The organism is Bordetella genomosp. 4, from assembly GCF_002261185.1.
In the GTDB taxonomy this organism is placed as follows: Bacteria; Pseudomonadota; Gammaproteobacteria; order Burkholderiales; family Burkholderiaceae_B; genus Bordetella_A.
Map to the genome: position 1 here is coordinate 57,672 of NZ_NEVQ01000009.1, position 57,152 is coordinate 114,823.

At 60.4% G+C, this 57,152-nt stretch carries 50 protein-coding genes and 1 tRNA gene (2 of these 51 cut by a window edge); 33 read left to right on the top strand and 18 right to left on the bottom strand.

Annotation, left to right across the window (positions count from 1 at the left end; translation table 11 throughout):
• From CAL20_RS06995 to CAL20_RS07005, 3 genes are all read right to left on the bottom strand, one after another.
• Positions 1-73 carry the 5' end (the start) of a hypothetical protein gene (locus CAL20_RS06995; RefSeq protein WP_094821490.1) on the bottom strand. The gene continues 266 nt to the left of window position 1, outside the view, so only the first 73 of its 339 coding nucleotides appear in the window; the start codon lies at positions 71-73; its stop codon lies off the left edge, out of view.
• Between the two features lie 271 nt (positions 74-344).
• Entirely contained in the window at positions 345-1,538 is a 1,194-nt protein-coding gene (locus CAL20_RS07000) for an acyl-CoA dehydrogenase (RefSeq protein WP_094821489.1), read from the bottom strand.
• 172 nt (positions 1,539-1,710) lie between these two features.
• The gene (locus tag CAL20_RS07005; RefSeq protein ID WP_094821488.1) at positions 1,711-3,405 is read right to left on the bottom strand and encodes a thiamine pyrophosphate-binding protein; all 1,695 of its coding nucleotides are present in this window, start codon (positions 3,403-3,405) and stop codon (positions 1,711-1,713) included.
• Between the two features lie 213 nt (positions 3,406-3,618).
• Between CAL20_RS07005 and CAL20_RS07010 the strand changes: the two genes are divergently transcribed.
• From CAL20_RS07010 to CAL20_RS07030, 5 genes are all read left to right on the top strand, one after another.
• Positions 3,619-4,494, top strand: a complete 876-nt coding sequence (locus CAL20_RS07010; protein ID WP_094821487.1) for a LysR substrate-binding domain-containing protein — start codon at positions 3,619-3,621, stop codon at positions 4,492-4,494.
• A 495-nt stretch (positions 4,495-4,989) separates the two neighbouring features.
• Positions 4,990-5,922 carry a site-specific tyrosine recombinase XerD gene (gene xerD, locus CAL20_RS07015; protein ID WP_094821486.1) on the top strand — a complete coding sequence of 311 codons (933 nt, stop codon included), beginning with the start codon at positions 4,990-4,992 and terminating at the stop codon, positions 5,920-5,922.
• Positions 5,923-6,087: 165 nt separating this feature from the next.
• Entirely contained in the window at positions 6,088-6,576 is a 489-nt protein-coding gene (gene ybaK, locus CAL20_RS07020; RefSeq protein WP_094821485.1) for a Cys-tRNA(Pro) deacylase, read from the top strand.
• A 210-nt stretch (positions 6,577-6,786) separates the two neighbouring features.
• Positions 6,787-7,365 carry a DJ-1/PfpI family protein gene (locus tag CAL20_RS07025; RefSeq protein ID WP_094821484.1) on the top strand — a complete coding sequence of 193 codons (579 nt, stop codon included), beginning with the start codon at positions 6,787-6,789 and terminating at the stop codon, positions 7,363-7,365.
• Between the two features lie 216 nt (positions 7,366-7,581).
• On the top strand, positions 7,582-7,962 hold the full coding sequence (locus CAL20_RS07030; protein WP_094821483.1) for a ribbon-helix-helix domain-containing protein: 381 nt from the start codon (positions 7,582-7,584) through the stop codon (positions 7,960-7,962).
• Positions 7,963-8,086: 124 nt separating this feature from the next.
• Here the strand turns inward: CAL20_RS07030 and pbpG are convergent, their stop codons facing one another.
• Together pbpG and CAL20_RS07045 are read right to left on the bottom strand one after the other, a co-directional pair.
• Positions 8,087-9,259: a D-alanyl-D-alanine endopeptidase gene (gene pbpG / locus CAL20_RS07035; RefSeq protein ID WP_254924060.1), complete on the bottom strand. Its 1,173-nt coding sequence runs from the start codon at positions 9,257-9,259 to the stop codon at positions 8,087-8,089.
• A gap of 192 nt (positions 9,260-9,451) precedes the next feature.
• A tRNA-Arg gene (locus tag CAL20_RS07045) sits at positions 9,452-9,526 on the bottom strand.
• Positions 9,527-9,845: 319 nt separating this feature from the next.
• Here CAL20_RS07045 and CAL20_RS07050 point away from each other — a divergent pair.
• A complete protein-coding gene (locus CAL20_RS07050; protein ID WP_094821482.1) occupies positions 9,846-11,051 on the top strand; it encodes an MFS transporter in 1,206 nt (401 codons plus the stop codon).
• A gap of 272 nt (positions 11,052-11,323) precedes the next feature.
• Entirely contained in the window at positions 11,324-13,462 is a 2,139-nt protein-coding gene (gene katG, locus CAL20_RS07055) for a catalase/peroxidase HPI (RefSeq protein WP_217903925.1), read from the top strand.
• Positions 13,463-13,534: 72 nt separating this feature from the next.
• On the opposite strand, the gene CAL20_RS07060 is transcribed toward katG, so the two are convergent.
• Both CAL20_RS07060 and CAL20_RS07065 read right to left on the bottom strand, forming a co-directional pair.
• Positions 13,535-14,512: a Bug family tripartite tricarboxylate transporter substrate binding protein gene (locus tag CAL20_RS07060; protein ID WP_094821480.1), complete on the bottom strand. Its 978-nt coding sequence runs from the start codon at positions 14,510-14,512 to the stop codon at positions 13,535-13,537.
• Positions 14,509-15,360: an amidohydrolase family protein gene (locus CAL20_RS07065; RefSeq protein WP_256981367.1), complete on the bottom strand. Its 852-nt coding sequence runs from the start codon at positions 15,358-15,360 to the stop codon at positions 14,509-14,511. Before CAL20_RS07065 ends, CAL20_RS07060 begins: the two co-directional genes overlap by 4 nt.
• 139 nt (positions 15,361-15,499) lie before the next feature.
• Between CAL20_RS07065 and CAL20_RS07070 the strand changes: the two genes are divergently transcribed.
• Positions 15,500-16,384: a LysR family transcriptional regulator gene (locus tag CAL20_RS07070; RefSeq protein ID WP_094821478.1), complete on the top strand. Its 885-nt coding sequence runs from the start codon at positions 15,500-15,502 to the stop codon at positions 16,382-16,384.
• Between the two features lie 13 nt (positions 16,385-16,397).
• Here the strand turns inward: CAL20_RS07070 and CAL20_RS07075 are convergent, their stop codons facing one another.
• Positions 16,398-16,949 (bottom strand): anti-virulence regulator CigR family protein, encoded by a 552-nt coding sequence (locus CAL20_RS07075; protein WP_094821477.1) that lies wholly within the window; start codon positions 16,947-16,949, stop codon positions 16,398-16,400.
• Between the two features lie 175 nt (positions 16,950-17,124).
• Positions 17,125-18,519 carry an APC family permease gene (locus tag CAL20_RS07080; protein WP_094821476.1) on the bottom strand — a complete coding sequence of 465 codons (1,395 nt, stop codon included), beginning with the start codon at positions 18,517-18,519 and terminating at the stop codon, positions 17,125-17,127.
• A gap of 354 nt (positions 18,520-18,873) precedes the next feature.
• Here CAL20_RS07080 and CAL20_RS07085 point away from each other — a divergent pair, with 354 nt between their 5' ends.
• The gene (locus tag CAL20_RS07085; protein ID WP_094821475.1) at positions 18,874-19,215 is read left to right on the top strand and encodes a hypothetical protein; all 342 of its coding nucleotides are present in this window, start codon (positions 18,874-18,876) and stop codon (positions 19,213-19,215) included.
• An 82-nt stretch (positions 19,216-19,297) separates the two neighbouring features.
• Here the strand turns inward: CAL20_RS07085 and CAL20_RS07090 are convergent, their stop codons facing one another.
• A complete protein-coding gene (locus CAL20_RS07090; RefSeq protein ID WP_094821474.1) occupies positions 19,298-20,500 on the bottom strand; it encodes an MFS transporter in 1,203 nt (400 codons plus the stop codon).
• A gap of 83 nt (positions 20,501-20,583) precedes the next feature.
• On the opposite strand from CAL20_RS07090, the gene CAL20_RS07095 reads away from it, so the two are divergent.
• The 3 genes from CAL20_RS07095 to CAL20_RS07105 all read left to right on the top strand — a co-directional run bounded on the left by CAL20_RS07095 (position 20,584) and on the right by CAL20_RS07105 (position 23,388).
• On the top strand, positions 20,584-21,537 hold the full coding sequence (locus CAL20_RS07095) for a diacylglycerol/lipid kinase family protein (protein ID WP_094821473.1): 954 nt from the start codon (positions 20,584-20,586) through the stop codon (positions 21,535-21,537).
• Positions 21,538-21,554: 17 nt separating this feature from the next.
• On the top strand, positions 21,555-22,547 hold the full coding sequence (locus CAL20_RS25760) for a metallophosphoesterase family protein (protein ID WP_254924057.1): 993 nt from the start codon (positions 21,555-21,557) through the stop codon (positions 22,545-22,547).
• Between the two features lie 70 nt (positions 22,548-22,617).
• The gene (locus tag CAL20_RS07105; protein ID WP_094837499.1) at positions 22,618-23,388 is read left to right on the top strand and encodes a phosphatase PAP2 family protein; all 771 of its coding nucleotides are present in this window, start codon (positions 22,618-22,620) and stop codon (positions 23,386-23,388) included.
• Here CAL20_RS07105 and CAL20_RS07110 read toward each other — a convergent pair.
• Entirely contained in the window at positions 23,320-23,781 is a 462-nt protein-coding gene (locus CAL20_RS07110; RefSeq protein WP_094837500.1) for a PaaI family thioesterase, read from the bottom strand. The genes CAL20_RS07105 and CAL20_RS07110 overlap by 69 nt on opposite strands.
• A gap of 357 nt (positions 23,782-24,138) precedes the next feature.
• Here CAL20_RS07110 and CAL20_RS07115 point away from each other — a divergent pair, with 357 nt between their 5' ends.
• The 16 genes from CAL20_RS07115 to CAL20_RS07190 all read left to right on the top strand — a co-directional run bounded on the left by CAL20_RS07115 (position 24,139) and on the right by CAL20_RS07190 (position 40,588).
• On the top strand, positions 24,139-25,242 hold the full coding sequence (locus CAL20_RS07115; RefSeq protein WP_094821470.1) for a porin: 1,104 nt from the start codon (positions 24,139-24,141) through the stop codon (positions 25,240-25,242).
• Positions 25,243-25,524: 282 nt separating this feature from the next.
• Positions 25,525-25,884 (top strand): NADH-quinone oxidoreductase subunit A, encoded by a 360-nt coding sequence (locus CAL20_RS07120; protein ID WP_094821469.1) that lies wholly within the window; start codon positions 25,525-25,527, stop codon positions 25,882-25,884.
• 34 nt (positions 25,885-25,918) lie between these two features.
• Complete coding sequence (locus CAL20_RS07125) at positions 25,919-26,395, top strand: NuoB/complex I 20 kDa subunit family protein (protein ID WP_006217960.1); 477 nt, start codon at positions 25,919-25,921, stop codon at positions 26,393-26,395.
• A gap of 65 nt (positions 26,396-26,460) precedes the next feature.
• Positions 26,461-27,093 carry an NADH-quinone oxidoreductase subunit C gene (locus CAL20_RS07130; RefSeq protein WP_094821468.1) on the top strand — a complete coding sequence of 211 codons (633 nt, stop codon included), beginning with the start codon at positions 26,461-26,463 and terminating at the stop codon, positions 27,091-27,093.
• 3 nt (positions 27,094-27,096) lie between these two features.
• Positions 27,097-28,353, top strand: coding sequence for an NADH-quinone oxidoreductase subunit D (locus tag CAL20_RS07135; RefSeq protein WP_094821467.1), 1,257 nt, complete (start codon positions 27,097-27,099; stop codon positions 28,351-28,353).
• Between the two features lie 40 nt (positions 28,354-28,393).
• Entirely contained in the window at positions 28,394-28,888 is a 495-nt protein-coding gene (nuoE, locus tag CAL20_RS07140) for an NADH-quinone oxidoreductase subunit NuoE (RefSeq protein ID WP_094821466.1), read from the top strand.
• A complete protein-coding gene (nuoF, locus tag CAL20_RS07145; RefSeq protein ID WP_094821465.1) occupies positions 28,885-30,252 on the top strand; it encodes an NADH-quinone oxidoreductase subunit NuoF in 1,368 nt (455 codons plus the stop codon). Before nuoE ends, nuoF begins: the two co-directional genes overlap by 4 nt.
• A 15-nt stretch (positions 30,253-30,267) precedes the next feature.
• Entirely contained in the window at positions 30,268-32,595 is a 2,328-nt protein-coding gene (gene nuoG / locus CAL20_RS07150) for an NADH-quinone oxidoreductase subunit NuoG (protein ID WP_094837501.1), read from the top strand.
• 1 nt (position 32,596) lies between these two features.
• A complete protein-coding gene (gene nuoH, locus CAL20_RS07155) occupies positions 32,597-33,670 on the top strand; it encodes an NADH-quinone oxidoreductase subunit NuoH (protein ID WP_094837502.1) in 1,074 nt (357 codons plus the stop codon).
• Between the two features lie 21 nt (positions 33,671-33,691).
• Entirely contained in the window at positions 33,692-34,180 is a 489-nt protein-coding gene (gene nuoI, locus CAL20_RS07160; RefSeq protein WP_094821462.1) for an NADH-quinone oxidoreductase subunit NuoI, read from the top strand.
• Positions 34,181-34,197: 17 nt separating this feature from the next.
• The gene (locus CAL20_RS07165; RefSeq protein ID WP_094837503.1) at positions 34,198-34,845 is read left to right on the top strand and encodes an NADH-quinone oxidoreductase subunit J; all 648 of its coding nucleotides are present in this window, start codon (positions 34,198-34,200) and stop codon (positions 34,843-34,845) included.
• Positions 34,842-35,150: an NADH-quinone oxidoreductase subunit NuoK gene (gene nuoK / locus CAL20_RS07170; protein ID WP_094821460.1), complete on the top strand. Its 309-nt coding sequence runs from the start codon at positions 34,842-34,844 to the stop codon at positions 35,148-35,150. Before CAL20_RS07165 ends, nuoK begins: the two co-directional genes overlap by 4 nt.
• 17 nt (positions 35,151-35,167) lie before the next feature.
• Positions 35,168-37,210: an NADH-quinone oxidoreductase subunit L gene (gene nuoL / locus CAL20_RS07175; RefSeq protein WP_094837504.1), complete on the top strand. Its 2,043-nt coding sequence runs from the start codon at positions 35,168-35,170 to the stop codon at positions 37,208-37,210.
• The gene (locus CAL20_RS07180) at positions 37,207-38,709 is read left to right on the top strand and encodes an NADH-quinone oxidoreductase subunit M (protein WP_094837505.1); all 1,503 of its coding nucleotides are present in this window, start codon (positions 37,207-37,209) and stop codon (positions 38,707-38,709) included. The genes nuoL and CAL20_RS07180 overlap by 4 nt, the downstream gene beginning before the upstream one ends.
• A 9-nt stretch (positions 38,710-38,718) precedes the next feature.
• A complete protein-coding gene (gene nuoN / locus CAL20_RS07185; protein ID WP_094821457.1) occupies positions 38,719-40,203 on the top strand; it encodes an NADH-quinone oxidoreductase subunit NuoN in 1,485 nt (494 codons plus the stop codon).
• A gap of 61 nt (positions 40,204-40,264) precedes the next feature.
• Complete coding sequence (locus tag CAL20_RS07190; RefSeq protein ID WP_094821456.1) at positions 40,265-40,588, top strand: DUF2818 family protein; 324 nt, start codon at positions 40,265-40,267, stop codon at positions 40,586-40,588.
• 937 nt (positions 40,589-41,525) lie between these two features.
• On the opposite strand, the gene serB is transcribed toward CAL20_RS07190, so the two are convergent.
• Together serB and mfd are read right to left on the bottom strand one after the other, a co-directional pair.
• Positions 41,526-42,383, bottom strand: a complete 858-nt coding sequence (serB, locus tag CAL20_RS07195) for a phosphoserine phosphatase SerB (RefSeq protein WP_094821455.1) — start codon at positions 42,381-42,383, stop codon at positions 41,526-41,528.
• Between the two features lie 139 nt (positions 42,384-42,522).
• Positions 42,523-45,984 (bottom strand): transcription-repair coupling factor, encoded by a 3,462-nt coding sequence (mfd, locus tag CAL20_RS07200; RefSeq protein ID WP_094837506.1) that lies wholly within the window; start codon positions 45,982-45,984, stop codon positions 42,523-42,525.
• Between the two features lie 29 nt (positions 45,985-46,013).
• Between mfd and CAL20_RS07205 the strand changes: the two genes are divergently transcribed.
• Both CAL20_RS07205 and ispF read left to right on the top strand, forming a co-directional pair.
• Entirely contained in the window at positions 46,014-46,799 is a 786-nt protein-coding gene (locus CAL20_RS07205) for an IspD/TarI family cytidylyltransferase (protein WP_094837507.1), read from the top strand.
• Between the two features lie 38 nt (positions 46,800-46,837).
• A complete protein-coding gene (gene ispF / locus CAL20_RS07210) occupies positions 46,838-47,326 on the top strand; it encodes a 2-C-methyl-D-erythritol 2,4-cyclodiphosphate synthase (protein ID WP_094821452.1) in 489 nt (162 codons plus the stop codon).
• A 961-nt stretch (positions 47,327-48,287) separates the two neighbouring features.
• Here ispF and CAL20_RS07215 read toward each other — a convergent pair.
• The 4 genes from CAL20_RS07215 to risA form a co-directional block, all read right to left on the bottom strand.
• Entirely contained in the window at positions 48,288-48,806 is a 519-nt protein-coding gene (locus tag CAL20_RS07215) for a carboxymuconolactone decarboxylase family protein (RefSeq protein ID WP_094821451.1), read from the bottom strand.
• Positions 48,807-48,860: 54 nt separating this feature from the next.
• Positions 48,861-49,409 (bottom strand): peroxiredoxin, encoded by a 549-nt coding sequence (locus CAL20_RS07220; protein ID WP_094821450.1) that lies wholly within the window; start codon positions 49,407-49,409, stop codon positions 48,861-48,863.
• 68 nt (positions 49,410-49,477) lie between these two features.
• Positions 49,478-50,872 (bottom strand): sensor histidine kinase RisS, encoded by a 1,395-nt coding sequence (gene risS / locus CAL20_RS07225; protein WP_440898650.1) that lies wholly within the window; start codon positions 50,870-50,872, stop codon positions 49,478-49,480.
• 34 nt (positions 50,873-50,906) lie between these two features.
• Positions 50,907-51,641: a response regulator transcription factor RisA gene (gene risA / locus CAL20_RS07230; RefSeq protein WP_094821448.1), complete on the bottom strand. Its 735-nt coding sequence runs from the start codon at positions 51,639-51,641 to the stop codon at positions 50,907-50,909.
• A gap of 133 nt (positions 51,642-51,774) precedes the next feature.
• Between risA and tsaB the strand changes: the two genes are divergently transcribed.
• Positions 51,775-53,103, top strand: a complete 1,329-nt coding sequence (gene tsaB / locus CAL20_RS07235) for a tRNA (adenosine(37)-N6)-threonylcarbamoyltransferase complex dimerization subunit type 1 TsaB (RefSeq protein WP_094837508.1) — start codon at positions 51,775-51,777, stop codon at positions 53,101-53,103.
• Between the two features lie 284 nt (positions 53,104-53,387).
• Positions 53,388-54,227: a uracil-DNA glycosylase gene (locus CAL20_RS07240; RefSeq protein WP_441299866.1), complete on the top strand. Its 840-nt coding sequence runs from the start codon at positions 53,388-53,390 to the stop codon at positions 54,225-54,227.
• 150 nt (positions 54,228-54,377) lie between these two features.
• On the opposite strand, the gene lplT is transcribed toward CAL20_RS07240, so the two are convergent.
• Positions 54,378-55,688, bottom strand: coding sequence for a lysophospholipid transporter LplT (gene lplT, locus CAL20_RS07245; protein ID WP_094821445.1), 1,311 nt, complete (start codon positions 55,686-55,688; stop codon positions 54,378-54,380).
• A 262-nt stretch (positions 55,689-55,950) separates the two neighbouring features.
• Between lplT and smc the strand changes: the two genes are divergently transcribed.
• Positions 55,951-57,152 carry the beginning of a chromosome segregation protein SMC gene (smc, locus tag CAL20_RS07250; protein ID WP_094821444.1) on the top strand. 2,329 nt of this gene lie beyond the right edge of the window, so only the first 1,202 of its 3,531 coding nucleotides appear in the window; its start codon is at positions 55,951-55,953; the stop codon falls past the right edge of the window.

Consider the following 57,152-nt stretch of genomic DNA (forward strand, 5'->3'; position numbering starts at 1 on the left):
CAGCGATGGCTGCCAGATGGACACCGGAGGCGCCGCTGACACTCGAGATCTCATGAAAACAGAGTTCACGCATTATTTCTCCAAACCTTGATATGAGAAAAATCGAATCTCAAAGCATCTGCAGATGCTATGACGCCGCACCGCTTAAACAATGTGCAGCGAATTCGGAGCCAGGAGCGTAGCGGCAATAACCTTTCGAATATAGGTTGCCGAAAAAAATAAGACGTTGTTCCGTAATCGTGCCTGCGCCAAAGGAACCAACGATGTCGGCCCAAAGAAAACGCCTCAATATCCAAAGATACTGAGGCGAAATCTAAAGAGAACGACAGGGCGAAAAGAACAGATCAGCTGAACGCCTGGATCCCCGTCTGGGCGCGGCCCAGAATCAAAGCGTGCACGTCGTGCGTACCTTCGTAGGTGTTAACCACCTCGAGGTTGACCAAATGACGCGCCACGCCGAACTCGTCAGAGATCCCGTTGCCGCCCAACATATCGCGAGCCAGGCGCGCGATATCCAGCGCCTTGCCGCACGAGTTGCGCTTCATGATCGAGGTGATTTCGACAGCAGCAGTGCCCTCGTCTTTCATGCGGCCCAAACGCAGGCAGCCTTGCAGGCCCAGGGTGATCTCGGTTTGCATGTCGGCCAGTTTTTTCTGGATCAACTGGTTGGCAGCCAAGGGGCGGCCAAACTGTTTGCGGTCCAGCGTGTATTGGCGAGCGGTGTGCCAGCAGGCCTCGGCTGCACCCAGCGCACCCCAGGCAATGCCAAAGCGAGCCGAGTTCAGGCAGGTGAAGGGGCCGCGCAGGCCAGACACGCCAGGCATCATCTGGTCGGCCGGAACATCGACCTCGTCCATCACGATTTCACCGGTGATCGAGGCACGCAGGCCGACCTTGCCGTGAATGGCCGGAGCGGACAGGCCTTTCATGCCTTTTTCCAGGATGAAACCGCGGATCTTGCCGTCGAATTCACCGCCCACGCATTTGGCCCACACCACGAACACATCAGCGATAGGCGAGTTGGTGATCCACATCTTGCCGCCGGTCAGTTTGTAGCGGTCGCCGGTCAGCACGGCGCGGGTTTCCATGCCGTTGGGGTCGGAACCGTGGTTGGGTTCCGTCAGGCCAAAGCAGCCGATCCATTCGCCGCTGGCGAGTTTGGGCAAGTATTTTTTCTTTTGCGCTTCGCTGCCGAACTCGTTGATCGGCACCATCACCAGCGACGATTGCACGCTCATCATCGAACGATAGCCCGAGTCGACGCGCTCGACTTCGCGAGCGATCAGGCCATAGCTGACGTAGTTCAGGCCGGCGCCACCGTATTCAACGGGGATCGTCGCGCCCAGCAGGCCCAGCTCGCCCATCTCGGAAAAGATCTTCGGATCAGTCTGTTCGTTGCGGAATGCGTTGAGCACGCGCGGGGCCAGCTTGTCTTGCGCATAAGCCGCAGCAGCATCGCGCACCATGCGCTCTTCGTCAGTCAGTTGCTGGTCGAGCAACAGCGGGTCTTGCCAGTGAAAAGAAGGATTCGAGGACATGCGGGTCTCCGGTATAGAGCGAAATACGGGGAATGCGTATATCGGGTTAATACGTTGATTCGGTTTGCGCAGCGATAGGTCGCTGCGAGAGTCCGGATCGATATTAATACTTTAAGTCTAAATGATCTTGGGGTGCCGGCGTGTCAACCCGGTTGACGGGTTGACACATGGTTTATCGCTGCGCCTTCAGCGCGGCGTCGCGGATCTTGTCCAGCGTGGTCGACGGGGTGATGGTCTGTGGGTCGATCAGGCAGTGCAGGATGGCGGGTTTGCCGCTGGCCAGGGCGCGTTCAAATGCTGGCGCAAACTGTTCTGTCGTTTCGACACGCTCGCCATAGCCGCCAAAGGCTTGCGCGTATGCGGCGAAGTCGGGGTTTTGCAATTGGGTGGCGGAAATGCGGCCAGGATAGTGTTTCTCCTGGTGCATGCGGATCGTGCCGTACATGCCGTTATCGATCAGCAAGACGAGGATGGGCAGGTTGTATTGCACGGCGGTCGCGAATTCCTGGCCATGCATCATGAAGCACCCATCCCCCGCAAAACACACGACGGTCTTTTCGGGTTGGACGCGTTTGGCGCCGACGGCCGCCGGCAGGCCGTAGCCCATGGATCCGGACGTCGGAGCCAGCTGCGTACCGTAGCGGGTAAAGCGGTGGAAACGATGCAGCCAGGTGGCGTAGTTGCCGGCGCCGTTGGTCATGATGGCATCGGCAGGCAGCGTTTTTTCCAGATAGGCCATGACTTCGCCCAACTGCAGCTGACCTGGCGTGTGCACTGTGGTGGGATCGCTCCAGGCCAGGTAAGACTGGCGTGCAGTCGCCGTATCGGCAGCCCAGGCGGGTTGCGCAGGGCCTTTGACGCCAGCCAGTGCCTGGGCAAAGGCGGCGGGCGAGGTATTGATGGACAGGGTGGGGCGGTACACGCGGCCCAGTTCGGCGCTGTCAGGATGCACATGCACCAGTTTCTGGGCCGGCACCGGGATGTTGAGCAGGGTATAGGCCTGACTGGGGTTTTCGGACATCCGGCCGCCGACCAGCAAAATCAGGTCCGCGTCGGCCACGCGTTTGAGCAGCGCCGGGTTGATGCCCAACCCCACGTCACCGATAAAGCAGGGGTGATCTGCGGGGAACAGCATCTGGCGGCGGAACGACACCGCGGTGGGCAGCGACAGGCGTTCGGCAAAGGCGGTGAACTGCTCGACAGCGTCCGCGCTCCAGCGGGTGCCTCCCAGGATGGCAACGGGGGACCGCGCCTGAGACAGCAGTTGTTCCAGATCGCTCAGCTGACCGGCGGTCGGAGCGCTTTCGATGACCTCGTAATGCGGCGCGTCGTCCACCGTGGCGGTTTCTGTCAGCATGTCCTCGGGCAGCGCGATCACGACCGGACCCGGACGACCCGAGGTGGCGATATGAAATGCGCGTGAGATCAGTTCAGGAATGCGTTCGACCTGATCGATTTCGGTGACCCATTTGGCTTGCGTGCCGAACACGGCACGATAGTCCATTTCCTGAAAGGCTTCGCGCTCGCGCATGCCACGCTCGATCTGGCCGACAAACAAGATCATCGGCGTGGAATCTTGTTTGGCAATGTGCACGCCGGCCATGGCGTTGGTGGCGCCGGGGCCGCGGGTGACCATGCAGATGCCGGGCTCGCCGGTGAGCTTGCCGTGCGCGTCGGCCATCATGGCTGCGCCGCCCTCTTGGCGGCATACCGTGACGTCGATCTGGGCATCATGCAAGCCGTCCAGCACGGCCAGGTAGCTTTCCCCGGGAACACAGAAAACGTGTTTGACGCCGTGGGCGGCCAATTGATCGACCAGGATATGTCCGCCCAGGCGGGCACGGGAGGGAGTCGTCGCGATAGTCATAGGTAAGCCGGTAATTAAATAAGCGGGCAGGCAAAATCAGCCGGATAGCAAGCTATTGAGCATAATGTTCCTCGCTTGCACAGTGCAATTGATAAAATTGCACAATATAGTGACTTGTCAGCACGTAGTGTTCAACCTTGCGATGCAGCAGCACGCGATGCCGCCCGCGAGATGGCAGTGCCCCACAGGGTGGCGTTGGAGATTTTTTCTTTTATGCGTAATGGCATTCCGAACCTGAGCGCCTTGCAGGCTTTCGAGGCATCGGCCCGGCTGGGGAGCTTTTCCCGAGCGGCGGAGGAGCTCGCGCTGACGCATAGCGCGGTCTATCGTCAGGTGGCCAGCCTGGAGGCTCGCCTGGGTGTGCAGCTATTTACGCGCGTGCGCCGGCGTATTGTGCTGACAGAGCATGGCGCTGAATATGCCGGCCGCATTCGCCATCATCTGGATCAGATCGAAAAGGACACGTTCGGCCTGGTCAGCCGCACCGGCATGGGGCGCAGCATTCACATTGCGGTGGTGCCGACGTTGGCCACGACATGGCTGATTCCGCGTTTGCCTGGCTTTCAACAGCAGTATCCCGACATTAGCGTGAGCTTGTCGGTGCGCACGCTACCATTTCAGTTCAAGGACCAGCCGTTCGATGGGGCGCTGTATCACGCCAGCAGTCTCTGGCCAGGGACTCAAGGCGTGCTGCTATTTCCGGAAAAGAAACTGGTGCCGGTCTGCGCCCCGCATCTGCCGCGTCGCGAAGAGGACGGGCTGGCTGGGTTGACTCATCTGCACTTGAGCTCCCGGCCGGATGCCTGGCGGCTCTGGTATGGGGCTAATGGTCAATCTTATGGGCCTCAAGCGGCGGGCGGGCCGCGTTACGAGCTTTTCACCATGATGCTGGCGGCTGCGGAGGCCGGCTTAGGCGTGGGGCTGGTGCCGCATTTTCTGGCTTCTCCGGCGTTGGAGGAGGGAAGGCTTGTGCAGCCGGTGCCGCAGGTGTTGACGGTGGGGCAGGGGTATTACTTTGGGTATTCGCAGCGGGATGAGAGGTCTGAGGCGTTGAGGGCGTTTGAGCGGTGGTTGCGGTCGGTGGCTTAAGGGGAGCTTGCAATGCGGTGTTCGGGGTTCTTTAGACGCCGGGGCTCGTCGTGTAAAGGGCGCGCTGGCCCTATCGCCTGGTCTGGCCGCCTGCGCGGCCAGACTGCCCTTCACCTGTCTCGCCAGGCGGGGCGGCTGGGCAAACTCGCTCCGCTGCGCTCCACTCAAACATGCCCAGCCGACTTCCCCCCGCCTGACAAGACAGGTTCGGCAGGCTCTACGGGCCAGCGCGCCCTTTACACGACGAGCCCCGGCTCAGAACGTCTCGTATTCGTCGATGTGGGAAAGCTCGTGGATCTATGCTGCACACATCGGTGGCATGCCACCATTGTGAGTCCCTGTCGCGTGCCGGAGTGCGGCGCCGGGCCGTTGAGCACGGGGCAGTCCCCGCAGGGGACTTCGGCCCCTGCTAATGGGCCGAACCCGTGCGATAGGCCCGGCGCCGCACTCCGGCACGCGACAGGGACGGCTTAATAGAGATATTCGCTCCAGATACTGATGACTTCCACACCATTAACCTCGCAACCAGATATTGATGCCTTCATCGACGCTGTATGGCTGGAGGACGGCTTGGCCGCAAATACGCTGGCGGCATATCGGCGTGATCTGACTGCGTTTGCGCAGTGGCTGGAAAACCCGGCTGAGCACGGCGGGGCTGCGATGGCTACCCAATTACGAGAGGTTGCGGCCGGCGATATCGAGGCGTGGTTTGCAGCGCGTCACGAGGAGAGCCGCGCGACGACAGCAAATCGCCGGTTGGCGGCATTGCGGCGGTTTTATGCCTGGGCGTTGCGAGAGCATCGTGCGGAAAAAGATCCCTGTTTGACGCTCAGCGCCGCAAAGCAGCCGCCTCGTATGCCCAAGACGCTGTCCGAGGCGCAGGTCGAGGCATTGTTGGCAGCGCCCGATTTGAACACTGCGCGCGGATTGCGGGATCGCGCCATGTTGGAAACGTTGTATGCCACGGGGCTGCGCGTGTCTGAGCTGGTCAACGTCAAGGTGCTTGAAGTCAGTTTGAACGAAGGCGTGGTGCGCGTTGTGATGGGCAAGGGCGGCAAAGATCGCCTGGTGCCGCTAGGGGCCGAGGCTGCGCATTGGATCGAGCGTTATATGCAGTCTGCGCGTCCCGAGCTTGCTGGCACTCGTGTGAGCGACGCCTTGTTTTTGACGGGGCGCGCGCAACCGATGTCGAGGCAGGCATTCTGGCAACTGATCAAGAAGTACGCCATCATCGCGGGCGTGCAGGCGCCCTTGTCGCCGCATGTGCTGCGCCATGCGTTTGCAACCCATTTGCTGAATCACGGGGCTGACTTGCGCGTGGTGCAGATGCTGTTGGGACATGCGGATATTTCTACGACGCAGATTTACACGCATGTGGCACGCGAGCGGCTCAAAGCGCTGCATGCAGCGCATCATCCCCGTGCTTGAATGCAACGCGCGGCAGGTGAATGTTTTTCCCTTGCATGATGGGCGTAGAGCAGGTGCGAGAAGGCGTGTAAGGCTTCTGCGTCCCGTGGTATTTTGACGCGCTCTGATTGCCGTCCAAGTCTACACTAACGAGTTTCTGGATTACGCCTAATTCCTGCTTGCGCCATGAGTAAAGCCCGTCACGTTTCCGAAACGCCCGCTACCCAGTTGTTGAAGAAAAACAAGGTGGACTACACCGAACATACTTATGACTATGTCGATCATGGGGGCGCAGGCGAGGCGGCCCGGCAGTTGGGGCTGGACCCTCATGCGGTGGTCAAGACCTTGATCATGGAAGACGAGGCGGCGCGGCCTTTGATTGTGGTCATGCACGGTGATCGCGAAGTCTCGACCAAAAATCTGGCTCGTCAGGCAGGCGTGAAGAAGGTCGCTCCTTGCCATCCCGAAGTCGCGCAGCGGCATTCGGGGTACCAGGTGGGCGGGACATCGCCATTCGGTACGCGCAAGCGTATGCCCGTGTGGGTCGAGGCGCAGGTGCTGGAGTATCCCGTGGTCTATATCAATGGCGGGCGCCGAGGGTACTTGATCGGCATTGACCCCAAGGTACTGGTCAGCCTGCTGGGAGCCAAGCCTGTGTCGGTTGCGCTGGAATAGCGCATATTGCGCGTTGCTGCGACGGCGTGCCGGGTGGCGGCACTGCGGTAGTTTTCGGTCCGGCCGTATTTCTGTCCAAGTGGTATTCGGTTACCACCTCTTGTTCCGCCTCATGCCGCACAATGTCCTTTCTCAACCAGGCAGGATACGAGGCGTTGAGCGCGCCGTCTGCCTGATTGTCGCCTCGCAACCAGGAACAGGGAGACAACGATGGCCAAGAAACTATTGATGTTGGTCGGCGATTACGCCGAAGACTACGAAACCATGGTGCCGTTTCAGACGCTGCTGGCGGTGGGACATACCGTGCATGCGGTCTGCCCAGGCAAGAAAGCCGGTGACAATGTCGCGACGGCGATTCACGATTTTGAGGGCGCGCAGACCTATAGTGAAAAGCGCGGGCACAATTTCGCGCTGAATCACGATTTTGAGCAGGTCGATGTGGCGTCTTATGACGGCCTGGTGATTCCGGGCGGCCGTGCGCCGGAATATCTGCGTTTGAACGAACGCGTGCTGGAAATCGTGCGGCAGTTCGATCAGGCGCGCAAGCCTATCGCGGCCGTCTGCCATGGCGCTCAGTTGCTGGCCGCGGCAGGTATTTTGAAAGGGCGCACGTGCTCGGCCTATCCCGCCTGCGCGCCAGAGGTTCGCCTGGCAGGCGGCACTTATGCCGAGATTGCCATCGATCAGGCGCACACCGATGGCAATTTGGTGACGGCTCCTGCCTGGCCGGCTCACCCCGCCTGGTTGGCGCAATTCTTGCAGGTCCTGGGCACCAAGATCACGCATTGATTTGTCTCTAGGCCATCTGCTGCCTGCTCGATGAGCAGGCAGCAGGTCAGCCATCGCGGCTTGTATGATCATGGTCAGTGCCTGCCTGCCGCGAGAGCAGCAGAGCTTTGCGGGCAATCGTCAGATTTCCCTTAAGGCGCGTGGCGTTGCGCAGCCTGGCTTGCCGTGGGAGCGTCACAATCGTACAGTGACGTTCAGCTACCAGGAATTTGCGCCATGTGTGAAATCTTTATTCGTGCCCATCCCGATTCCTATGCGCCCGAAAGCCGCTCGCTGCGGCTGCATGGCGTGGCCACCAGTGTGCGGCTCGAACGCCTGTTCTGGTCGGTGCTGGAGGAAATCGCCGCTCGTGATGGCATGCGGGTGACGCAGCTCATCGAGCGGCTTTATGACGAGCTGATCGAGTATCGAGGCGAGGCGGCGAATTTCACGTCGTTTCTGCGCGTGTGTTGTCTGCGATATGAGGTGCTGCAGGTGGATGGCCGTATTCCGGCCGATATGGACGTCCCGATTCGCTCGCTGGACGCCCGGGCCGTGCTGGCGGGGTTGCCCGGAACGCTGCACGATGGCGCAGTGCTGCAGCGCGCTGCGGCGTAATCGTTTGCTGGCTTTTGGTCCGGCGCGATCGCGCAAGCCCGCGTGTTTAGAGCACGGTATCAGTGCTGCGGGCAAAAATTATTCGCAGCACTCTCGCTACAGGCCAACGGCATGCGCCCTAGGCCTAGCGCATCGACATGACTTTCGAGCCAGTTGCCGGGGCCAATGAGGCGACGTCGCTTTGCAGAATACGGCGCATGCGCACGGCATCGCCGATGCGCGAATATTTGCCCTGGGAATCCAGCAGCACAATGGCGATATCGCGGCCATTGATGCGGGTCATCATGACGAGACATTCGCCGGCCTCGTTGATATAGCCCGTTTTCGAAACCTTGATATCCCAATCCGGCTTGCGCACCAGCAGATTGGTGTTGCGGAATGTCTGGGTGCGGTTGGCGACGTCGACCTCGTATTCGTCGTCGGTGGAGTAACGATGGATGAGGGGACGCTGGGCTGCCGCACGCAGCAGGCGCGCCAAATCGTGAGGCGATGACACGTTTTGGCTGGACAGACCGGTGGGTTCGATGAAGTAGGTGCTGGACATGCCCAGCGCGCGAGCCTTGTCGTTCATGGCTCGGACAAAGGCAGGGATACCGCCCGGATAATTGCGTCCCAGTGCGTGCGCCGCCCGGTTTTCGGAAGACATCAATGCCAGGTGCAGCATGTCGCCGCGGCTCAAGCGCGTTCCGACCTGCAGGCGCGATGTCGTGTGCTTGAGGACATCCACGTCTTCGGCGGTGATTTCCAGGATTTGGTCCATGGGCTGGTTGGCATCCACGACGACCAGCGCAGTCATCAGTTTGGAAATCGAGGCGATCGGCCGAACGACGTTTTCGTTTTTGGCGAACAGGACGGTCGAGGTTTCGAGGTCCTGGGCGTAGGCCGTGGTCGAACGCAGTGCCCGGATTTCCTCGCGGATGGAGGCTTCGGCAGCGGGCAGGGCGGCAGCGCTGGCGTGTACGGCCGGGGTGCGCTGGCGCGCGATGATCGTGCTCTTGCGCGATTGGGTGCGCGAGGCGGTTTTCTTGCTCGTGGTGCGGCTTGCGGATTTCTTGGCGCTAGTCTTGGCCGAGGTCTTTTTGGCCTGGGATGTGGACTTTGCCGTTGTCTTGGCGGATTTTTTGGCGGTGCTCGTCGCGGTCGTCTTGGATTTCGCCGCCTTGCAGGCAGAGGATTTCGCGTTGGTTTTGCACGGATCGGCCTTGGCCGCATAGGCCGCGCCAGGCAGCAGACCGACCAGTGCCACGGCCAAAGGCACCAGGGTGGTTACAACGGCGCGTTTCCAGAAAAACACCATAAGACTACCGAGACAAAAGGGGTACGCGACCGGACTGGTCAGGGGCGGCTTGAGCGGAGCCGGGAAAAAGTCAGATGAATTATAGACTTACGTGCAGAATTTAAACAGTTTTTTTAACTGTGGCGCAAGCGCGCGATTGCAACAGAGCCTAATCGTGGCGTTTTTGCCCTGAGATGGGGACACCGAAAGGGATGGCCTCGCCGGGTGGAATCGAACCACCAACTGACCCTTAGGAGGGGTCTGTTATATCCATTTAACTACGGCGAGGCGGGCTCGGAACGCGCAAGTTCCTGATAACAAAGCATATCGTTGGCATCGCCATTCGCTTTGCGAGAGCCGAATTCTAGCATCTGGCCGAGTGTGTTTTGGTGCGTCGCAAGAATGCGTTCGCGCGTCTGTATGGAGCGCACTCATCTGGGCCAGTCGCGCACGGGGCGGCGATACCCCACTCCTGGGCAGGGGCTAAACCGCTTTATTACCGCAGCTTGTATATGATGGGCGAAATTTCGTCATGTGCACAATGTTGGTGCTCAGGCCTGCGCTGTGCATCATGTCGGCGCCCGCGCTAATCCTCTAGGCAAATCAGATGTCTTCATCGCAATCCGTTTCACTGCGTACCCTGTGGTTGGGCACGTTGATCGTGCTGCTCGCCATGGGCGTGCGTGCCACGTTTGGCCTGTTTATGCAGCCGATGGGCTTGGCGCATGGGTGGGGGCGCGATGTGTTTTCGATGGCGTTTGCGCTGCAAAACCTGGTGTGGGGCGTGTCCTGTATTTTCATGGGGATGCTGGCTGACCGATATGGCTCGGGGCGCACGATTGCGCTGGGCGCTTTGCTCTACGTCGCGGGCATGATCGGGACGCGCTTGGCGACCGACGAATTCAGCCTGTACATGACAGCGGGTGTGTTGGTGGGCTTGGGACAGGCGGGTACGACTTTCCCTGTGATTTTGCCCGTGGTGGCGCGCTCGGTGCCGCCCGAGTTTCGCAGTACGGCCATGGGCATCGCCAGCGCGGGCGGCTCGATGGGGCAGTTTTTGGTGGTGCCTGCCGGGCAAATGCTGATCAGCGGATTGGATTGGACAGGGGCGCTATGGGCGCTTTCCTTACTGGCGGCGACGGGTATTCCATTGGCCTATTACTTGCGGGGCAAGCCCGCCGCCCACGCCAGTGGGCAATCGCTGTCCGCCGCTATCCGCCAGGCTTTGCAGCACCCGTCGTTTCATTTCTTGGCGAGTAGTTATTTCGTTTGCGGATTTCACACCGCATTCATCACCTTGCACCTTCCGGCCTATGTCGCCGACGGCGGATTGAACGCCAGTCAAGGCGCGACGGCAATTGCGCTGATTGGCTTGTTCAATGTCATAGGGTCGTTTTACGCTGGGAAACTCGGCGGGCGCTATAGCAAGAAGAAACTATTGGCAGGTGTCTACGGGTTGCGAGCTTTTGGCATGTTGTTGTTGCTGACAATGCCGCTTTCACCTTGGGTACTGTATGCCTTCGCTGCCTGGATGGGCTTGTTCTGGCTTGGTACGGTGCCATTGACACAGGGGCTGATCGGCCAGATCTATGGTTTGCGATATGCCGCTACCTTGTCCGGCATTGCGTTCCTAGGGCATCAAGTGGGCAGCTTCATTGGCGTGTGGCTGGGGGGCTATGTCTATTCCACAACCGGTAACTACGATCTGATGTGGTGGATCGGTATTGCGCTCGCCATCATCGCGGCGCTGTTGTGCCTGCCGGTACGGGAACAGTCGGTAGAGCCGCAGCCGGTGCCGCAAGCGGTGGCCTGACATGAGACGCGGCGTTCTCTGGCGTGCTCTGGGCGGAATCGCCTTAGTGGCAGTGCTCGCGCTGGGATTTCTCGGGTATATGCGGCCAGATCTGCAATTGAACTGGGAAACCCTGGCAGCGATGTGCGGGTTTTGAACCTCTATCATTGGTTTTAAGAATTAAATTTTACGTTCAATAGCTAAAAACTATTTATTGTTTTATTTAGTTCAATTTCATCTCCTAACAAAGCCTGAGTAAGATGGGGACACCAGTAACCCACGGAGTCCTCATCGTGTCGTCTGAAGCAAAGTGTCCTTTCCATCTCGTCGCCGGCAGCGGTACTACCAGTCATGACTGGTGGCCCAATCAATTGCGTGTCGATCTCCTTAATCAACACTCCAACCGCTCCAACCCATTGGGCGAGACGTTCAACTACGCCGAGGAATTCAAGAAACTCGATTACCACGCCCTGAAGAAAGACCTGCGTGCCTTGTTGACCGACTCGCAGGACTGGTGGCCTGCAGACTGGGGTAGTTACGCCGGTTTGTTTATCCGTATGGCGTGGCACAGCGCCGGTACGTACCGCATGGTCGATGGCCGCGGCGGCGGTGGCCGGGGGCAGCAACGTTTTGCGCCCTTGAACTCGTGGCCCGACAATGTCAGCCTGGACAAGGCTCGCCGCCTGCTGTGGCCCATCAAACGCAAATACGGACAGGCGATTTCGTGGGCCGATTTGATGCAATTGGCTGGCAACGTGGCACTGGAAAACAGCGGTTTCCGTACGTTTGGTTTCGGCGCCGGCCGCGAGGACGTGTGGGAGCCTGACCTGGATGTGAACTGGGGCAATGAAAAGGCCTGGTTGGCGCATCGCAAATCCGAGGCATTGGCGGGCAGCCCGCTCTCGGCGACAGAGATGGGCTTGATCTATGTCAACCCGGAAGGCCCGGAGGCCAGTGGCGATCCCTTGTCTGCGGCGCCGTTTATCCGTGCGACGTTTGGCAACATGGCAATGAACGACGAGGAAATCGTCGCGTTGATCGCGGGCGGTCACACGCTGGGCAAGACCCATGGCGCTTTCCCGGCCGACAAGATCGGCGAGGCTCCGGAGGTCTCGCCGATTGAATCGCAGGGCTTGGGCTGGGCTTCCGGCTATGGCACCGGCGTGGGTGCCGATACCGTGACTTCGGGCCTGGAAGTCGTGTGGACACAAACGCCCACTCAATGGAGCAACCACTTTTTCGAGAACCTGTTCAAGTATGAGTGGGTGCAGACACGCAGTCCGGCCGGCGCCATCCAGTGGGAAGCCAGCGACGCCGAGGCCATCATCCCCGATCCGTTCGACCCGTCGAAAAAACGCAAGCCGACGATGTTGACGACGGACCTGACGCTGCGCTTTGATCCGGAATTCGAAAAAATCTCCCGTCGATTTCTTGAGGATCCGCAGGCGTTCAACGAAGCCTTTGCTCGTGCCTGGTTCAAGCTGACCCATCGCGACATGGGGCCGAAGGCGCGCTACCTCGGACCGGAAATCCCGAAAGAAGATTTGATTTGGCAGGATCCGTTGCCCGCGCCCGTACATGCGCCGACTCTTGCCGATATCGCCGACCTGAAGGCCCGCATTGCTGAATCCGGACTGACCGTCGGGCAGTTGGTGTCAGTAGCCTGGGCTTCGGCGGCCACGTTCCGAGGCGGCGACAAGCGAGGCGGCGCTAATGGCGCACGTCTGGCCTTGGCTCCCCAAAAGGACTGGGCAGTCAATCAGACGGCGATTGGCGCATTGGATACCCTCAAGGCGATCCAGCAGGCCAGCGGCAAGGCCTCATTGGCTGATGTGATTGTGCTGGCTGGTGTTGTCGGCGTCGAGCAGGCTGCCAAGGCGGCTGGCGTGGCGATCGAGGTTCCGTTCGTGCCGGGCCGTGTCGACGCGACCCAGGAGCAGACCGATGTGCCGACGTTCGAGTTGATGGAGCCGGTCGCCGACGGTTTCCGCAACTACGGCAAAGGCGGTCATGGTGTGCGCACGGAGGAATGGTTGATTGACCGGGCGCAGTTGTTGACGCTCACGGCGCCTGAGTTGACCGCGCTGATCGGCGGCCTGCGGGTGTTGGGCGCCAATTACGATGGCGGCACCCATGGCGTGTTCACCGATCGTGTCGGTGTCCTGAGCAATGATTTCTTTGTCAATCTGCTCGACATGAACACGGCATGGACGGCCACCGATGATAGCGCCGAGGTCTTCGCAGGGCGTGATCGCAAGACCGGCGAGGTGAAGTACACCGCCACGCGTAATGACCTGGTGTTCGGCTCGAACTCGATCCTGCGCGCTTATGCAGAGGTTTACGCTGCCGAGGATGCGCGCGAACGGTTCGTACGCGACTTTGTCGCCGCCTGGACTCGGGTGATGAACCTGGATCGTTTCGACGTGCAGTGATTCCCGCGTCATAACGGGATGCATGATTAACCGGCCGCCTTTGGGCGGCCGGTTTCGCATGAGGCGGCGCGATCAGTCCAGCTTCAAGTTGGCTTCGCCGACCACTTTTTGCCATTTCGCGATTTCTGCCTGCCGGAATGTGTCCAACTCGGCAGGCGTCGACCCGATGATTTCCGCACCGATTCCTGACAGCGTCTGAGCGACGCCGGGGTCTTTCAGAACCTCGGCCAAGGCTTTAGATAATCGGTCCAAAACGGCTGGCGGCGTGCCGGCAGGGGCGAAGACCGCATTCCACTCATAGGACTCGTATCCGGGAACCCCCGATTCCGCAATCGTGGGCAGGTCAGGAGCTGAGGGCGAACGTGTGTCGCCGCCTACTGCCAATGCACGCAGCTTGCCATTCTTGACGTGTTGCCAGCCAGAGCCCATCGAGGCGAACATCACCGGTACCTGGCCTGCCATGACATCCAGCATGGCGGGGCCACCACCCTTGTACGCGACGTGTTCCAGATGCGTGCCGGCCATCAGATTAAAGAGTTCGCCTGCCAAGTGTTGCGCCGACCCTGGACCTGCCGAGGCGAAGTACACCGGATGGGCGGGATCTTTTCCTTTTGCAATGACCTCGGCCACCGTTTGAAAGGGGGCGTTGGGGGTGACCACCAGCATATTCGGGACGCGCAACAGCAACGACACCGGGGCGAAGTCTTTCAGTGTGTCGAACTGCATTTTGCTGTGCACTGCCGGGTTTTGGGCGTGATTGGACGCGTCCAGCATCAACGTGTAGCCGTCCGGCTTCGCTTTGGCGACCACCGCTCCGCCGATCATGCCACCCGCCCCGCCTCGATTTTCGATGACGACTGGCTGGCCCAGTTTTTCAGCGAGTTTGGGGCCAATGAGACGTGCGACCACGTCCACCGTTCCGCCAGGTGGATAGGTGACCACCATGGTGATGGGGCGTTCGGGATAGGCTGCCAGCGCGGCGGAGCAGGTCATCAATGCCGCAGCTATCGTGGCAACAGTACGGCAAGTCAAAGAAAATAATGGATTCATAGAGTGTCTCCCTCGATATCAAACAAGGCCGATGGGGTAGTGGCCAATAGGGTGCGCAGGGTGCTGGGGTCTGTGACCCAGTCGCGCAGCCAGGCAACGGTGCGCGGATAGTTCGCGTGGTGCTGGTTTTCGGTGTGAGGCCAGTCGCTTCCCCACACCAAGCGGGTGGCCGTAAAAGCCTGCAAGAGTTGTTCGGTCGCCTGGTGTCCGAGCGTCGCGCTTTGTTCGGTGGGCCACAGACGATAGGCTGCCGACAGCTTTACCCAAACCCGGCCGCTGGCGGCTTGGTCGAGCAGATAGCGAAACCCGGAATCGCTAATCCCCGCCGCAGGATCTGGCCTGCCGAAGTGGTCCACGACGATGCGGCAGTCTGCAGTGAGCAAGGGCGGCAGCACTTCCGGCAGACGAACAGCGGGAACATGCACCTCGACGTGCCAGCCCAATGGATTGATGTGTTCGCACAATGTCCGCCATGTCGCGGAATGCAGGTCCGGCGTAGGCAGTCCAAACAGATTCAGCCGTATGCCACGTACGCCGGCGTGATGCATCGCGGTGAGTTCTTGCATGGTGATCTGTACAGGATCAACGACGCTGACGCCACGCAATCGATGCCTGGCCTGTGCCAAGGCGCTCAATAGAAAGCGATTGTCGGTGCCGAGGAAACTGGGCTGCACCAATACGCCGTGAGACAGGCCGTGGGCATCCAGGTGCCTCAAATAGTCTGCAAGCGTGGCATCGTAATCCGGCGTATAACGGCGGCGGGAGGCCATGGACAGGTCACGCGTAAAAACGTGGGCATGTGTGTCGATGGCTATCGGGGTTGATAGCGGGAATGGGGCTGAAGTCAAACCAGCGTCTCCAGTGGCACGCCGTGTCGCTTCGAATGCTATGCGGCCACTTATCTATGGGTGTGGAATGGCTCGCATTCTAGGATTCCCAGATATATTGATCTATGCTGAATAGGTTAATTATTTATATCCTTTTAATATGGAAACGAGGCATCTTCGCCATTTTTTGGCCGTCATCGACCATGGGAGCGTCAGCGCCGCCGCGAATTGGTTAGGCATTGCACAGCCTGCACTGTCTCAGTCTCTAGCCCGCATGGAAAAAGAATTAGGAGTGCAGTTGTTTGTACGAAGCCGACGGGGCGCCGCACCGACCGCGGCCGCCCAGGCGATCCTGGAGGATGTCCGGATTAGCGTGGCGCGTATTGATGCCGCGGCCAGACGGGCTCAAGACATTGCCAAGGGTAGCGCAGGCCAATTGACCATCGGATTAGTCAGCTCGGCGTTGTTCGACATGTTGCCGCGAGCGTTACGGGCCTTGCGTCGCGCCGCTCCTGGCGTGCGTGTCGTTCTGCGGGAAATGAGCAACGCCGAGCAGGCCGATGCGTTGGTGAGCGGCGAAATCGATCTTGGTCTGATGCACACGCCCGTGGCCGTTGCAGGCAAAATGCGTGAACGCCTGTTGCTACGTGATCGTCTGGTCGCGGCTGTGCCTGACGAATTTGTCGTCTCTGAGCACGGCACGGTATCGTTGGCGCAGATCGCAGAAGCGGGGCTGGTGTTGTACCCGCAGAACCAATTGCCGGTTTTTTATGCAGGTATTCTGGATGCCTTGCGCAAGGCCGGCCTGACGCCGCATGTGGCCCAAGAAGCCAATCGTACGTTGACGGTGCTGGCTTGCGTGGCGGGCGGCTGCGGCGTGGCGCTACTACCCAGCTGGATTCAGTCTATGGACTTTCGTGGCGTACGCTTTTGCCAGGTGCACGATGGCGATGAGTTGCCGAGTTTCGATCTCAGCGCCATCTGGCCCGCCAAGTCAGTACCGACCTTGGCGGATGTGTTTGCGAATCTGGATGTGGCCACGTAGCGAGCGTTTTTTTCTAATCAAATACATCAAACAGCACATCCGCGATGATCGCGGTACCGATGGCCACCAGGATCAGATCCGTGCCGGCGACTTGCCATTCGTAGCCTGGGTGAACGGGTAAGTGAGCCAGCATAGGGCCGGGCACCATTTTTTTGGCTATGCCCGGAGGCAGGGGCTTGCCGCGCGCCAGATTCTTGCGGATACCGGGAGGCAATGCGCTATAGCGTGTGGCGCCGTATTCGACGGCATAACCGCGGGCCGTTGATACCGTGATGCCCGCGTAGCTGAGGGAAACGTTGACGTCGCTATCCCGCCCGCCGCCATGGCCGCCTTTGCCGTTGTTGCCACCTTTTGAGCCGGATGACTTGTTAGAGTGGCTGTCGTTGCTTTGGCCTTTGTTTTTGCCGTTGCCATTCCCCTGATTTTTGCTGTTTCCGTTTCCACCGCCTTGGCTGGACTGAGCCGGCTTGCCCTTGCCCTCGGGGGGCGCGGCCAGGGGCTGGCTGACCAGTGCGACCTGGCAGATCGCGGCCACAATGAGGGTAGCTAATGAGGATGTGCGCATGGTAAAGGACTCCCGTTTGTTTTGAGTATTCGATAGGCGAACCCAGTGTATGCCGCCGTTTATCTTCCGGGGCCTCAAAATAAGCAGCCGAGGGTTGCTGGTATGACGAAATGCAACAAAAAACGCCCCGCTCAGGGTAAGCGGGGCGTTTGGCGGAAGGCGGCAGGTTGGTCGATTACTCGTCGGTCAAATGTTCCGGGTCCAGATGGCGGTGTTCTTTGCGATGCACCAGCACGGTGATGCCCCACATGACGACACCCAAGGCCAGCAACCATCCGGCCACTTGATACTGAATGGGATCGCGGCCCGTCAGCGGGGTGACCAGAAACACGCAAGCCGCGGCGCCCAGGCATGACAGTACCGTATTGGCGCGGAAATGCTCATGTTGAACCCGGTCTTTACGCAGCACCAGTACGGCCACGTTGACAAAGGCGAACACCGCCAGCAACAGCAGCGCCGTGGTCCCGCCCAGAGCGCTGATAGCCTTGGAGTTGCTGGAAGACACCAGCACGATCAGCCCCAGACCCAGTGCGGTGGTAAAGAGAATCGCCGACCAGGGGGTGTGATTGCGCGCATGCACATATGACAAAAACTTCGGCAGCACGCCTTGGCGCGACATCCCATACAGTAGCCGGCTCGCCATCATCATGTTGATCAACGCCGAGTTCGCCACGGCAAACATCGAAATGATCGGCATGATGGTTTCCATCGGCAGACCGGGGGCGGCACGTTGGACCACCAGCACGAGCGGGGTGGAGCTCGCGGCCAGTTCACCGACTGGAATCAAGGCGACGGCACAAATGGATACCAATACGTAAATGACGGCGGTAATTCCCAGGCCGGTCAACATGACTTTGGGAAAGATGCGGTGCGGGGCATGGACCTCTTCGGCCATGTTGACTGAATCTTCAAACCCCACCATGGCAAAAAATGCCAGCGCCGTCGCAGATGTCACAGCCAGGAAGACGCTCTTGTTTTCCGGGGTTTCGAATGCCACGACGCGCGAGAAATCAGCTTGGCCGTTACTGATGGCATAAAAGCCCAGCAGGATCACCAGCAGCAAACCGCTCAGTTCGACCAGAGTCAGGATGACGTTGGCTTTTACGCTTTCTGACGCTCCACGGAAATTGATCACCATGATCAACAGCATGAATCCTATCGCCCCCATCGTCACCGTTGTGGGGTCGTTTTCGAGTCCCAGTGCCACAAATAAATTGGCAGCAAACGCTCGCGAAGCCGTCGCCGCGGAAGTCAGTCCTGAGCACATCACCGTAAAGCAGACGATGAATGTCAGAAAATGAATACCGAACGCTTTATGCACATAGAGTGCGGCGCCAGCAGCCCGCGGATACTTGGTGACCAGCTCCAGGTAGGAAAACGCGGTCAGCAACGCCACGAAAAAGGCGACTAAGAAGGGGGCCCATGCCGCCCCGCCGACTTCTGCGGCGACCTGCCCTGTCAGGGCATAGATGCCGGTGCCCAGAATGTCGCCAATAATGAACAACAGCAGCAGCTTTGGCCCCATGACCCGTTTCAATTGGGGGTGTTCTGCGCTATCTTGCGTAGACATGCTTCTCTCCTCTAGTTTTTTCCGCCGGGTGCAAGTATGTAGCTGGCGGCTACAGTCTCGTGATTGACTGTGTCACCGTTAATTACGAGAGGTTTCCATCGTGCGCCGATTTAATGAAATCCAAGGGGTGCAGGATGTGCGTCAATCGGTCGCATTGCCATTTATTGTGTTTTCTGTGCAAATTATGATTGCAGTCCGCGCCCGATAGGAGTATTTCTATACCTAACAGCAGTTCGTGACTAACACGCTGGTGTTTTGGTGGACCGGGGCAGCAGAAGTCCGGCCACGCTGAAGTGCCAGGCCAGTAGCTGTGCAGGCAACGTGTCTGCATAGGCGTAGAGCGAGGAGGCGCATATGGCAGTGGTATACGCGGATTTTGTACGTGAACGAGGCAAGGGTGGGCGTACTGTCAAGACTTACCGTGCCAAATCACAGCGCGCAAAGGCGTATCAACGCGCGACCGCGGCAGCAGCACAACGGGCAGCAGCACCGGTTCATGTTCGCCAAGGCGGGGCAATTTTCTGGATGATCATGCTACTGGCGCCTTTGGCAGGCTTGGCGGCGCCGTTGCTGGCAGTGCCTCTTATCGGTGAACCGCAAGGATGGATTCTGGCCGGTGCCGGATTGTTGGCCTGTGTCTTGATGCTATTGCGTTTGGCAGTGCACGAGGCAGACCACGCTCAGCATAGCAAGTAGTCTTAACCGAGTAGCTTCAGATGCCGGTGCGGGCCCTGTGGACCGCACCGGCATCATTGTTTTGATCGGCGGCCCTTTCTGGTTATCCTTTTTTTGCCGACGGATTGCCCCGAGGCAGCCAGCGCCAGAATACCGCCGCTGCGCCCAGGCCGAACATCCCCATGGTGCCGACGGCCAGGGCCAGCGACGCTACACCTGTCATGACCGACAGCACAACGGGCCCCAGGCTGCTGCCCATGTCCGCGACCAGCCGCCAGATTCCCAGAAATTCGGTGCGCCCCTTGGAGGGGGCCGCGTCTGCGCCCAGCGTCATGACAATACCGGAACTGATGCCATTGCCCAGGCCCAGCATCATCGACACCACGATAAAGCCGATGACGCCCGTGCTGAGCGAAGTGCCGATCAAGGCGACGCCCATCAACAAGGTAGACGGAACCGCGACCCACAGGCGTCCGCGCCGGTCCATCAGCGTGCCGGCAGGGTAGAACACCGACATATCGATCGCTGCGACCAGGCCATAAATCAGGGAGGTCGTGCTGGCACTCATGCCGAGATGGTCGGCCCAGAGCGGGATGACGACTTGCCGCGAAGCACGTACTGCGCTGACCAGCAGGATGCCTAAACCGAGCGTCAAGAGCACCCGGCTGTGCGACCGTGCGATATCGAGCATGCGCGGCTTGGCCTGGACAGTGTTTCCACGTTGACGTTCGGGCGGTGCCATATCGGGCGCATGATAGGCAATCAACCCTGCGCCCATCATGGCGGCGATAGCGATCCAATAAGCGCCGTCCAATCCTATGAAATGGATCAATGCCGCTCCGGCGAAGGGGCCGGCAAAGGCCCCGATTCGCATTGTGCCGGCCAGCGTCGACAGCGCCCGCGCCCGCATATAGGCCGGCACCGCGTCGATCATGTAAGTTTGCCGCGCCAGCATGAAGACCGACGACGCCATGCCGATAAAGAACACGCCGATCGCGAGCATCCAGGTATGACTGGCGAAAATGCACAGGAGCAAGGCCAGGATACTGAGCATCGCCGCGCCGACCATGGAGTGCCGCTCGCCATAGCGCGAGGTCACGAGCGCCGCTGGGATATTGCTGACGAGCGAACCGATGCCGATCAGCGCCACGATGAGTCCTGACGTGGCGACGGATGCGTCCAGCTCGCGAGCGCTCAGCGCCACCACAGGCAGAATAGCACCGTTACTTACACCGTAGAGGATCGATGGGCCGAACGCCGGAACGGCTATTTTTTTTAAACTGAAAGGCGCGTCGGGGCTCTGCACGATGAAGCCAAAAAGTAAGATCAGGCGCTATTCTAGACCTTTGCGGCTTGCTTGCCGGGGGCGTGGCGCGCTATCTTTGCCGCATGAAGCCTCTTCATTTGACTGGCGACGAGCCATTTTTCATTGTGCTGAACACAGGCTCGGGCCGAGATGACGCCAGTGATGTCCAAGCGACCATCCAGAGGGTGCTGGACGAGGCGGGACGCCGCTATACCTTGATGCCGGTTGACGATGGCCGGCAGTTGCCCGCCATGGCGCAAGAGGCTGTCGCGCGCGCACGCGAGCAGGGCGGTATCGTCGTGGCGGCGGGCGGCGATGGCACGTTGAGCGCGGTGGCCCAGGCCGTGCTCGCCAGCGGCTTGCCGTTCGGCATTTTGCCTCAGGGCACCTTCAATTATTTCGGGCGTACCTATGGCATTGCCCAGGATACCGAGCTGGCTACCCGGTGTCTGCTGGCGGCACAACCGCAGCCGGCGCAGGTCGGGCTGGTCAACGGCCGGCTGTTCTTGATCAATGCCAGCCTCGGTTTGTATCCCCAATTGCTCGAAGACCGCGAGGCTTACAAGCGGCGATATGGGCGCAGCAGGTTGGTCGCGGTCTGGTCGGCGCTGGTGACCCTGGCACGGGCGCACCGCCAACTGACCGTGCATCTTGAACATGAAGGGCACGTACGGACGCTGCGTACGCCAACGATCGTCGTGGGTAACAACGAGTTGCAGTTGGAACAGATCGGGATTGCCGAGGCTGCGGCGTTGCAGCAGGGGCAGCTTGTCGCGATGGGAGTTCGGCCGGTAGGCACATGGGCTCTGTATGGCCTGGTATTGCGCGGCTGGCTCAGCCGTCTGGGCGACGCGGATCATGTGTTCAGTTTTGGGTTTGAACACCTGACCGTGCGCCTGTCGCGAAGCAAGCGGCGCATCAAGGTTGCCCTCGACGGAGAAATCCATTGGCTCGATGCGCCGCTGGAATTTCGCGTCTCGGAGCAGCCGCTGCAGTTATTGGTGCCTCCACCGTCACTGCGCGCGGCGCGCGCCTGAGGGGTGACGGAATATCAATGACACGGATTCTGCACCTTTCAGACACGCATTTCGGTACCGAGCGCGAACCCGTCGTGCAGGCGCTGTTGAGGCTGGCCAATGACTGGCAGCCCGATCTGGTTCTGCTGAGTGGGGATATCACCCAGCGCGCGCGGCGTGCCCAGTTTGCGGCGGCCCGTCGCTTCGTGCAGGCGTTACAGCGGCCGGTATTGGCCGTACCGGGCAATCACGATATTCCGTTGTTCAATGTTCTGGCGCGCTGGCTGAATCCGTACGGAGGATATCGCCGGGCAATGGGCCCTGTGCTGGAGCCGACCGTTGAAATGCCGGGGCTTTTGGCGATTGGAGTCAATTCGACCCGGCCGGGCCGGCACAAAAACGGCCAGGTAGATCGCAGGCAGGTGGATCGCGTCGTACAGCGGCTCAAGAAGTCGAGTGCTGATTGCCTGAGAATGGTCGTGTTGCATCATCCCGTGCGGGCTGCAGTGGAAAGCGATCAGAGCAACCTGCTGATCGGGCGCGAGTGGGCGGTGCCGGCCTGGATCGACGCGGGTGTGGACCTCATATTGGGTGGGCACATTCATTTGCCATATGTATTACCCGCCTCCGAACCCTCCGTCGCAGCGCCTGGTCTGGCGGCTGAGCCGGCATCGGCGCACGCCCTGGCGGCAGTGAACGGTCCGGCGGGCTCGGATACAGTGCAGGCTGCCAGTGCCGCGGGTGCGTCGAGTGGCGTGGCGGCCACCAAGGTTTCGGATGCAAATGCGTCGAATATCGCAGACGCTCCGGGCGCTGCCGATGCCAGGCGTCGCGCCTGGGTAGTGCAGGCCGGGACGGCGGTGTCACAACGCGTACGGGGCGGTATTTCAAACTCGATCAATCTGATCGAACACGGGGTCAGGCAGGGGCAGCATCAGTGCATCATCCAGCGCTGGGACTATGCCGCCGATCTCCGGGCGTTTGCGCGTGCCAATAGCCAGACCTTGGATTGGTCTCGTGGCGCGGGATAAGATCTGGCCGCAGACCGGCCGCAGTCTTTGTGTGCCGTCATTCATGTTTCGGATTTTTCGTTGACGTTGTATGGAAACAGCTGCGCAGTGGGCCGCTGCCTATCCCTTGTTGATTCTATTGGCCGTCTCGCTGACGGCTGGTGGCGTGGTCTGCTGGTTGAGCCGACGCTATGACGCCCAGCAGCCGCTGTCCGGCGAAGGACCGTATTGGTTAGTGGCAATGGGCGCGGGGGCCGTCTTTCTCGTAATTGCAGTTGCCATGAGCCTGGGTAGTCCGTTGGTCCGGTTCGACAGCCTGCTGGCTGCGGCACTCGGGCAATCCATGTCATCGTCGTTGTTGTGGACGCTGTCCTGGTTCACCTATCTGGGAAATCGCAATCTCCTCGCCTTGATAGCTGTCGCCCTGACAGTATGGCTGTTGTGGCGGCGAGAGTACGCGCAGGCGCTGCTCTGCGCTGTGGTCACGGGCGGCGGCGGGCTGCTGAATATGGCGATGAAGCATTCATTTCAGCGCATTCGCCCGGAGCACGTGCATGGCTATGTCCACGAGGTGGGTTGGAGCTTTCCCAGCGGGCATGCCTCAGCGTCGATGGCAGTATATGGATTCGCCTGCTATCTGGCCGTGCGCATGGTGCCGTCGCGCTGGCATCGTATCTGTCTGGTGGGCGGCGCGACGCTGATCGCTGCAATCGGCGTCAGCCGCGTCCTGCTGCAGGTGCACTATCTGAGCGATGTGATCGCCGGCTTTGCCTTGAGTCTGGCTTGGCTGTCACTATGCCTGGGCATGATGAGACGCTGGTACCGACCACGTGCTGACGATGTGGGCCACAGGCTCCGATGAGCGTTCTCCGTGCAGGAACACTTCGCCTGCCGTCATTCTGCCGATTTTGAGCAGGCGTGCGTCGGCAATGATGGCGCCCGCCGGGCTCTTGCGTAAAAAGTTGATGGTGAGGCTGGCAGTCACTGCGTTGGCCTGACCTGTGGCGCCGACCACGGCCGCATACAGCACCAGATCGGCCAGTCCCATCAACATGGGGCCCGCGACAATGCCGCCCAGCCGTTGATGGCTGTCCCGGGCGGGCAGGACGGCGCGCGCCGTGCCGTAGCCAATGTCGGTAATTTCTATGCCCAGCACTTCCGCAAATGGGTGCTGTTCCGCCAGCAGGCGTTGAAAATCAGCCACGCTGATGCGTGGCGGCTGGGCGGCGGCCGTTGGGTCCGTGCAAGCGCTCATGGTGTTTCCTGCGAGTTGTTTCCAGTCTGTGCAGACCTGTATCCACTATTGTTTCGCGTTACCAAAGAAGGAGCGTAGCAGACCGGCGGACAAATCATCAGCTTGACGTCAGGTCGCGCCAATGCTGGTTCTCACAGGAATTTAGGGTAAACACTTAGATGAATTGAGCCGAGTTCAGGGAGTGTTGCAGTATCCCAACATCTCGGGCATTGATCTCCCTCTTTTATGGGGAGAACCGTAGCCAGTACGAGGGTTTTTTGATGCAATAGCGTCAACTTCCCTTCGCGGAGTTAGGGGGGCGCAGGTTCTTCGCAAAACCAGGCGCCCTTGTCACTCAAATCAACGGAGATTTCTTAAATGAAAAAGACTCTGCTCGCTGCCGCCCTGCTCGCTGGCTTTGCCGGCGTGGCCCAGGCAGAAACCTCGGTGACGCTGTACGGCATCATCGATACCGGTATCGGCTACAACAAGGTGAAGGGCGACGGCTGGGACAGCGGTAGCCGTGTCGGCATGATCAATGGCGTGCAGAACGGTTCGCGTTGGGGCCTGCGTGGCACCGAAGATCTGGGTGATGGCCTGCAAGCCGTCTTCCAACTGGAAAGCGGTTTCAACTCCTCCAACGGTAACTCCGCTCAAGGCGGCCGTCTGTTCGGTCGTCAAGCCACCATCGGTCTGCAAAGCGACAGCTGGGGCCGTCTGGACCTGGGCCGTCAAACCAACATCTCGTCCAAGTACTTCGGTTCGATCGACCCGTTCGGCGCTGGTTTCAACCAAGCCAACATCGGTGTCGGCCTGAGCGCTGCCAACACGGTTCGCTACGACAACCTGGTTCTGTACCAAACCCCGTCGTTCAGCGGCTTCCAATTGGGCGTCGGCTACTCGTTCAACGCTGACGACAACAGCGACAGCTCGTTCCGGACCAACGACAACACCCGTGCTATCACGGCTGGTCTGCGTTACCAAAATGGTCCTTTGAATGTTGCGTTCTCGTTTGACCAACTGAGCGCTCCGCACGACGAGGACGAAGACGCCAAGCCTCGCATGTACGCCATCGGCGGTTCGTACGACTTCGAAGTCGTGAAACTGGCGTTGGCCTACGGCCGTACCACCGACGGCTGGTTCGCTGGTCAAGGCATCAACGGCACGTCGTTCCTGCCGGGCCAAAACGGTCTGGGCAGCAACATGTTTGCTGATGGCTTCAAGTCGAACACCTACATGGTCGGTTTGACCGCCCCCATCGGTGGTGCTTCGAAGCTGTTCGGTTCGTGGCAAATGGTTGACCCCAGCAACGACAAGCTGACTGGCGGCGACGAAACCATGAACGTCTTCTCGCTGGGTTACACCTACGACCTGTCCAAGCGTACCAACCTGTACGCCTACGGTTCGTACATCAAGAACTACGCGTTCTTGGATGACGTGAAGAGCACCGCTGTCGGTGTTGGTATCCGTCACCGCTTCTAATCGACTGCGAGGCGCAAGCCTCGTTTCGATGGATTGCGTATAAACAGGCCTTTGGTCTGTTTATGAAAAGCCGCCTCTCGGGGCGGCTTTTTTCATGGTGTTTTCTTGCTGTTGCGGTGCCTTAAAATAAAACAATGATCACTCGGCGAGGGTGGCGCACCGCAGACGTGACGCGACAGCATTATTGTTCGCGCTTGGCTTGTTTTTGGGCGGCCGGGTTCAGCGCATCGTCACTTTGCAAATGCTACAATCTGAAGGTTTGCGCATTTGACGGACGCCAAAATGAACTTGCAACAGTATTTTCCCGTCCTGCTGTTTATCGCAGTGGCTACCCTGATCGGGTTTGCGCTGTTGACGGCGGGTTCGCTCTTGGGGCCTCGCCGCCCCTATGCTGAAAAGCTTTCAGCCTATGAGTGCGGTTTTGAGGCCTTCGAAGACGCTCGTATGAAGTTCGATGTGCGCTACTACCTGGTAGCCATCCTCTTCATTCTGTTCGATCTCGAAATCGCCTTTTTGTTCCCGTGGGCGATTGCTCATGGCACGGTTGGTCTCGTCGGTTTCTGGACTGTCATGGTCTTTCTGGCGATTCTGACGGTCGGCTTCATCTACGAATGGAAAAAGGGCGCGCTGGATTGGGAATGACCCAAGGCTCTCCTGCACGCTATCAGAGACAACTATGGCTATAGACGGCATCCTTAAGCAAGGCTTTATCACCACCAGTGCCGACAAGTTCCTCAACTGGGCAAAAACCGGCTCCATGTGGCCCATGACCTTTGGTCTGGCCTGTTGTGCGGTGGAAATGATGCACGCCGGTGCGGCGCGCTACGACCTGGATCAATTCGGCATCATTTTCCGCCCCAGTCCCCGCCAGTCCGATCTGATGATCGTGGCCGGCACGCTGTGCAACAAGATGGCGCCCGCGCTGCGCAAGGTCTACGACCAGATGCCCGAGCCGCGCTGGGTGGTTTCCATGGGGTCGTGTGCGAACGGTGGTGGTTACTACCACTATTCGTACTCGGTGGTGCGTGGTTGTGATCGTATTGTGCCGGTCGATGTTTACGTGCCGGGCTGTCCGCCTACGGCCGAAGCATTGGTCTATGGTCTGCTGCAAATGCAGAACAAGATCCGACTGACCAACACTATTGCCCGCTGACTGCATTCCGCCGCGCGATGTAGTGCGCGGGCGGTGCCGTCAGCATATCGGTTTACCTAAGCGACATGACGATGACCAGGCTCGAAACCCTGAAACATAACCTGCAGGCTGCGTTGGGGGCGGATATCGCCCTGACCGAGGCATATGGCGAGCTCACGCTCGAGGTGCCGGCCGATCAATGGATCACGGTCTGCAACAAGCTGCGTACGGATGCCAGCCTGCGCTTCGAAACCTGTATCGATCTGTGCGGCGTTGATTACCTGACCTGGGGTAACGGCAGCCGTCAACTCGAATCGGAAAATGCGGCCGGCGGCGCGCCGAGCCTGCGCTATGCAGTGGTGGTGCACTTGCTGTCCATCACGCACAACTGGCGCCTGCGGGTGCGTACGTATGCCCCCGATGACGAGTTCCCCATTGTGGCTTCGTTGATCCCTTGCTGGCCGGGCGTGAACTGGTTCGAACGAGAGGCCTTCGACTTGTATGGCATCGTTTTCGAAGGCCATCCCGATCTGCGCCGCATCCTGACCGACTACGGTTTCATCGGTCACCCTTTCCGCAAAGACTTCCCCCTGTCGGGCAACGTCGAAATGCGCTACGACCCGGAACAGCGCCGCGTGGTGTACCAGCCGGTCACCATCGATCCTCGTGAAATCACCCCGCGTGTCGTACGCGAAGACTCCTACGGCATGGGGCGTTAAATCATGGCAGAAATCAAGAACTACACTCTGAACTTCGGTCCTCAACACCCGGCCGCGCACGGTGTGCTGCGTCTGGTGTTGGAGCTCGATGGCGAAGTGATTCAGCGCGCCGATCCTCACATTGGCTTGCTGCATCGCGCCACGGAAAAACTCGCTGAGCACAAGACTTTCATTCAGGCGCTGCCCTATATGGATCGCCTGGACTACGTGTCCATGATGTGCAACGAGCACGCCTATGTCATGGCCATCGAAAAGCTCCTGGGTGTCGAGCCGCCTCTGCGCGCGCAATACATCCGTGTCATGTTCGACGAGATCACGCGTCTGCTCAACCACCTGATGTCCCTGGGCTCGCACGCTCTGGACGTGGGCGCCATGGCGGTGTTCCTGTATGCCTTCCGCGAACGCGAAGACCTGATGGACTGCTATGAGGCGGTCTCGGGGGCACGTATGCACGCGGCCTATTACCGGCCGGGCGGTGTGTATCGCGATTTGCCGGACACCATGCCGCAATACGGCGAGAGCAGCAAATATCGCGGTGAAAAAGACCTGCGCATCATGAACGATGCGCGCTCGGGTTCGCTGCTGGATTTCATCGAGGACTTCACCAACCGGTTCCCGGCGTGCGTCGATGAATACGAAACGCTGTTGACCGACAACCGTATCTGGAAACAGCGTCTGGTCGGTATTGGCGTGGTCGATCCCGACCGCGCCAAGGCTCTGGGCTTTACCGGTCCGATGTTGCGCGGTTCGGGCGTGGCCTGGGACTTGCGCAAGATGCAGCCGTACGAGGTTTACGATCTGCTCGAGTTCGACATCCCGGTGGGGGTGAACGGCGATTGCTATGACCGTTATCTGGTGCGCGTGGCGGAAATGCGCGAAAGCAACCGCATCATTCGCCAGTGCGTGGAGTGGCTGCGTAACAATCCTGGTCCGGTCATGATCGAGAACCACAAGGTCGCTCCGCCCAGCCGTACCAACATGAAAACCAACATGGAAGAGCTGATTCACCACTTCAAGCTCTTCACCGAAGGTTTTCACGTTCCTCCTGGCGAAGCTTTCGCCTCGGTGGAGCACCCCAAAGGCGAATTCGGCATTTATCTCGTGTCCGACGGCGCCAACAAGCCTTACCGCCTGAAGATTCGGGCGCCAGGATTTGCCCATTTGCAATCGCTCGATGAGATGGCCCGCGGTCACATGATCGCCGACGCCGTCACCATCATCGGCACGCAGGATATCGTTTTCGGCGAAATCGACCGCTGATCCCTCAGCCCGACCGCCCCGCATAACCCGGATTCAAACTATGCTGCTTTCCGCACAGGCCTATCAGAAAATCGATCGGGAACTTGCCAAGTTCCCGGGCGACCAGCGCCAGTCGGCCATCATGGCTTCGCTTGCCATCGCGCAAGAAGAAAAAGGCTGGCTCCCTCCCGAGGTGCTCGAAGATGTGGCCAATTACATTGGCGTGCCTCCTATCGCAGTGCAGGAAGTCGCCACGTTCTACAACATGTTCGACACCCGGCCCGTAGGCAAGCACAAGATCTCCGTGTGCACGAACTTGCCCTGTGCCTTGCGCGATGGCGAAAAGGCGGGCGATTTCCTCAAGCGCAAGCTGGGTATCGAGTTCCGTGAAACTACCCCCGACGGCCTGTTCACGCTGGTCGAAGGCGAGTGCATGGGAGCTTGCGGTGATTCGCCCGTGCTGCTGGTCAACAACAAACATATGTGTGTGCGTATGACCGAAGAAAAACTCGACGCGCTGGTCCAAGGCCTGAAAGCGCAAGGAGAATCGGCATGAACGCGCCCGATCTGTACACAAAGCTGGCTCAGGGGCTGGATCCCAACCCGCTGAACGATCTGTCGAATTCCATGTGCCTGCACGGCCGTCACATTTCGCCGCAAATCATGGCGGATGTCGATGGCAGCAACTGGCGCCTGCAGGACTACGTCAAACGCGGCGGCTACGAGGCGCTGCGCAAGATCCTGACCACGGGCATGAAACCCGAGGACGTGATCGCCGAGGTCAAGGCCTCGGGTCTGCGTGGCCGTGGCGGCGCAGGTTTCCCGACGGGTCTGAAATGGAGCTTCATGCCGCGCGCATTCCCAGGCCAAAAATACCTGGTGTGCAATTCCGACGAAGGCGAACCCGGCACGTTCAAGGATCGCGACATCCTGCGCTTTAACCCGCATATCGTGATCGAAGGCATGGCGATTGCCGCCTATGCCATGGGTATCAGCGTGGGCTACAACTATATCCATGGCGAGATCTTCGAGGTGTATCAGCGCTTCGAAGAGGCTCTGGAAGAAGCCCGCGCCGGCGGTTTCCTCGGCGACAAGATTTTCGGCTCCGATTTCAGCTTCCAGCTGCATGCCTTCCATGGCTATGGTGCCTACATCTGCGGCGAAGAAACCGCGTTGCTCGAGTCCCTCGAAGGCAAAAAGGGCCAGCCGCGTTTCAAGCCGCCGTTCCCGGCCAGCTTTGGTCTGTACGGTAAGCCCACCACCATCAACAACACCGAGACTTTCGCGGCGGTGCCCTGGATCATCCGCAATGGCGGCCAGGCCTATCTCGAAGTCGGCAAGCCCAATAACGGTGGTACCAAACTGTTCTCGATCTCGGGCGACGTCGAGCGTCCGGGCAACTACGAGATCCCGATGGGCACGCCGTTCCCCAAGCTGCTGGAATTGGCTGGCGGCATGCGTGGCGGCAAAAAACTCAAGGCCGTGATTCCCGGTGGTTCGAGCGCGCCCGTGCTGCCTGCCGACATCATGATGGACACCACGATGGACTACGACTCGATCTCCAAGGCCGGGTCCATGCTGGGTTCGGGTGCGGTGATCGTCATGGACGAAACCCGCTGCATGGTGAAATCGCTGCTGCGGCTGTCGTATTTCTACTATGAAGAAAGCTGCGGTCAATGCACCCCCTGCCGCGAAGGCACGGGCTGGCTCTACCGCATGGTGCATCGCATCGAGCACGGCCAAGGTCGCAAGGAAGATCTCGATCTGCTCGATAACGTGGCCGGCAACATCATGGGTCGCACCATCTGCGCACTGGGTGACGCTGCCGCTATGCCGGTACGCGGCTTTCTCAAGCACTATCGCGACGAATTCGCGCACCACATCGAGCACAAGTCGTGTGTGGTTCCGCACTATCTGTAGGTCTCAGGAACAGCAATGGTTGAATTAACCGTCGACGGCAATCAGGTCGAAGTCCCCGAGGGCAGCATGGTGATGCATGCGGCCCAGAAGATCGGCTTGTATGTGCCCCATTTCTGCTACCACAAGAAACTGTCCATCGCGGCCAACTGCCGCATGTGCCTGGTTGAAGTGGAAAAAGCGCCCAAGGCGCTGCCCGCCTGCGCTACGCCGGCCACGAACGGCATGGTGGTGCACACCTGCTCAGAAAAAGCCAAGGCCGCGCAGAAATCGGTCATGGAATTTCTGCTGATCAATCACCCGCTCGATTGCCCGATCTGCGATCAGGGCGGCGAGTGCCAGTTGCAGGATCTGGCCGTGGGCTACGGCGGTTCTTCCTCGCGTTACCGCGAAGAAAAGCGCGTAGTCTTTCACAAGGATCTCGGCCCGCTGGTGTCGGCCGAGGAAATGTCGCGTTGTATCCACTGCACCCGTTGCGTGCGCTTTGGCCAGGAAATCGCCGGCGTGATGGAACTGGGCATGCTGGGCCGTGGCGAGCATTCCGAGATCACGACGTTTGTGGGCCGCTCGGTCGAGTCGGAACTCTCCGGCAACATGATCGACCTCTGTCCCGTCGGTGCGTTGACCTCGAAGCCGTTCCGCTACACCGCCCGCACCTGGGAATTGGCGCGCCGCCGTACGGTCAGCCCGCACGACAGCCTGGGCGCCAATCTGGTGGTGCAGGTCAAGGGCGAGCGCGCCATGCGCGTCGTGCCTTTCGAGGACGAGGCCATCAACGAATGCTGGATCAGCGACCGTGATCGCTTTTCCTACGAGGGTCTGAACAGCGGCGATCGTCTGACTGCTCCCATGATCAAGGGCGCGGACGGCAAGTGGCAGGAGGCCTCCTGGGCCGATGCGCTGCAAGCTGTCGCCCAAGGCCTGTCGCGCGTACGTGATAGCCACGGTGCGGGCCAGATCGGCGCCTTGGCTGCCGAGTACGCCACGACCGAAGAATTCGCCTTGCTGGGCCGCCTCGTGCGCGCCCTGGGTTCGGAAAACATCGATTTCCGCCTGCGTCAGACCGACGCGAGCTTCGACGCTGCCTTGTCGGGCGCGCCGTGGCTAGGCATGCCGATTGCCGATCTGGATTCGCTGGATCGTGTGCTGGTGGTCGGTTCGTTCCTGCGCAAAGATCATCCGCTGATGGCGCAGCGCCTGCGTCAGGCTGCCAAACGCGGCACGCAAGTATTGCTGGTCGACAGCGCTGCAGACGATCCGCTGCTGCCGGTGGCCGGCCGCATCACGGTTGCGCCGTCCGGTCTGCCGTTGGCGCTGGCCCAGGTCGCAGTGGCGCTGGCTCAAGCTAAAGGGCAATCCGTGCCTGCCGAGTTCGCCTCGGTGACGCCGGACGAGAACGCCAAGCTTATCGCTGCGAGCCTGGCCTCGGGCAGCAATGTCGCTGTATTGATGGGCAATATGGCCGTCGCATCGCCGCAGGCCTCGCTGTTGGCCGCCAACGCGCGCAGCATCGCCGATATCGCCGGCGCGCGTTTTGGTTTCCTGACTGCCGGCGGCAATACGGTGGGTGGCTATCTGGCCGGCGCTGTACCGGGGCAGGGCGGCAAGACTGCCGCTGCCATGCTGGCCGAGCCGCTCAAGGCCTACATCGTGCTGCATGCAGAGCCCTCTCTGGATGCCGACAACGGTCCGCAGGCCGTGGCTGCATTGCGTGCCGCCGAGTTCGCTGTTGCGCTCACGCCGTACGCGTCGTCCGCCGAGGATTGGGCCGACGTCATGCTGCCCGTGTCGCCGTTTACCGAAACCTCGGGCACCTTTGTCAACGCCCAGGGCCTGCCGCAGAGTTTCAAGGGCACGGTCACCCCGTTGGGTCAGACGCGTCCGGGCTGGAAAGTCCTGCGCGTGCTGGGCAATGTGCTGCAACTGCCGGGCTTTGACGACGAGACCTCCGAGTCGGTGCGAGACACGGCGCTGGCCGGTGGCATCGAGGGCCGTCTGTCCAACGAGATCAAGGCCCCGCGCGGCCTGGGCCAGGTCGCTACGTCGCTCGAGCGTGTGACTGATGTGCCGATCTATCGTACCGACGCCATCGTGCGCCGTTCGGGGCCCCTGCAAGACGCACCCGCGTCGCAGGCGCCCACGGCGCGCATGAACGGCGCCACGCTGGCCGGGCTGGGTCTGGCCGCCGGCGTCAAGGTTCGCGTGACCGGTGCGGCCGGTTCGGTCGAGCTTGAAACCGTCCAGGATGATGCTGTGGCCGATCGCTCGGTCCGCATTGCCGCGGCCTTCGAACAAACCGCCGCCCTGGGTGGCGCATTCGGTGAAATCAGCGTGGAGCGTGCCTGACATGGAATGGCTCAATACTCTTGAAAGCCACGGTCAGGCCTTGCTGGGCCCGACGGCCTGGCTGGTGATCTGGACGATCATCAAGATCGTCGTCATCGCGGTTCCCATCATTTTGTGCGTGGCTTACCTCACGTACTGGGAACGCAAGATGATCGGCTGGATGCACGTCCGTCTGGGCCCGACCCGTGTCGGTTTCCGGGGCTTGCTGCAGCCGTTTGCCGACGTGTTCAAGCTGCTCACCAAAGAAGTCGTCGTTCCCACGCAGGCCAACAAGATCTTGTTCGTCGTGGCGCCGGTCGTGACGCTGATGCCGGCCTTGGCTGCCTGGGCGGTCGTGCCGTTCGGACCCGAAGTCGTGCTGGCCAACGTCAACGCTGGTCTGCTCTACGTGATGGCAATCACCTCCATCGGGGTGTATGGCGTGATCGTGGCAGGCTGGGCGTCGAACTCGAAGTACGCCTTCCTGGGCGCGCTGCGGGCTTCGGCGCAAATGGTGTCCTATGAACTGGCCATCGGTTTTGTGCTGGTGACGGTGTTGCTGGTTTCCGGCAGCCTGAACATGTCCGAGATCGTGATGGGGCAGAGCCGCGGCTGGTTTGCCGAGCGCGGCCTGACGTTCCTGTCGTGGAACTGGCTGCCGCTGTTGCCGCTGTTCGTGATCTATGTGATTTCGGCCGTGGCCGAAACCAACCGCCACCCGTTCGACGTGGTCGAAGGCGAATCGGAAATCGTGGCCGGCCACATGGTCGAATACTCCGGTATGGCATTTGCGCTGTTCTTCCTGGGCGAATACGCCAACATGATCCTGTTGTCCGCGATGGCATCGATCATGTTCCTGGGGGGCTGGATGCCGCCTATCGACATTGCTCCGCTGACCTGGATTCCGGGTTGGTTGTGGCTGGGCCTGAAGACATTCTGCGTGGTGTCGTTGTTCGTGTGGTTCCGCGCGTCGTTCCCGCGTTACCGCTATGACCAGATCATGCGGTTGGGTTGGAAAATTTTCATCCCGCTGACCGGCGTGTGGCTGGTCGTGGTGGCGATCTGGATGCAGACGCCCTGGAACATTTGGCGTTAACGCGTCAAGCTGAGGCAGGATATGGAAGCGATCAAAGATTTCTTCGGCAGCCTGATGCTGGCCGAGTTGCTCAAGGGCATGCGCCTGACGGGCAAGTACTTTTTCAAACGCAAGGTCACCTTGCGTTATCCGATGGAAAAAACGCCGACGTCGGCGCGTTTCCGTGGCTTGCACGCGTTGCGCCGCTATCCCAATGGGGAAGAGCGCTGCATTGCTTGCAAGCTATGCGAAGCCGTATGTCCGGCCTTGGCCATCACGATCGAATCGGACGTGCGTGACGACGGCACCCGCCGCACCACGCGCTACGACATCGATCTGACCAAGTGCATTTTCTGCGGTTTCTGTGAGGAAAGCTGCCCCGTGGATTCGATTGTGGAAACCCACATTCACGAATACCACGGTGAAAAGCGCGGCGACCTTTATTTCACCAAAGACATGCTGCTCGCCGTCGGCGACCGCTACGAAGCCGAAATCGCCCGCCGCCGGGCCGAAGACGCGCCATACCGTTGACGCCCAAGGTCTGACTCATGACTTTTACCACTGTCCTGTTCTACATACTGTCTGCGGTCCTGGTGATCGCCGCGTTCCGCGTCATCACGGCGCGCAGCCCGGTGACTGCCGTACTGCATTTGATCCTGGCGTTCGCCAACGCCGCCATGCTGTGGATGCTGCTCGGAGCCGAGTTCCTGGCGCTGCTGCTGGTGCTCGTGTACGTCGGCGCCGTGATGGTCCTGTTCCTGTTCGTGGTCATGATGCTCGATATCCGTATCGATGCCTTGCGCGGCGGGCTCAAGACCTATCTGCCGCTGGGGCTGATCATCGGTGTTGTGCTGGTGCTTGAAATGTCCTTTGTGCTGGCCAGCACCTGGTATGGCGCGGGCCCGCAGGCCGTGACTGCCGGCGACTACAACAACAGCCGTGCCCTGGGCGAGGCGATGTACACGCAGTACGTGTACGCCGTCGAAGTCGGCGCCGCGTTGTTGCTGGTCGGTATGGTCGCCGCCATCTCGCTGACGCTGCGCCGCCGTCGCGACGCCAAGTACAACGACCCCGCCGCCGCCGTGCGCGTGCGCGCCAAAGACCGTTTCCGTCTGGTCAGCATGCCCGCACAGAGCGACCGTGCCCAGGGCCGCGCTGCCCCGCCGGCCGACGGCGCCCAAGGAGAAAAACAATGACGTTGACGCTGGCTCACTATCTGGTGCTGGGGGCGATCATGTTCGCCATCGGCATCTTCGGCATCTTCCTGAACCGCCGCAACCTGATCATCCTGCTGATGTCCATCGAGCTGGTGCTCCTGGCCGTCAACATGAACTTCGTGGCGTTTTCCAGCTGGTTCGGCGATACCGCCGGCCAGGTGTTCGTGTTCTTCATCCTGACGGTGGCTGCTGCTGAGGCCGCCATCGGTCTGGCGATTTTGGTGCTGCTGTTCCGTAACCTGAACACGATCAACGTTGACGAACTCGATCGCCTGAAGGGCTGACGGGGTATTGGAAGAAAATGTCTAGTTCACCCAATCTGTACTTGCTGATCGCGCTGGCCCCCTTGGCCGGTGCGATCCTCGCCGGGCTGTTCGGCACCGGGTTCCTGGGCCGGCCGATCGGCCGCCGCGGTTCGCACGTCATCACCATCCTGGGGGTGTTGATCTCCGCGATCGGGTCGGTGATCGTGCTGCGCGATGTGCTCAACGGCCATACCTTTGACGGCGCCGTCTATACCTGGAGCCTGATCGGCCAGACCAAGCTCGAGATCGGTTTCCTGATCGATCCGCTGTCGGCCATGATGATGGTGGTGGTCACCTCTGTGTCCTTGATGGTGCACATCTACACCATCGGCTACATGGCAGATGATCCTGGCTATCAACGCTTTTTCGCGTACATCTCGCTGTTCACGTTCTCGATGTTGATGCTGGTCATGTCCAACAACATGGTTCAGCTGTTCTTCGGTTGGGAAGCCGTGGGCCTGGTGTCGTACCTGCTGATCGGTTTCTGGTACACCCGTCCGACGGCGATTTTCGCCAACATGAAGGCCTTTCTCATCAACCGTGTCGGTGACTTCGGTTTCGTGCTGGGGATCGGCCTGCTGTTTGCCTACGCCGGCACCATGCACTATGGCGAGGTGTTTGCACAGGCTGACACGCTGGCTGCTCAAACGCTGCCCGGCACCGACTGGATGCTGTTGACGGTGGCATGTATCTGCCTGTTCATCGGCGCAATGGGTAAATCGGCTCAGGTGCCGCTGCATGCCTGGCTGCCCGACTCGATGGAAGGCCCGACGCCGATCTCGGCGCTGATCCACGCGGCCACCATGGTGACCGCCGGCATCTTTATGGTGGCGCGTTTCTCGCCGTTGTTCGAGCTGTCGGATACGGCACTGTCGTTCATCATTGTGATCGGCGCGATCGGCGCATTGTTCCTGGGTATCCTGGGCATCATCCAAAACGACATCAAGCGCGTGGTGGCGTATTCGACGCTGTCGCAGCTCGGCTACATGACGGTGGCGCTGGGCGCCTCGGCCTACTCGGTCGCGATCTTCCACTTGATGACGCACGCGTTCTTCAAGGCGCTGCTGTTCCTGGGGGCAGGTTCGGTGATTATCGGCATGCACCACGATCAGGACATCCGCAACATGGGTGGCTTGCGCAAGTACATGCCGATTACCTGGATCACATTCCTCTTGGGGACGCTGGCCTTGGTCGGTACGCCGTTCTTCTCGGGTTTCTACTCCAAGGAACACATCATCGAGGCAGCGGGTGCCGCTCATGTATGGGGCGCCACCTTCGCTTATTACGCAACCTTGATTGGCGTGTTCGTGACTTCGTTGTACTCGTTCCGCGTGTATTTCCTGGTTTTCCACGGCAAAGAACGCTTCGATACGAGCGGCCACGGTCACGCGCATGGTCACGACGCCCATGGCCACGACGATCACAGCCATGGTCATGACGATCATGGCCATCACGGCGGCACGCCGCACGAATCCCCATGGGTCGTAACGCTGCCTCTGGTGTTGCTGGCTATTCCTTCGGTGCTGATCGGCGCCTGGGTGGTCGATCCGATGCTGTTCGGCAGTTTCTTCGACGGCGTGATCAAGGTGCTGCCGCAGCATCCTGCCATGCACGAACTGCACGAAGAATGGCATGGCTGGGTGGCCTTCGGTATGCACGCGTTCCAGACCCTGCCGTTCTGGCTGGTGGTCGCCGGTGCGGTGATCTCCTGGTACTGCTACCTGATCAATCCCAAGGTGCCGGCTGCGATCAAATCCAGCTTGTCGGGTGTTAACAAAGTGCTTGAGAACAAGTACTTCGTCGACTGGATCAACGAACAGATCATTGCGCGCGGCGCACGCTGCCTGGGCTATGGCCTGTGGCAACGTGGTGACCGCGGCTTGATCGATGGCTTGCTGGTCAACGGTAGCGCTCGTGTGGTCGGCTGGGTGGCTGCGATCAGCCGTCATCTGCAGTCCGGTTATATCTATCACTACGCGTTCGCGATGATCATCGGCATCATGGCTCTGATTACTTTCTTTGTGCTGATTCCCCAATGACGGCAAGCGACATGGCATCCAACACTTTTCCCTCGCTAACGCTTGCGATCTTCGTTCCGATCGTATTCGGCCTGCTGGTGCTGGCCCTGGGCCGCGATGACCGGCCTGGGCTGACACGTGGCTTGTCTTTGATTGGCGCGATTGCGGGCTTTCTGGTCACGATTCCGCTGTACACCGGTTTTGATTCTTCGACGGCCGCCATGCAGTTCGTCGAAAAGGCCTCCTGGATCGAAGCCTTCAACGTCAATTACCACCTGGGTATCGACGGTATCTCGATGTGGTTCGTGCTGCTGACCGCCTTCATCACCATCATCGTGGTGCTGGCAGGCTGGGAGGTCATCACCAGCCGCGTGTCGCAGTACATGGCCGCCTTCCTGATCCTCTCGGGCCTGATGGTCGGTGTGTTCGTGGCGCTGGACGGCATGCTGTTCTACGTGTTCTTCGAAGCCACGCTGATCCCGATGTACATCATCGTCGGGGTATGGGGCGGCCCGAACCGCGTCTACGCTGCGTTCAAGTTCTTCTTGTACACCTTGATGGGCTCGTTGCTGACTCTGGTGGCGTTCATCTATCTGTGGAACGTTTCCGGCGGCTCGTTCGATATCCTGACTTGGCACCAAGTCAAACTGGGCTACACGCCGCAGATTCTGATCTTTGTGGCCTTGCTTGCGGCTTTCGCGGTCAAGGTGCCGATGTGGCCGGTGCACACCTGGTTGCCGGACGCCCACGTCGAGGCGCCCACCGGCGGCTCGATCGTGCTGGCAGCGATCATGCTCAAGCTCGGCGCCTACGGTTTCCTGCGTTTTTCGTTGCCGATCGCACCGGACGCCTCGCATAGCCTGGCTGGCCTGATGATCACGCTGTCGCTGATTGCGGTGATCTATATCGGTCTCGTCGCCATCGTGCAAGACGACATGAAAAAGCTGGTCGCGTATTCGTCCGTGGCGCACATGGGCTTTGTGACGCTGGGCTTTTTCATCTTCAACACCGCCGGTGTCGAGGGCGCGATCGTGCAGATGATTTCGCACGGCTTCGTGTCGGGCGCGATGTTTATGTGTATCGGGGTGCTGTATGACCGCATGCACTCGCGGCGCATTGCGGACTATGGCGGGGTAATCAACGTCATGCCGCGTTTTGTGACGTTCTTTGTGCTGTTCTCCATGGCCAATAGCGGCTTGCCTGCCACGAGCGGTTTCGTAGGCGAGTTCATGGTCATCATGGGTGCGGTCGAGCACAACTTCTGGATCGGTCTGCTGGCTGCGACGGCGCTGATTCTGGGTGCCTCGTACTCGCTGTGGATGGTCAAGCGCGTGGCCTTTGGCGATATCGCCAACGACCATGTGCGTGAACTCACCGATATCAACGGCCGCGAATTCCTGATTCTCGGCGTGATGGCTATCGCTGTGTTGTACATGGGTATCTATCCCAAGCCCTTTACCGACGTCATGCATGCTTCGGTCGAGGCCCTGCTGCAACACGTTGCCATCTCGAAACTGTAAGACTGACTCATGATGCAATCTCACATTGATTTCGCCCTGGCTACGCCCGAGATTCTGTTGCTGATTTTCGGTCTGGCGATTTTGCTGATCGATGCGGTCAGCAGCCATCCCGAGCGCAAACCCACTTTTGTGCTGACGCTGCTGGCGTTGGGCGTGGTGACCGTCGTCTCGTTGCTGCAATGGAAAAACGGCACGGTCGGTCGTACGTTTAACGGCCTGTATGTGGCCGACAATCTGTCGCACCTGCTCAAGGTCGCGTCGTACATTGCCGTTGCCGTTACGCTGATTTACGGCCGCGTTTACGCGCAAGTCCGCGACATGCTGCGCGGTGGCGAGCTGTATGTGTTGTCGCTGATGGCCCTGTTGGGCCAGATGGTGATGATCTCGGCGGGTAACCTGATCAGCGTGTATCTGGGCCTGGAACTGATGTCTCTGGCCCTGTATGCCCTGATCGCGCTGCGTCGCGACGATGTGGTTGCCACCGAAGCCGCCATGAAATATTTCGTGCTGGGCGCGTTGGCCTCGGGTTTCCTGCTGTACGGCATGTCCATGGTGTACGGGGCGACCGGCCATCTGGACATCGTCGAGATTTCCAATGTCATCGCAGCAGGCAAACAGGAAAATATGGCGCTGGTGTTCGGCGTGGTGTTCCTGGTTGCGGGTCTGGCGTTCAAGCTGGGCGCAGTACCGTTCCATATGTGGGTGCCTGACGTTTACCAAGGTTCTCCGACTGCTGTGACGCTGATACTGGGCGCTGCACCGAAGCTGGCCGCATTTGCGATTACGCTGCGCTTGCTGGTCGAAGGCCTGCATGGTCTGGCTGCCGATTGGCAACCGATGCTGATGATTCTGGCGATTCTGTCGCTGGCCATTGGCAACCTGACTGCTATCGCTCAGACGAACTTCAAGCGTATGCTGGCGTACTCCACGATTTCGCATGTCGGCTTCGTGCTGCTGGGGCTGATGTCGGGTGTCGTGGCAGGCAAGCCGGATGCATCGGCCAATGCCTACGGTGCGTCGCTGTTTTACATGCTGATCTATGTGCTGACCACGCTGGGCACTTTCGGCATGATTCTGCTGTTGTCGCGTCAGGGTTTTGAGTGCGAGCAGATCGATGACCTCAAGGGCCTGAACCGCCGCAGCCCGTGGCATGCAGCATTGCTGCTGCTGTTGATGTTCTCGCTGACGGGCATTCCTCCGATGGTGGGCTTCTACGCCAAGCTGGCTGTGCTGCAAGTGCTGGTCGATGCCGGCTACGTGTGGCTGGCTGTGGTGGCGGTGGTGTTCTCGCTGATCGGCGCGTTCTACTATCTGCGTGTCGTTAAGGTGGTGTATTTCGACGAGCCGGCCGCTGATGCTGGCAAGATCGCAGCACCTTGCGGCCATTGCGGTGTGTTGTCGGTCAATAGCGCATTGATCCTGGTCCTGGGCATTTTGCCTGGTGGCTTGATGGCGTTGTGCGTGCACGCGATTCAGACCTCGCTGGGTCTGTGAGGTAGGCGATACCTGTGCGTAATAGGGCGGTGACGCAGTCGAACACGATGGAGGGATGGTCATGAACCAGACCTTGGCTGTTTGGCTGCTCATCGCTCTTGCTTTAGTCAGCGCGAATTTACCGTTTTTGACTGAGCGAGTGTTGACGGTGCTGCCGTGGAAACGGGGCGCCGTAGTCAAGCCGTTCTGGCTGCGTATGGTTGAGCTCTTGCTGTATTACGCAATTGTGATGGGCCTGGGGTTTGCTTTTGAAGCGGCGTTGGGCAATCCGTTTGCGCAGGGGTGGGAGTTTTACGCGATCACTTTTAGTCTGTATCTGGTGCTGGGGTATCCGGGGTTTGTGTTTCGGTATCTGTTTAAGCGGCATCCGGTTTTGCGGGGCTGAAAGAGCGTCTTCGTTGCGGGGATGGTGGGGTTCTAATGGTCGTCGAGCCGAGGCAATCGGCCCGGCCGGGCTTCACAAAGTCGGTCCGGCGCGCGGGCGCCGGACACCGTGTTCGCTCACCTCGTCCGCGCCTGCGCGCTCCCTACGGTGTCCGCTCCACTCGACTTTGAGGCGCCCGGCCGGGCCGATTGCCTCGGCTCGACTGGCAGCAATTAGAGTTCTCTGCATCGCTGGCACGACTTTCTTGCTTGGCGTTTTTCTGCGGCCGCGTTGGTAGAGAGAAAGATCTTGCAGTGCTGCTTTCGGCAGGCGCCCTGCGCGCCTACCTCAAGCGATCGGTCCGGGCATGCGACGGGGTGGCGTCATGCCTGATCGGAAGATCTGCTTGGCTGCGTTTGATGCTTGCGGCGATGATGCGTAGGGCAGTTTTTCCGGCGGTGTATCCGTAGCATGTCCGTGCTCTGAATCAGAGTTCATCGCCGCGGACGTGATTTGCGCTCATCCTGATGGCATTACAACGAGTGCCATGCGTGGCATTACGTCAATGTGACTCGAGAGATCTTTTGCCCGGCAACGGTGCCACAGCCTGTGCATGCAGATCCCGAACGCGATGACCGGGTGTGCAGGGCACCCGGTCATCGCAGCCCTGCAAGATCTTTCTCTTCACCCAGGCTGACACAGAAAAATGCCAAGCAAGAAAGTCGTGCCAGCGATGTGATGAGCTTGAGTTACTGCGAGTCGATGCGGAGCAGTGGCTGCGTGGGGGCGCCTCGTGGCCGAGTGGAGCGGACACCGTAGGGAGCGCGCAGGCGCGGACGAGGTGAGCGAACACGGTGTCCGGCGCGCAGGGCGCCGGACCGGCCACGTGAAGCCCCCACGCAGCCGCTGCCCCGCATCGACGTCCAATAGCACCAAACCCATCACACCCGAACCCCCATCAACCTTCAAACCAATTCAGCACCCCATCCAGCCCCGCCACATTCAACGCATAAGGCGTCTGCTGCCGCACAATAGGCTTGGCCCGGTAAGCAACGGCATAGCGCGCAAACCCTAGCATCTTGAGATCATTCGCCCCATCTCCCAGAGCAATGATCTGATCCGACGTCGCCCCGTATGTCTGCGCGAAGGTCCGCAGGTGCATCAGTTTGGCATCGGCATCCAGAATATCGCCGAGCACTTTGCCAGTCAGCACGCCGTCTTTGATTTCCAGGGTGTTGGCATATGCGCTATCGAGGTTCAGGCGTTGGCGCAGGCGTTCCGTAAAGAACGTGAATCCCCCAGACACTAATAGCACCTTGATCCCAGCCGCCTGTGCTGTGGATATCAATTGCTCCGCACCGGGATTCAGACGCAGTTTGTCTGCATAAACCTGTTCCAGCGCCGATGCCGGCGTCCCCTCCAGCAAGGCTACCCGGCGACGCAGGCTTTCGGAGAAGTCCTTGATTTCGCCCCGCATTGCAGCCTCGGTGATCTCGGCGACTTTGGGTTTGACTCCCGCGACGCCGGCGATTTCGTCGATGCACTCGATGTTGATCAGCGTGGAATCCATGTCCATCGCCAATACTTTGCATTGCGACAGACGGACGCCGGCAGGTACGAACGCCGTGTCGACGCCATGTTGTTCTCCCCAGGCCGTGACCTGCGCGCGTACGTCGGCGTCTTGCGATACGTCCAATAGACGAGAGGCTGTGGCGCTGAGATGGACGACGCCTTGAGCGTGTGCCAGGGCCGCTAATTGTTCGACCTGGGCAGCGCCGAGCGCCGGGGATTGAATGACGAGATGAGTGGTGGACATGGCGGAAAGTGTGTCGGTGAGGGGCCGGTGCGTGGCGATGCTGCTCAAAGCATAACGCGGACATGAAAGAGGCTATTTTGCAGGCGCATTTTCAGCGCCATGCAAAGGGTGTTTGATCGAGTTCGGTGGCACGCATGGGCTATTTTAATGAGCGCAGCACCGCACGTACGGCATCGGCACGCGTGGAAACTTTGACGACGGTGAACTCGATACGCAGTTTGTCCGGGCCGGCCAGTTTGATGTGACGCTGCTTTTGTATGAGTTCGATGATCCGTGCGGGGTCGACCGTGGTTTTGGGGCCGAACTGGATCAGTGCCTGGTTTTCGCTGGCATCGATCTTGATGATGCCCAGCGGTTGCGCCGCCAATCTCAATCGATGGGTGGTCAGCAGTACCTGTGCGGCCTCGGGCAGTTTGCCAAAGCGGTCGATGAGCTCTTCCTGAATGCGGATCAGGTCGTCTTCGTCCTCGGCGTGCGATAGACGTTTGTAGATCGCCAGACGTGCGTGCACGTCCGCACAATAGTCGGATGGCAGCAGTGCCGGGGCATGCAGATTAACCTCGCACGCCAGGTTGAACGGCGCATCCAAGTCGGGCTCTTCGCCCGCCTTGAGCGCGCGTACGGCTTCGTTCAACATTTCGTTGTACATCGAGAAGCCGATTTCGTGGATGTTGCCCGATTGCGATTCGCCCAGGACTTCACCGGTGCCGCGGATCTCCAGGTCGTGCATGGCGAGATAAAAACCAGAGCCCAGTTCTTCCATCGCCTGAATCGCTTCCAAGCGTTTTTTGGCGTTGGAGGTAATCGCGTCTTCGCCAGGCGTCAGCAGATAAGCATAAGCCTGATGGTGAGAGCGCCCGACTCGGCCACGCAACTGGTGCAATTGAGCCAGGCCGAAACGATCGGCGCGATGGATGACAATGGTGTTGGCGCTGGGCACGTCAATGCCGGTTTCGATGATGGTAGTACACAGCAGGACGTTAAAGCGCTGCTGGTAAAAGCCCTTCATCACCTGTTCCAGCTCGCGTTCAGGCATCTGGCCGTGCGCGACGGCGATGCGGGCTTCGGGCACGAGTTCTTCGAGGCGCGCCCGGCGGTTGTGGATGGTCTCGACTTCGTTGTGCAGGAAATAGGCTTGACCGCCACGCTTGAGTTCGCGCAGCAGGGCTTCCCGTATGGTGCTGCCGTCTTCGCGCCGGACAAAGGTCTTGATCGCCAGACGCTTTTGCGGCGCGGTGGCGATGACTGAGAAATCGCGTATGCCTTCGAGCGACATGCCCAGCGTGCGGGGGATGGGCGTGGCGGTCAGCGTCAGGACGTCGACCTCGGCGCGCAGGGCCTTCAGCGCCTCTTTCTGGCGCACGCCAAAGCGGTGTTCTTCGTCGATGATGACCAGGCCCAGGCGCTTGAAACGTACGTCTTTAGACAGGATCTTGTGCGTGCCGATCACGATGTCGACGCGTCCATCGTTGATGCCTGTGATGGCATCGGCGACTTCTTTTGATGACCGGAAACGCGAGAGCTCGACCACGCGCACAGGCCAATCGGCAAAGCGGTCGGCAAAGGTCTGGGCATGCTGTTCGGCCAACAGTGTCGTCGGGCAGAGCAGAGCCACTTGTTTGCCATTCGCCACGGCCAGAAAGGCTGCACGCAGCGCGACTTCGGTTTTGCCGAAGCCGACGTCGCCGCAGACCAGGCGATCCATCGGGCGGCCCGAGGTCATGTCGCTGATGACGGCCTGGATGGCGGCAGCTTGATCGGGCGTTTCGTCAAAGCCAAAGCCTTCGGCAAAGGCTTCGTAGTCGTTGATGGGCAGGTTGAAGGTATAGCCTTCGCGTGCCGCGCGTTGCGCGTAGAGCGCCAATAGTTCGGCGGCAGTGTCGCGCACCTGGCGGGCGGCTTTGCGTCGAGCCCTGTCCCATTGGCCCGATCCCAGCTGGTGCAGCGGTGCGGCCTCGGGGTCGGCGCCGCTATAGCGCGCGATGACATGCAGCTGAGATACGGGCACGTATAGCGTGCTGCCGTTGGCGTATTCGAGATGCAGGAATTCCATCTCGCCGTCGCCCATGTCCATGTTGATCAGGCCGTGGTATCGCCCGATGCCGTGCTGCGCGTGTACGACCGGGTCGCCAGCACGCAGCTCGGACAAATCCCGCACCATGGCTTCGACGTTGCTGGTGCGTTCCTGGTCACGGCGGCCCCGCCGCGTCGCACCAGCATTGCCCGGGTACAGATCGTTCTCGGTGAGAAACAGCAGTTCGGCCGAAGGAATGCCAAAGCCCGCGGACAGTGGCGCCGCGATCAGGGCAAAAGAGGACTGAGAGACGAGAAATTCCTGCAGGGATTCTGGCTGCGCATCGGGCGGCAGGTCGAACTCGGTCAGCATTTGCGCCAGCGTTTCGCGCCGGCCTGCCGAGTCTGCGCACAGCAAGACGCGCGATTCGCCCCGCGCCAACAAGGCACGCAGACGAGCGATGGGGTCTTCGGCGCGGCGGCTGATGCTGACGTTGGGCGCGGTGGAGAAATCCGGATGCGGCGCGCCCTCGGTCAATGCCAGGCGCGGAAACGCCTTGAATCGGCCATGCAATCCCTCGCTGTCCAGAAACAGCGCCGAGGGCGGCAGTACGGGACGTTCGCGGTCGCTTTTCAGAAAGGTATAACGGGTGCTGGTGTCCTGACTGAATCGTTGGATCGCCTCTTCGATATCGCCCAATGTGACGGTAATTGCATCGGTCGGCAGATAGTCAAATAGCGTTGCAGTCTCGTCAAAGAACAGCGGGAGGTAATACTCGACACCGGCAAAAGCGATGCCGTTGCCGATGTCTTTATAGGGCAGGGCGCGCGACGGGTCGCCCTCGAATTCCTCGCGAAAACGTGCCCGGAACCGGTTGCGCGATTCCTCGTCCATCGGAAACTCGCGCCCCGGCAGCAACTGCACCTCGCGCACAGGGTACAGACTGCGCTGCGTATCGACGTCAAAGCTGCGTATGGACTCGATTTCGTCGTCAAACAGGTCGAGCCGGTAGGGTACTGCCGACCCCATGGGGAACAGATCGATCAGCCCGCCGCGTAGACAGAACTCCCCGGGCGCCGTGACCTGGGTCACGTGGGCGTAGTTTGCCAATGTCAGTTGGGCGCGAAGCGCGGCCTCGTCCAGTTTGTCTTTCTGCTTGAACGAAAACGTATAGGCAGCCAGAAATGAGGGCGGGGCCAGGCGATACAGGGCGGTCGTGACGGGCACGAGCAGCACATCGACCGTATGCTGCATAAGGGCATGCAGGGTGTGCAGGCGTTCCGACACCAAATCCTGATGGGGCGAGAACGCGTCGTACGGCAGCGTTTCCCAGTCGGGCAATTGCCGGACCCGCAGATCGGGCGCGAACTGGGGAATCTCGTCGGCGAGCCGCTGTGCCTCCAGGGGCGCCGCCGTCAACACGACAAGCGGCCGGCCGCTTTGCCGGGCGAGGTCGGCCAATAGCCATGCGTCGGCCGAGCCTGGCGGACGCGGCTGCGCGTAGCGGGTGCCGGCTTTCAGGGCGGACAATGTGGCGGCAGTGGCGGGGATCCGCGAGGCCGCATCGAGGAGTGAGGAATCAGACATCAGGCGGAAGATTATAAAATCTCTCGGCCATGACTGACTCTCTAATTGCAATTGTTCCTGCCGCCGGCGTCGGCCAGCGTGCTGCACGGGCCGGTGAATCGGGTCCGCCCAAGCAATATCGCCTGATTGCGGGGCAGCCTATGCTGCGCCACGCGGTGCAGGCGTTGCTGGCGGACGCCCGTATTGCCCAAGTGCGAGTGGCGGTGTCTGCCGAGGATAGCTGGGCCGCTGAAGCCCTGGCCGGCTTGCCTCGCACCGTCTGCCGGCCGTGTGGCGGCCCTACGCGGGCTGAGACGGTGGCGGCGGCGTTGGCTGACAGCGGCGTGGCAGGTGATGATTGGGTGCTGGTCCACGATGCGGCGCGTCCTGGCTTGCCTGCGCAGGCTTTGGCCCGTCTGATTGATACGTGTCTGTCTGACGCGGTGGGAGGGCTGCTGGCGTTGCCCGTGGCCGATACCGTGAAATCGCAACGCAGGTTCGATAGCGGGGCTCTGGGAGGCCAATCTACCGTCAATGCATCGTCGAGACCCACGGGAGGCAGTAATGCCTCTGGTGTCGATTCCACGCCTGCAGAGCCCCGTGTGCGTGCGACGCTCGATCGCGACGGGTTGTGGCTGGCGCAGACTCCCCAAATGTTCCGCGCAGGCCTGCTGCACGCCGCGTTGGCGAGTGCGCAATCCGCGGGTGTGATCGTCACTGACGAGGCCTCGGCCATTGAGGCGGCGGGCCATGCTCCTTTGCTGGTGCCTGGCTCGTTGCGCAATTTCAAGGTGACCTGGCCGGATGATTTCGAATTGATGGGAAAATGGCTTTGAGACGCTCCCTTTGGGCAGCAAGCTTTTTGGAGTATTGAATGAGTTTTCCTTTCCGAGTCGGTCAGGGCTTTGACGTGCATGCTTTGGTGACGGGCCGGCCTTTGATTATCGGCGGCGTCACGATCCCGCACACGCACGGCTTGCAGGGGCATTCGGATGCGGATGTGTTGCTGCATGCGGTGACGGATGCGTTGCTCGGGGCGGCTGGATTGGGCGACATCGGGCGGCATTTCCCAGATACGGATCCTGCTTATAAGGGCGCCGACAGTCGTGTGCTATTGCGGGATGCTGTTGCCAAAATTCGCGCGGCTGGCTGGGTGCCGGTGAATATCGACGCTACCGTTCATGCCCAGGCGCCGAAAATCGGCCCTCATGCGGCCGCGATGGTGGCGAATATCGCTGCGGATGTGGGGGTTGAGGCGGATGTGATCAACATCAAAGCCAAAACCAACGAAGGGCTGGGGTATCTGGGGCGTAAAGAAGGGATTGCCGCTACGGTGGTGGTGTTGCTGGCTCGAGAGGGGTGAGAGCGGGTTTGCGGGGTTAAAAGGGGTGTTCTTGGGGGGATGGTGGGGTTCTAATGGTCGTCGAGCCGAGGCAATCGGCCCGGCCGGGCTTCACAAAGTCGGTCCGGCGCGCGGGCGCCGGACACCGCGTCGCTCACCTCGTCCGGCCCCTACGGGCCTCCCTTCGGTGGCTGCTCGCTCGACTTTGAGGCGCCCGGCCGGGCCGATTGCCTCGGCTCGACTGGCAGCAATTAGAGCTCTCTGCATCGCTGGCACGACTTTCTTGCTTGGCGTTTTTTCGCAGCCGCATTGGTAAAGAGAAAGATCTTGCAGTGCTGCTTTCGGCGAGCGCCCTGCGCGCTCACCTCAAGCTATCGGTCCGGGCATGCGGCGGGGTGGCGCGGTGCCAGTTGGAAGATCTGCTTGGCTGAGTTTGAGGCTTGCGGCGACGATGCGTGGAGCACTTTTCCCGGCGGCATATTCATAGCATGCTCGTGCTCTGGATCAGAGTTCATCGCCGCAAACATGATTTGCGCTCACTATGATGGCTCCACAACGAGTGCCATGCGCGGCATTTACGTCAATCTGACTCGAGAGATCTTTTGTCATGCAACGGTGCCACAGCCGTTGCATGCAGATCCCGAACGCGATGAGCGGGTGTGCAGGGCACCCGCTCATCGCAGCCCTGCAAGATCTTTCTCTTCACCCCGGCTGATGCAGAAAAACGCCAAGCAAAAAGCTCGTGCCAGCGATGTGATGAGCTTGAGTTACTGCGAGTCGATGCGGGGCAGTGGCTGCGTGGGGGCGCCTCGTGGCCGAGTGGAGCGGACACCGTAGGGAGCGCGCAGGCGCGGACGAGGTGAGCGAACACGGTGTCCGGCGCGCAGGGCGCCGGACCGGCCACGTGAAGCCCCCACGCAGCCACTGCCCCGCATCGACGTCCATAAAGCACTACTAACTAACTAACCACCCAGCAGCAAAATCACTTCCCTTGGGCCGCCAACGACAACGCCGCAGCATTCACCACAGCCGCAATCCGCCCCACATCCCGCAGCTGCTCCACACTGAACCCATCTTTCTTCAGGTTCTCATAGTGCGACTGCACGCAGAAATGGCATTTGCCGATGATGGAAGCCGCCAAGGCAAACAGCTCAAAGCGTTTCTTATCCACCCCGCCATGCGTCGCATACGCATTCATGCGTAACTGCGCAGGCAGGCTTTTGAGTTGATCGTCGCCGGTCATCTCAACGTATGGATACCAGATATTGTTCATGCCCATCAACGCCGACGCCGTCAGTGCAGCATTGGCGTCGGTTTCCGACAAGCCGCTTTTGAACGCCTCGATCAGCACGGGGCTGCGCGCTGCAAAGGCGGCCGACAGGGCGGCGCCGACGGCGTCTTCAGGGGCCAGCGTCGAGCGGGCAATCACACCGTCCAGATTCAGGCGAATGTCTTTGGCCCAATCCGGCAGTTGTTCCTTGATGGCTGAGATGAATTCCATAGTTTTTACCTATAATCTGGATCAGGAAAAGCCCGGCAGGGCCGGGCTGAGAAATTACAGCGTTGCGCCGCCAACCGAACGGTTGCAGGGGCACAGCTCATCGGTCTGCAGACCGTCGAGCAAGCGCAGGATTTCTTCGGGGTTGCGACCCACGTTCAGGTTGTTGACCGACACGTGCTGGATGGTGTTGTCCGGATCGACGATGAAGGTGGCGCGCAGAGCAACGCCAGCTTCTTTGTCACGGACGCCCAGTTGGTCGATCAGCGAGCCGGTGACGTCGCCGAATTGGTAGTGGCCCAGCTTGTTCAGGTCCGGGTGCTCACGGCGCCATGCCAGTTTCACGAATTCGTTGTCCACGGAACCGCCCAGCAGGACAGCGTCGCGGTCTGCGAAGTCGTTGGCCAGCTTGTTGAAGCCGACGATTTCGGTCGGGCACACGAAAGTGAAGTCTTTCGGGTAGAAGTAGATGATCTTCCACTTGCCGGGAAAGGAGCTTTCGGTGATGTCTTCGAACGCCGAAACACCGTTTTCTTCGTGCTGATTGAAGCCAGGCTTGACACCGGCAACCTTGAAGGGCTCGAGTTTATCGCCAACAGTTTTCATGAATGCTCCCGTAAGTTGTTGGGTGGAATGAGGCACACAGTATCGCGTGCTAAGACCCAAATTTTACGCTATTGGCTATCGCTGTCTAATTGATAATTTCTAAATCTGGCTTTGGGAATCTCTATCCTTGCCGTTAATCCGCCGCCTGCCCGTTCCAGCATTTTCAGTGAACCGCCCACGTGCTTGAGCAAGCGTTCGACAATGGCCAGGCCCAAGCCTGCTCCACTGACGCCCGTGCGCGCCGCCTCGCCGCGGGAGAAGGGGCGCAGCAGGCGGTCGACGTCATCGGGGGCGATGCCCGGCCCCCGGTCGGACACTTCGATAATCAGCGCACCGCCTTCGCTGTGCAGACTCATGATGAGATGAGCCTGGCCGTCGGCAGAACGGCCGTAGCGGCGGGCATTTTCGATGAGGTTGCTGACGACGCGTTTCAAATCCAGGGCCGTTACGCGCGCGTGCAGATCGGGTTCGATGAATGCGTCCAGATTGCCGCCCAAGGAGGCGGTATGGCTGCGTTCGCGTTCGTATAGCTCTGCGAGGACTTCGGAGATATTCGTGGCGACTTGGGGCAGGGTGCCCGCCGGGCGGGCGTATTCCATCAACTGGCCGATGCTGTGATCGATTTGTCCCAGGTCGTCGTCGATCGCCTGGCGTGCATCCTCGGACACGCCGCTCATTTCGATTTCGAGCCGCATGCGGGCGAGCGGGGTGCGCAAATCGTGCGAGATCCCAGCCAGCATCAGTTCGCGATCCGCTTCGGCTTGTCGGAGGTCTTTTGCCATCCGGTTAAACGAAGCATTGAGGTCGCGGATCTCCAGCGGCCCGTTTTCGGGTAGAGAGGCGGGCGTTTCTCCGCGGGACAGTACCTGTGCTGCCCTGGCTAACCGGGAGAGGGGCCGGTTGACAAAGCCCACGCTGACGGCAGCTCCCACGAGAGAGAGCAGCAGGGCGGTTGCACCCCAGCCCAGCCATTCAATACCGCCAGTCAGCCCGATCTGCTCGCGCTCGAAGACCAGCCAATACAGGTCTTGGTTGATCTGGAAACTGACCCAGAAGCCGGGGACCTGATTGACGCCCCACATGATCTGGGTCTCGGGCCCAAAGCGGGTGCGTATATGTTGAGCGACACGCTGCCAGTAGTCGTCGTCGGGCAACGCCTCGGTGAAATCCGTGACCTCGCGGGGATAGACCTGAATCCCCTCGTTGGTGGCCAGGTCGAGCAGCAGCTTGCTGCGCTCAGTGTCGTCGGAATAGATCAGCGCCGTGCGAGTGATGTTGACGGCCGTGATGACCCGTTGCGCCATTTGATTGGCGCGCGGGCCGAGTTCCATGCTGAAGAAGACCTGCAGCCATGCCCCGAGGCTCACGAGCATCAGGGCTGCCAGCAGCAGAAACGTGCGGCCAAACAGCCCTAACCTGAGTCGTGAGGTCAGGTTGCGGAGGATCCTGCGTACACCGGGCACAAGACGTCGTGCTTGTCGAGATCCTTTGGGACGATCAGCTGCCACCATCCGGAACGAAGACGTAGCCCAGACCCCAGACCGTCTGGATGAAGACCGGCTTGGACGGGTTGGGTTCGATCAGTTTGCGCAAACGCGAGATTTGCACGTCCAGACTGCGATCGAAGGCTTCGTATTCGCGGCCGCGAGCCAATTCCATCAGCTTGTCACGCGACAGCGGGATCTTGGGGTGACGCGCAAAGACCTTGAGTACGGAGAATTCGCCCGTGGTGATAGGGACTTGTTCGTTGTTGCGCGTGAGGGTACGGGTCGACAGATTGAGGGTATAGGGTCCGAATGCGATGGACTCGTTTTCCTGGCTGGGAGCGCCGGGATGTTCTTCGGTGCCCCGGCGGCGCAGGATGGCGTTGATACGGGCCAGCAGTTCGCGGGGGTTGAAGGGCTTGGACAGATAGTCGTCGGCGCCCATTTCGAGGCCGACGATGCGGTCGATTTCCTCGGCCTTGGCTGTCAGCATGATGATCGGGGTGTTGTCGTGGCCACCACGCAGGCGGCGGCAGATCGACAGACCGTCCTCACCGGGCAGCATCAAATCCAGAACGAGCAGGTCAAAATGCTCGCGCTGCCAGAGCTTGCCCATTTCTTTGGCGTCTTCGGCGACAAAGACGTTGAATCCTTGTTCCGACAAGTACCTGCGCAGCAGATCGCGCAGGCGAGGGTCGTCATCGACGACGAGGATTTTGCGGACGGGATTGGTGTTTTGCGTATTCATGGCCGGAAATGTAACAGTGACAAGAATCAACGGCTAGTGGGTATTCACAAGATATTACACATTGCGCATTAAGGTTGAAATCCCCCCGTCGGTCCTAGAGGGGGACTCTTTGGATTTCGTACAATCTCCTCCTATGAATTTGAACCTGCTGGCCCTCGAAACCTCCTCCTCGCGTTGCGGGGTGGCCCTTTTGCGCGAAACCGATGCGGGTTGCACGGTTTCCGTGCTGGAGCACGAAGGTGCCCAGGAACACGCCGAGCGATTGCTGCCGATGGCGGGGCAGCTCCTGGAGCAGGCGAGGCTGACGCCGGGGGACCTGGACGCCATCGCGTTTGGTCAGGGGCCGGGGGGCTTTACAGGCTTGCGAGTCGCCTGCGGCGTTGCTCAGGGGATGGGCTTGGCGCTGGGGATACCTGTGGTGCCCATTGTGTCTCACCTGGCGGTGGCGCACGAAACCGGCGCGCAGCCGGGGGATATAGTATTGGTGGCGCTGGATGCCCGCATGAACGAGGTTTATCTGGCCGCCTACGCCTGTGGGCCGGACAGCGAGCGTCCATGGCTGACCTTGCAGGCGCCTATGCTGATTGCCGTGGACGAGGCGGTGCCCTGGACTGCGCATCATCTGCCGCTATGGGCAGCCAATAACCAGGCCGAATGGTTGGGCCATGGTTTGGCCGGTGGGCTGGTGGACGGCCTGGCAGGCGGCTTGGTCGGCGGCGTGGTTGCCTCGTTCGCGGGGACATCCCTGCGTTTGGCAGGGGATGCCTGGGATGTTTACGCGGACGAGATGGCGCAGCCTGCAACTTGGCGGCGCCATGCTGCCGCACGGCCTCAGGCCAGCGCTGTGGCGCATTTGGCGCGCCAGGCGTGGTTGCGAGGCGAGGCGGTAGCTCCCGAGCTGGCCGCGCCCTTGTATGTCCGAGACAAAATTGCCTTTACGACGACGGAGCGCGAGCGCGGTCTGGGGGGCAACCCCAAGGCCGCACCTGCCTGGCCCGCGCCAGTGCTGGAGCCCATGGCCGAGCCGGATGTGGATGCCGTAGCCGAATTGGAGGCCAGCTTGCAGGCGTTTCCCTGGACGCGAGGCAATTTTGCGGATGCATTGGCCTCAGGATACGAGGCGTGCGTACTGCGTCAGGGCGGTAAAGTCGTCGGGTTCTGCCTGGTGATGCTGGCGCCCGACGTGGCGCATTTGCTGGTGATAGGCGTGTCTCGCGCGCATCATCGCCAAGGTCTGGGCAGTGTGCTGTTGAGGTGGTGCGAGCAAATCGCGCGGCAACATGATTTGCCGGCCGTGATGCTGGAGGTGCGGCCGTCCAATACGTCCGCGCTGGCATTCTATGAAAAAAGCGGCTTTCAGCGTATCGGACTGCGTCGCGGCTATTATCCTACGGGTAAGGGACAGCGCGAGGACGCCTTGGTGATGCAGAAAATGCTGGTGAGCGAGGGATCGTCGCAATGACGTCTGTGCTTGACGACATGGCGCAGACGGCCGACGGTGTTGCCCAGGAGGCAGCGTTGGCGCCTCCTCGCATCAATGCGCTGCAAAAACTCTGGCTGCGCGAAATCGGTATCGAGAAGACTTGGCTAAAGGCCGCGGATCCGCAGCCGGAGCCGGCTGCATCGGTGGCCTCGGCGCAGGCGTCTGCTTCAGACGCTGATGCCGGTACGCTGCAGGATCCGGCGGCACAGGCAAGAGCAGCGCTGCGGGCAGGGGGGCATCCCAGTGCCGGCGCTGGCGCAACGATGCGTTCGGATGCCGCGGCCGCTGCCGGATATCTCAATGCAGGCGGTGGCGCGGATTCGCTCGGCGCAGCAGGCCGTCGCGCGGACGCTGTGCCTGCCGCAGGCGCTACGCCTGTTGCCGCGGCGCCCGTACAGGGCGAACGTGCTGACGCGGCGTCCGCGCAGGGTGAACGTGCCGACGCACCCGGGCGGCCAGGTGGGGCGCCGACCCGTCCCGCAGCAGGTGCCGCCGCACCTGTGGCGCGTGCACCGACCCCTACGCCAGAACCTGTTGTCCCCGCGACCGATTTCGACGCCCTGCGCGAACAGGTCCTGCAGTGCACGGCCTGTGGCCTGTGCCAGGGGCGCCGCCATGCCGTTTTCGGCATGGGCGCTCGTCCTGCGCGCTGGATGGTCGTGGGGGAGGCGCCGGGCGAGCAAGAGGACCGTCAGGGCCTGCCGTTCGTGGGGCGCTCCGGTCAGTTGCTGGACGCGATGCTGAGCGCCGTAGGGATGAGCCGCGAAAAAGACGTCTTTATCGCCAACGTGATCAAGTGCAGGCCGCCAGGCAATCGCAACCCCAAGCCCGAGGAAATCGCTGCGTGCAGTCCATACCTGAAGCGGCAGATCGAGCTGATTCGGCCCGAGCGGATTCTGGTGCTGGGCCGTTTTGCCGCCCAGACCCTGCTGGGAACGGATGCCACCATCGGCAGTCTGCGCGGACGCCAGCATGTGTGGACCATGGACGATGGGCACCGAATTCCGGTGGTCGTCAGTTATCACCCGGCATACTTGCTACGCAGCCCGGTCGAAAAGGCGCGTGCCTGGCAGGATCTGCAGCTCGCAATGGCCCTGGCCTGAGCCTGGGCAGGTCTGCTGGTCTGGAGTAATCAGGCAAGGCTGCAGAGAGCGGCGTCAGCCCAAATGTCAGGTCACGCAGGCGCAGCCATCAGGCTAATCGCCGAGACGCCTGGATGAGCGCCCAGCAGCGGGCGTTCATCGCGCAGGCGCTCAATGTTGCTTGATCGCGTGGCCGTGCCCTTCCTGGCCGATTTGCTCGTGCAGCGCGGGATCCGCGTTGAGGTTGCGGCGGCTCCAGCGCATGAACAGCACCATCAGGATCGCGACCAGCACGCCAAACAGCACTATCACGACATTGATCGGCATTTCCAGCCACAGCATCAGCGTATAAACCGCGACCATCAACAAGATGTTGAGCTGTTCGTTGAAGTTTTGCACGGCGATGGAGTGCCCGGCCGATAGCAGGACATGTCCGCGGTGCTGCAGCAGCGCATTCATCGGTACGACAAAGAACCCGGCGAGCCCGCCCGTCAGGAGCAGGACGCCATAAACCGCCCACGTGCTGTGCACCAGCGGCATGAGCAGCACCACGAGACCCATCAGAGCCCCGACGGGCAAGACGCATAAGGCTTTGCGCAGGGGAATGCGTCCCGCCAGAATGGAGCCCACGACGGTCCCGACGGCTGCGACGCCCATCAGCATCGAGGCCTCGTCGAGCCTATAGCCCAAATGCTGGCGTCCCCATTCGATTACGATCAACTGCAGTACCGCACCGGCTCCCCAGAACAGGGTGGTGACGGCGAGGGAAATCTGGCCCAGCTTGTCTTGCCACAGGACGCGGACATAGCTGGCAAAGACTCGCGTCAGCTTGATGGGGTTTTTCTGCTGCGGCGGATAGCGCACATGAGTATTCGGGATCAGCAGATTGCACAGCGCCGCCAGCAGATAGACGCAGGCGATGACCAGAATGGCAGCTTCGGCAGGGGTGTGCACCCACTGGCCGATGATGTGGTGATCGAGCAGCGCCGTCGAGGCAGCGGGGGAGATCAGCACTCCGCCCAGCACCGTGCCCAGAATGATGGAGAACACCGTCAGGCCTTCGATCCAGCTATTGCCCTTGACCAGCATTTCCGGCGGCAGCATTTCGGTCACGATGCCGTATTTCGCGGGCGAGTAGGCGGCTGCGCCGACCCCCACCAGGCCATAGGCCACACAGACCAGATAGGTCTGGTATTCATCGGGAATGCCCAGATTGGCATAGAGGAACATCAGCAGGCAGCCGGAGACCTTGAGGGCGTTGGTGGCGAACATCACCCGCCCTTTGGGGAACGAGTCAGCGACTGCGCCGACAAAGGCCGCCAGCACCACATACGACAGTGCGAACGACCATTTCATCAGCGGCGCCATCCAGTCCGGACCATGCAATTCCAGAATCAAGGCGATCGCCGCAATGAACAATGCATTGTCCGCCAGAGACGAGAAGGCCTGAGCGGCCATGACCAGATAAAACCCGCGTTTCAAAAGAGAGTCCCCGGTGGCTGCCGGCAACCCGGCAGCGGTAAAAAGTCTGTTTCGGATGAAAAAAAAGTGTCAGCGAGTATAGCGTCTGACGTGTAGATGATGGGATTAGCGTCGTTTTCAGCGTGGGGCGGCAACAGCCTGGGGTATCATACGAGCCACACTAGATTCGCCATTCTACGGTCCCCGAGGGGCCGGTTCGCTATTCGTAGGGCAGGTCTGTTCAACGCGTTTCGTTTAACCCCACCCGTCCATCCATCGTACTGTGCGCCTGACTCAACTAAAACTCGCCGGATTCAAATCGTTCGTCGACCCTACCGTGATTCCCGTACCCAGCCAGCTGGTGGGGGTCGTGGGCCCTAATGGCTGCGGCAAATCTAATATTATCGATGCGGTCCGCTGGGTGCTGGGCGAGGCCAAGGCCTCCGAGTTGCGTGGCGAATCCATGCAGGACGTGATTTTCAACGGCTCGGGCCATCGTAAACCTGCCGCGCGTGCGTCTGTCGAAATGGTATTCGACAACAGCGAAGGCCGCGCTGCGGGCCAATGGAGCGCCTATTCCGAGATCGCGGTGCGCCGCGTGCTCACGCGCGACGGCACCAGCAGTTACTACGTCAACAACCAGCAGGTACGCCGCCGCGATATTCACGATATTTTCCTGGGCACCGGCCTGGGCGCGCGTGGCTACGCCATCATCGGTCAGGGCATGATCAACCGCCTGATCGAGGCGCGTCCCGAGGAATTGCGCGTCTTCCTCGAAGAAGCCGCCGGCGTCTCGCGCTACAAAGAACGCCGCCGCGAAACGGAAAATCGCCTTTCGGATACTAGGGAAAACCTGACCCGCGTCGAAGACATTCTGCGCGAATTGGGGGCGCAGCTGGAAAAGCTCGAGGCGCAGGCCGAAGTGGCCCGCCAATACCGCGAGTTGCAGGCCGACGGCGAGAAAAAACAATTTGCCCTCTGGCTCCTGAAAGAAACCGGCGCGCGCGATGAGCGCCAGCGCAAGAGCCAGGACATGGCTCAGGCCCAGACCAACCTCGAGGCGGCCATCGCGGGGCTGCGTGCTGGCGAGCTTGAGCTCGAGTCGCGCCGCCAGGCCCACTACGCAGCCAGCGACGCCGTGCACACCGCCCAGGGGCAGCTTTACGAGGCCAATGCGCAGGTCAGCCGCCTGGAGGCGGAAATCCGCCACGTGGTCGATTCGCGTAACCGCCTGCAGGCACGGCGGGATCAGCTGCAGCAGCAGATCGCCGAATGGGAAACCCAGCAGGCCCACTGTGTCGAGCAGATCGCCCAGGCCGAGGAAGACCTGGCCGCCAGCGCCGCTCGCACCGAAGAAGCCCGTGCGCTGGCCGAGGAGGCCCAGGCCAGTTTGCCTGCGACGGAGTCCCGGGTGCGCGATGCCGCGGCTGCGCGCGACGAGATGCGCGGGGCGTTGGCGCGTGTCGAACAGAATCTGGCGCTGGT

What these genes read in the sequence shown, in the direction of transcription:
- pbpG (WP_254924060.1), bottom strand. Translation starts at nt 9,259, where the DNA reads ATGGTGTTTTTCTGGAAACGCGCCGTTGTAACCACCCTGGTGCCTTTG.
- CAL20_RS07010 (WP_094821487.1), top strand. Translation starts at nt 3,619, where the DNA reads ATGCGTAATGGCATTCCGAACCTGAGCGCCTTGCAGGCTTTCGAGGCA.
- CAL20_RS07025 (WP_094821484.1), top strand. Translation starts at nt 6,787, where the DNA reads ATGGCCAAGAAACTATTGATGTTGGTCGGCGATTACGCCGAAGACTAC.
- CAL20_RS07120 (WP_094821469.1), top strand. Translation starts at nt 25,525, where the DNA reads ATGAACTTGCAACAGTATTTTCCCGTCCTGCTGTTTATCGCAGTGGCT.
- CAL20_RS25760 (WP_254924057.1), top strand. Translation starts at nt 21,555, where the DNA reads ATGACACGGATTCTGCACCTTTCAGACACGCATTTCGGTACCGAGCGC.
- CAL20_RS07220 (WP_094821450.1), bottom strand. Translation starts at nt 49,409, where the DNA reads ATGAAAACTGTTGGCGATAAACTCGAGCCCTTCAAGGTTGCCGGTGTC.
- tsaB (WP_094837508.1), top strand. Translation starts at nt 51,775, where the DNA reads ATGAATTTGAACCTGCTGGCCCTCGAAACCTCCTCCTCGCGTTGCGGG.
- mfd (WP_094837506.1), bottom strand. Translation starts at nt 45,984, where the DNA reads ATGTCTGATTCCTCACTCCTCGATGCGGCCTCGCGGATCCCCGCCACT.
- nuoE (WP_094821466.1), top strand. Translation starts at nt 28,394, where the DNA reads ATGCTGCTTTCCGCACAGGCCTATCAGAAAATCGATCGGGAACTTGCC.
- nuoN (WP_094821457.1), top strand. Translation starts at nt 38,719, where the DNA reads ATGATGCAATCTCACATTGATTTCGCCCTGGCTACGCCCGAGATTCTG.
- CAL20_RS07205 (WP_094837507.1), top strand. Translation starts at nt 46,014, where the DNA reads ATGACTGACTCTCTAATTGCAATTGTTCCTGCCGCCGGCGTCGGCCAG.
- nuoG (WP_094837501.1), top strand. Translation starts at nt 30,268, where the DNA reads ATGGTTGAATTAACCGTCGACGGCAATCAGGTCGAAGTCCCCGAGGGC.
- CAL20_RS07060 (WP_094821480.1), bottom strand. Translation starts at nt 14,512, where the DNA reads ATGAATCCATTATTTTCTTTGACTTGCCGTACTGTTGCCACGATAGCT.
- risA (WP_094821448.1), bottom strand. Translation starts at nt 51,641, where the DNA reads ATGAATACGCAAAACACCAATCCCGTCCGCAAAATCCTCGTCGTCGAT.
- nuoK (WP_094821460.1), top strand. Translation starts at nt 34,842, where the DNA reads ATGACGTTGACGCTGGCTCACTATCTGGTGCTGGGGGCGATCATGTTC.
- CAL20_RS07030 (WP_094821483.1), top strand. Translation starts at nt 7,582, where the DNA reads ATGTGTGAAATCTTTATTCGTGCCCATCCCGATTCCTATGCGCCCGAA.
- serB (WP_094821455.1), bottom strand. Translation starts at nt 42,383, where the DNA reads ATGTCCACCACTCATCTCGTCATTCAATCCCCGGCGCTCGGCGCTGCC.
- CAL20_RS07135 (WP_094821467.1), top strand. Translation starts at nt 27,097, where the DNA reads ATGGCAGAAATCAAGAACTACACTCTGAACTTCGGTCCTCAACACCCG.
- CAL20_RS07070 (WP_094821478.1), top strand. Translation starts at nt 15,500, where the DNA reads ATGGAAACGAGGCATCTTCGCCATTTTTTGGCCGTCATCGACCATGGG.
- nuoH (WP_094837502.1), top strand. Translation starts at nt 32,597, where the DNA reads ATGGAATGGCTCAATACTCTTGAAAGCCACGGTCAGGCCTTGCTGGGC.
- CAL20_RS07215 (WP_094821451.1), bottom strand. Translation starts at nt 48,806, where the DNA reads ATGGAATTCATCTCAGCCATCAAGGAACAACTGCCGGATTGGGCCAAA.
- nuoF (WP_094821465.1), top strand. Translation starts at nt 28,885, where the DNA reads ATGAACGCGCCCGATCTGTACACAAAGCTGGCTCAGGGGCTGGATCCC.
- CAL20_RS07130 (WP_094821468.1), top strand. Translation starts at nt 26,461, where the DNA reads ATGACGATGACCAGGCTCGAAACCCTGAAACATAACCTGCAGGCTGCG.
- CAL20_RS07105 (WP_094837499.1), top strand. Translation starts at nt 22,618, where the DNA reads ATGGAAACAGCTGCGCAGTGGGCCGCTGCCTATCCCTTGTTGATTCTA.
- CAL20_RS07075 (WP_094821477.1), bottom strand. Translation starts at nt 16,949, where the DNA reads ATGCGCACATCCTCATTAGCTACCCTCATTGTGGCCGCGATCTGCCAG.
- CAL20_RS07000 (WP_094821489.1), bottom strand. Translation starts at nt 1,538, where the DNA reads ATGTCCTCGAATCCTTCTTTTCACTGGCAAGACCCGCTGTTGCTCGAC.
- CAL20_RS07110 (WP_094837500.1), bottom strand. Translation starts at nt 23,781, where the DNA reads ATGAGCGCTTGCACGGACCCAACGGCCGCCGCCCAGCCGCCACGCATC.
- CAL20_RS07005 (WP_094821488.1), bottom strand. Translation starts at nt 3,405, where the DNA reads ATGACTATCGCGACGACTCCCTCCCGTGCCCGCCTGGGCGGACATATC.
- CAL20_RS07115 (WP_094821470.1), top strand. Translation starts at nt 24,139, where the DNA reads ATGAAAAAGACTCTGCTCGCTGCCGCCCTGCTCGCTGGCTTTGCCGGC.
- CAL20_RS07190 (WP_094821456.1), top strand. Translation starts at nt 40,265, where the DNA reads ATGAACCAGACCTTGGCTGTTTGGCTGCTCATCGCTCTTGCTTTAGTC.
- CAL20_RS07085 (WP_094821475.1), top strand. Translation starts at nt 18,874, where the DNA reads ATGGCAGTGGTATACGCGGATTTTGTACGTGAACGAGGCAAGGGTGGG.
- nuoI (WP_094821462.1), top strand. Translation starts at nt 33,692, where the DNA reads ATGGAAGCGATCAAAGATTTCTTCGGCAGCCTGATGCTGGCCGAGTTG.
- CAL20_RS07050 (WP_094821482.1), top strand. Translation starts at nt 9,846, where the DNA reads ATGTCTTCATCGCAATCCGTTTCACTGCGTACCCTGTGGTTGGGCACG.
- nuoL (WP_094837504.1), top strand. Translation starts at nt 35,168, where the DNA reads ATGTCTAGTTCACCCAATCTGTACTTGCTGATCGCGCTGGCCCCCTTG.
- CAL20_RS07125 (WP_006217960.1), top strand. Translation starts at nt 25,919, where the DNA reads ATGGCTATAGACGGCATCCTTAAGCAAGGCTTTATCACCACCAGTGCC.
- ybaK (WP_094821485.1), top strand. Translation starts at nt 6,088, where the DNA reads ATGAGTAAAGCCCGTCACGTTTCCGAAACGCCCGCTACCCAGTTGTTG.
- ispF (WP_094821452.1), top strand. Translation starts at nt 46,838, where the DNA reads ATGAGTTTTCCTTTCCGAGTCGGTCAGGGCTTTGACGTGCATGCTTTG.
- CAL20_RS07080 (WP_094821476.1), bottom strand. Translation starts at nt 18,519, where the DNA reads ATGTCTACGCAAGATAGCGCAGAACACCCCCAATTGAAACGGGTCATG.
- CAL20_RS07180 (WP_094837505.1), top strand. Translation starts at nt 37,207, where the DNA reads ATGACGGCAAGCGACATGGCATCCAACACTTTTCCCTCGCTAACGCTT.
- CAL20_RS07165 (WP_094837503.1), top strand. Translation starts at nt 34,198, where the DNA reads ATGACTTTTACCACTGTCCTGTTCTACATACTGTCTGCGGTCCTGGTG.
- CAL20_RS07240 (WP_441299866.1), top strand. Translation starts at nt 53,388, where the DNA reads ATGCGTTCGGATGCCGCGGCCGCTGCCGGATATCTCAATGCAGGCGGT.
- CAL20_RS07095 (WP_094821473.1), top strand. Translation starts at nt 20,584, where the DNA reads ATGAAGCCTCTTCATTTGACTGGCGACGAGCCATTTTTCATTGTGCTG.